This is a genomic window from Cryobacterium sp. TMT2-14 (assembly GCF_004402465.1).
GTDB lineage: Bacteria > Actinomycetota > Actinomycetes > Actinomycetales > Microbacteriaceae > Cryobacterium > Cryobacterium sandaracinum.
In genome coordinates this window covers 1-55,425 of the sequence record NZ_SOFV01000016.1, presented here as the reverse complement: position 1 = coordinate 55,425, position 55,425 = coordinate 1, and the positions used below count along the sequence as shown (strand labels likewise).

Genomic DNA, 55,425 nt, shown 5'->3' with positions numbered 1-55,425 from the left:
TTTCCTTTGACAGTCAGAAACCTAGACAGGAAGCGGCGTGCGGCCGTTAAGGCGCTCCGAAACACCCACGGATACAGCAGGGGAGCCAAAATCTCCGTCGAATTCGTTCGGTACGGAGTTGCTCGAGGGTCAAAACCCGATCCGGGGGACCGCGCCGAGCAGGGTCTGCGTGTACGGATGCTCCGGCGCGGCGAAGACCCGGGCCGTTGCGCCGGTTTCGACGATACGGCCGTCCAGCATTACGGCGACCTGGTCGCTGACGTGCTGGATCACCCCGAGGTCGTGGGAGATGAACAGCAGGCTGAGGCCCAGGTTCCGCTGCAGCTCGTCGAGGAGGTCGAGCACCTGGGCCTGCACGGTCACGTCGAGGGACGACACGGGCTCGTCGCAGATCAGGATCTGCGGCCCCGACGCCAGCGCCCGGGCGATGCTCACCCGCTGCCGCTGCCCGCCGGAGAGGGACAGCGGCCGCCGGCCAAGCAGCCCCTGCGGCAGACCCACCGCGTCGAGCAGCGCCAGCACGCGCAGCCGGTCGGCAGCCGAGGCAGTGGCCGCAGTGGCGGCAGTGGCAGCAGTGGCAGCCGAGGCGGATGCCGCGCCGCGCCCGGTGCGCCCGCCGCCGACCGCGTCCCGGAGCACCTGCTCGACGCTCAGCCGCGGGTCGAAGGAGCTGAGCGCATCCTGATAGACCGCACCAAGCCGGGGCCGCAGGAGCCGCCGTTCCTTCTCCGAGGCGGCGCTGAACGGCTGCCCGAGCACCCGCACCTCGCCGGCGTCCGGCCGGGTCAGCGCCAGCGCGAGGCGGGCCGTCGTGGTTTTACCGGAGCCGGACTCGCCGACGATGCCGAGCGTCGTGCCGCGTTCGAGCCGGAACGAGACCCCGTCGACCGCGAGCTGCTCGGTGCCGTCGGGCCGGGTGAAGCGCTTGACCAGGCCGGTGGCCTCCAGCACCGTGTTGCGGGGAGCGACAGGGTCGGCACGATCTGAGAGAGCGAGAAAGGGCGCGGCGGCGGGCGACACCGGGGCCGCGGCCCGCGGGCTGAGGCGCAGCCCGCGCGGCTTGTCGACCGGGATCGCGGCGAGCATCTGCCGGGTGACCGGATGCTCCGGCCGGGTCAGAATCGCGTGCGCCGGTCCCTGTTCCACGATCCGTCCCTCGCTCAGCACAGCGATCCGGTCGGCGATGCGGCCGACGACGGCCAGGTCGTGGCTGATCAGCAGGATGCCGGTGCCGGCGAGTTTCAGACCCGTCAGCAGCTCCAGGATTTGTGCCTGCACCGTGACGTCGAGCGCCGTCGTGGGCTCGTCGGCGATCAGCAGTGGCGGGTCCAGGGCGATCGCGGCCGCGATCAGGGCGCGCTGGCGCTGGCCGCCGGAGAGTTCGCCCGCGCGCTTCCGCACAGAGTTGCCGGCGTCGGACAGGCCCACCCGGGCCAGCACCTCGAGCACCCGGGCGTGGCGCGCCGCTGCACCGAGGCGGGTGTGCAGTCGCAGCGAGTCGGCGATCTCCCGGCCCACCGGGCGCAGCGGGTCCAGCGACACCAGGGCATCCTGCAGCACCAGGCCCACGTCGCGGCCGCGCCGCCGGCGCCAGCTCTGCTCGGAGAGTCCGCGCACGTCGGAGCCTGCGAGGCTCAGCTCGTCGGCGCGCACCCAGGCGTTGTCGCCGGCCAGGCCGAGCAGGCTGCGCGCGGTGACGCTCTTGCCCGAGCCTGACTCTCCCACCAGGGCCAGGCATTCCCCGGGGGCCACCTCGAACGAGACGCCGTTCAGCACCGGGTCGGTATCATTTTGCGGTCCGAAGCCCACGACGAGGTTCTGCACCCGCACGGCCGGGGCAACCCCGCCGTCACCCTCGCCTGGCGCGCCCACCGAAGCGCCCACGCCGCTCTCGTCACTCACGCGCGCCTCACCCGTCGCTCGATGCCGCGACCGAGCGCCGTGGCCGACACCGCCGTCAGCACGATGAACAGCCCGGGGAAGAAGCTCATCCACCAGGCCGAGCCGATGTAGGTGCGCCCGGCGGAGAGCATCGCGCCCCACTCCGCGGCGGGCGGCGCCGAGCCCAGGCCGAGGTAGCTCAGAGCCGACGCCCAGACGATGGCCTGACCGATGCCGAGGGTGCCGAGCACGAACAGCGGCGCGAGCGTGTTCGGCAGGATGTGGCGCATCAGGATCTGGACGGGGCTGCGCCCGAGCACGGTCGCCGCCTCGACGAAGGCCGATGACCGCACCGACAAGAGCTGGCCGCGGATGATGCGGGCGTAGCCGGGAGCGGTCGCCAGGCCCACGGCGATGGTCGCCGTGGCAACGCCCGGCCCGAAGATCAGGATGAAGAGCAGGGCCAGCAGCAGGCCGGGGAACGCGAACAGCACCTCGAGGAACCGGTTCACGGTGAAGTCCACGACCGGGCCGAGCATACCGGCCAGGGTGCCGAGCACGAGGCCCAGGCCGAGGCCGATCACGGTGGCGAGGGTGCCGATCAGCAGGGAGCTGCCGGTGCCGTGGCTGACCCGGGTATAGATGTCCCGGCCGGACTCGTCGGTGCCGAACCAGTGCGCGGGTGAGGGGGTCTGAAACGCGGACAGCGGGTCGATCCCGAGCGGGTCGCCGGGCGCTACGAGCGCGGGGAACAATGCCGCCGTGACCAGGAACAGCGCGAACAGGCCCGCCAGGACCTCGGCCACGCCGAACCGGCGAATGCGGGGCGCGCGCGGCGACTGGGGCGCGCCGGTGCGCGGCGACCGGCCCAGCCCGGCCTGGATCTCGAGGTCGCTCATCGTGCCCGCAGCCTCGGGTCGGCGATGCGCTGGGCCAAATCGGTGAACAGGGTCATCAGGATGTACCCGACGGCCACGATCAGCACAGCACCAACCACGACCGGCACGTCGCGCACGGTCACCGCGTTCAGAAGCGTGCGGCCGAGGCCCGGCCGGGCGAAGATGGTCTCGACCACCACTGCCCCGCTGATCAGGGAGCCGAATGCCCAGCCGGAGAGGCTGATCGCCGGCAGTGACGCGTGCCGGATAACGTGCACCCAGCGCACCCCGCGTTCGCTCTCGCCCCGGGCGCGGGCGGAGAGCACGAATGGGGATTCCAGCGCGGTGAGCAGGGACTCCCGCATGATCTGGCCAAGGAACCCGGCCAGCGGCACGGCGAGGGTGAGCACCGGCAGCACCAGCCCGGAAACCCCGGAGGTACTGATCGGCGGCAGCCAGCCCAGCCAGACGCTGAACAACACGATCAGCGCCGTCGCGAGCCAGAAGTGAGGGAGCGCGGCAGCCACGATCTCCAGACCGGAGCCCAGGTACCAGGCGACGCGCCCGCCGCGGGTCGACCAGGTGGCCAGCCCGAGGGCGAGCAGCCAGGCCACAGCGAGGGCGAGCACGGCCAGCAGCAGGGTGCCGCCGAGCTGGCCGACCAGGAGCGGGGCGACGTCCTGGTCCAGTGAGTAGGAGCGGCCAAGATCCCCGGTGGCCAGGCGAGCCAACTGTGCCAGGTACTGCACGAGCACGGGCTGGTCGAGCCCGTATTCCGCCCGCACCGCGGCGAGCGCCTCCGGGGAGGTCTGCGAGCCGGGGCCACCCAGGATGGCCTCGGCCGGGTCTCCGGGAATCAGACGGATGGCGAAAAAGGTGAGCGTGGCCACCATCCAGAGCACCAGCACCGCCCCTCCCAGGCGGGCCAGGACGACCCGGGCTGCCCGCGCTACTTCAGCCACGCATCGTAGAACGTGGGCGTCGACACGGTCGGCAGCGCCCGCGCGCCCACCACATCGGTGCCGAGCAGGTAGTGGTTCTGCTGGTCGAAGAGCGGCAGGATGTAGAAGCCCGCGAGCACCTGGTTCTGCGCGTCGGCGTAGAGGGCGGCGCGTTCATCGGCATCCGTCACCTGGCCGGCCTGGGTGAGTAGGGCGTCGATGGCCGGGTCGTTCACCTGGGCGTGGTTGGCGAAGTAGCCGCTGGGTGCCGGGGTGATCCCGTCGGAGTGGAAGAGGATGCGCAGAACGTCGGGTCCGACCTTCGTGTACGGCGCGCTGACGGCGTCGTAGTCGTTCTCGCCCAGCGCGGTGTACCAACTGGAGAGGTCCATCGGGCTGAGCAGAACCTCGAAGCCGGTCTTCTTCGCGGTGGCCTGGATCTGCTCGAACAGGGACTGCTCCGCCGGAATGGACTGGTTCGTACTCACCGGAAAGTCGACCGTGAGGCGCTCGCCGTCTTTCACCCGGTAACCGTTGGAATCACGCTCGGTCCAGCCGGCGGAATCGAGGAGGTCCGAGGCGGCCTCGGGGTCGTACGCGAACAGGTCCGGGCCCGACACGGCGAGGGGTTCGACGCTGGAGAGGGCGGAGTAGGAGCGCTCGGCCGTGCCCCGGAAGAGGCTGGTGACGGCGTCGTCGACATTCGCCGAGCGGATGAACGCCTCCCGCACGAGCGGGTCGTTGAAGGGCGCGCGGCCGGAGTTCAGTTCGATCCGGTTCGAGGCACCCGGGCGAGGGGCGTCGAGGTGCACGATGGTGTCGCTCTTCTCGGCCTGCACGATGGTGTCGGGCTGGGCGTTGTCGATCACGTCGGCGTCGCCGGACTGCAGAGCCGCGTAGCGGGACGCGGAGTCGGGGATGAAGCGCCAGACGATGGAGTCGAGGTAGGCAGGCCCGGTGTGCGCGGCATCCGCGGGCGGGGAGCTGTACTTCTCGTTCCGCACCAGGGTGATCGATTCCTGCTGTACCCACTTCTCGACCTGGAAGGGGCCGGTGCCGACCGGGGAGGCGCAGTTCTCGTCCTGGCTCCGGGCCAGCGCGGTGGGCGATTCGATCGCCAGCCACTGCTGTGACAGGGATTCGAGCAGGGCGCTGTCGGGTTCGCTGAGCGTAAGGCGCACAACGTTGGTGGAGACCGCCTCGGTGCCGGTGACCTTCCCCAGAGCGAGGTAGCCGGTCGACGAGGCCGTTTCCGGGTCTTGGATGTGCGCGATATTCGCCTGCACGGCGGCGGCGTCGAGCGGGGTGCCGTCGGTGAAACTCACGCCGGCGGCGAGCGTGAAGTCCCAGGCCAGCCCGTCGGCGCTCTCGGTCCACGAATCTGCCAGCCAGGGGATGATCTCACCGTCCGCGTTGCGGGACACAAGCGACTCAAGGTACTGCGTGCTGACCAGGGCCTGCGGGTAGTTGCCGCCCACGTGCGGGTCCAGGCAGGTGGGCTCGGCGTCGCCGGATGCGTAGGTCAACGTGCCGCCGGTGAGAGGCCGGGTGGCTTCGGGGGACTCAGCGGTGGCGCAGCCGGTGAGCAGGATGCCGGTGGCGGCGAGGCCGACCAGCCCGGTCAGGGTGCGCGCTGTGCGATGGGTGTACCCCGAAGTGTGCATTATGGGTCTCTTTCCGCGGCGCCCGATGGGCCGAGTGTGCACCTGCTGGACCCGTAAGATTAGGGGCCTCGGGCACGTGTTAGACGGGGTCCACAAATAAAATGATTGAGGACCATCGTAGAACACAGGAGAGCTGTTCGCTGAGCAGACGTGTGCGGGCACCGCGCGCTGTACACCCGGGGGTAGACGCAGGGTAGAATTGTCAAGTAGGACTGTGATCCGGCTATCACCGGTGAGTCTTCGGAAGAACGGCAACCACCCTCGCGGCGGTTCTCAGTAGAACCGAACGGGTCGGGCCCGTCACAGCCTCAGAACAAGCGGTTTTCCGAAGCCTCGGCTCCGGGAGACAAGCGAGGTGGTACCGCGGCGAATCCCGTTCGGAGTCGGCGTCCTCGTGGAACAGGGGCAGATCTGTGAATGACACAACCTGCCCGACTCGTCCAGGAGAGACATGACGTACCCCAAAGGCCAGCAGTCCGCTTCTCCCGCCCAACCCGGCGGCATCGTGCCCTCACCGAACTTTCCCCAGATCGAAACCGAGGTGCTCGCGTTCTGGAAAGCCGACGGCACCTTCCAGGCATCGATCGACAACCGTGCGGATGCCCCCGAGTGGGTCTTCTATGACGGCCCGCCGTTCGCCAACGGGCTGCCGCACTACGGCCACCTGCTGACCGGGTACGCGAAGGACCTCTTCCCGCGCTTCCAGACCATGCGCGGCAAGCAGGTGCACCGCCGGTTCGGCTGGGACACGCACGGCTTGCCGGCCGAGCTCGAAGCCGAACGCGAGCTCGGCATCACCGACAAGAGCGAGATCGAGAAGATGGGCATCGGGGCCTTCAACGCCGTCGCCCGCAGCTCCGTGCTCAAGTACACCAAGGTGTGGGAGGAGTACGTCACCCGCCAGGCGCGCTGGGTCGACTTCGAGAACGACTACAAGACGCTCGACATCACCTTCATGGAGTCCGTGATCTGGGCCTTCAAGCGCCTGCACGACAAGGGCCTGGCCTACGAGGGCTACCGGGTGCTGCCGTACTGTTGGCGCGACCAGACACCGCTGTCCAACCACGAACTGCGCATGGACGACGACGTCTACAAGATGCGCCAGGACCAGACCGTCACGGTCACCTTCCCGCTGGTCGGCGCCAAGGCCGAAGCCCTCGGGCTGACCGCCGTGCGCGCCCTGGCCTGGACGACCACCCCCTGGACCCTCCCGACGAACCTGGCGCTCGCCGTGGGCCCGGAGATCGTCTATGCCGTCGTGCCGGCCGGGCCGAACGGCACACCGGACGCCACCGTGCTGCGGGAGGCCGTTTCCGGGGCGGATGCCGCGGCATGCGTCGCAACCACCGAGGTTTTCGGCGCCGAATACCTGATTGCGATCGACCTGGTCGGCAACTACGCCAAGGACCTCGGCTACGACTCGGCGGCAGAGGCGACCGCGGCGATCTCCCGCACGGTTCTCGGCAGCGCCCTGGAGGGCGTCAGCTACGACCGCCTCTTCGACTACTACGCCGACACCGCGGTCTGGGGCACCGAGAACGCCTGGACCGTCGTCGTGGCAGACTACGTCACCACCGCCGACGGAACCGGCATCGTGCACCAGGCGCCCGCCTACGGCGAGGAGGACCAGAAGATCTCCGTGGCCGCCGGCATCCCGGTGATCATCTCCCTCGACGCGGGCGGCAAGTTCCTCTCCGACGTGCCCGAGGTCGCCGGCCAGCTCTGGAGCGACGCGAACAAGCCGCTCACCCAGCTGATCAAGAATGAGGGGCGCCTGCTGCGCCAGGCCAGCTACGAGCACTCCTACCCGCACTGCTGGCGCTGCCGCAACCCGCTGATCTACAAGGCCGTGTCGAGCTGGTTCGTGCGCGTCACGGACTTCCGCGACCGTCTGGTGGACCTGAACCAGGACATCAATTGGGTGCCGGAGAACGTCAAGGACGGCCAGTTCGGCAAGTGGATCGGCAACGCCCGCGACTGGTCGATCAGCCGCAACCGGTACTGGGGTTCGCCCATCCCGGTCTGGAAGAGCGACAACCCCGACTATCCGCGCGTCGACGTCTACGGCTCGCTCGACGAGCTCGAGGCGGACTTCGGCGTGCGCCCCACCGACCTTCACCGCCCCTATATCGACGCGCTCACCCGACCCAACCCCGACGACCCCACCGGGCGGTCCACCATGCGGCGCATCACGGATGTGCTCGACGTCTGGTTCGACTCCGGCTCGATGCCGTTCGCGCAGGTGCACTACCCGTTCGAGAACGCCGACTGGTTCGACAGCCACAACCCGGCCGACTTCATCGTGGAGTACATCGGCCAGACCCGCGGCTGGTTCTACATGCTGCACACGCTCTCCACCGCCCTGTTCGACCGTCCGGCCTTCAAGAACGTGGTCAGCCACGGCATCGTGCTCGGCAACGACGGCCAGAAGATGTCCAAGTCGCTGCGCAACTATCCCGACGTGAACGAGGTGTTCGACCGGGACGGCTCAGATGCCATGCGCTGGTTCCTGATGAGCTCCTCCGTGCTGCGCGGTGGCAACCTGATCGTCACCGAGGAGGGCATCCGCGAGGGTACCCGCCAGGTTATGCTCCCGCTCTGGAGCACCTGGTACTTCTTCTCCCTCTACGCCAACGCGTCCGGGGAGAACGGCTACGACGCCACCTGGCGCACCGACTCGACCGACGTGCTCGACCGCTACCTGCTGGCCAAGACCCGCGATCTGATCGTGGAAGTCACTGCCGACCTCGAGAACCTCGACAGCACCCAGGCGACCGCTCGAATCCGGGACTTCGCCGACGTGCTCACCAACTGGTACGTTCGCCGCTCGCGCGACCGGTTCTGGGCCGGCGCCGGGGCCTCTGTCTCGGTCTCGACGGTCTCATCCACCGCAAACGAGGCTTTCGACACGCTCTACACCGTGCTCGAAACGGTGACGCGGGTGGCCGCCCCGATGCTCCCGCTCGTCACCGAGCGTATCTGGCAGGGCCTCACCGGCGGTCGCAGCGTGCACCTGACCGACTGGCCCGACGCCGAATTGTTCCCGGCCGATGCCGTTCTCGTCACCGCGATGGACCAGGTGCGCACCATCAGCTCCACCGTGCTGTCACTGCGCAAGCAGTCCGGGCTGCGCGTGCGTCTGCCGCTGGCCACTCTGACCGTGGTCACCACCGACACGGCGGCCCTGGCCCCGTTCGAGGGCATCCTGCGCGACGAGCTGAATGTGAAGAGCGTGCGTTTGGTCGAACTGGCCGACGACAGCGCGAGCGCCTACGGCATCACCTCCCGGCTCACCGTGAACGCCCGGGCAGCCGGCCCGCGACTCGGCAAGCAGGTGCAGCAGGTCATCAAGGCCGCCCGCGCCGGCGACTGGAGCGAAACCGACGGCGTAGTCACCGCCGGCGGTACCCCGCTCGCCGCGGGGGAGTACGAACTCGTGCTGCAGACCGGTCCGGCCGACGGTTCCGCCGTCGCTGACGACACGGCGGCGGATGCCCCGGCTCTGGCGCTCCTGGCGGGCGGCGGTTTCGTGCTGCTGGAGACGCAGACCACCCCGGAACTCGAGGCGGAGGGCTTCGCCCGCGACCTGATCCGCGCCGTGCAGGACACCCGCAAGTCGGCCGGATTCGAAGTGAGCGACCGCATCCGTCTCGACCTCGTCTTCTACTCCGCCGAGGACGCCGCGACCTTCGCCCTTGCGGCCGGCGTCGACGTCGCTGCGGAGACCCTGACCCTCCGGTTCGCCACCCATGTGGCCACCGAGGTGTCCGATGACAGCCTGGCGCACGGTCTGCCGTCCGAATGGCTGCAGAGCCTGGTCGGCTTCCCCGTCGAGCACTACGTGCTTTACGAGGCTGGTCACTATGCCAACCGGGGGACCGTCCTGGTCGCCGTCGCCCGAGAGAACGGACTCGTCCATGTCTGAACCCAAGAAGCCCGGATCGAAGAAGCCCGGATCGAAGAAGCCCGGATCGAAGAGGCCGCGCCAGTCCTCCGACGCCGGCCGTGAGGCCGGGGACGCCGTCTTCGCCGCCCTCCTCGCCCGCGTGGGCGAGGGTGCGCCGAAGCCGCGTCTGGCCCCGACCCGGCGGGCGCTCGAACTGCTGGGTGACCCTCAGACCGTCTACCCGGTGATCCATATCACCGGCACCAACGGCAAGACCAGCACGAGCCGCATCACCGAGAGCATCGTGCGCGCCTACGGGCTGCGCACCGGACTGATGACGAGCCCGCACCTGGTGCGGCTCAACGAGCGCATCGTGATCGACGGGGAGTTCATCACCGATGAGGCCCTGGCCGCGAACTGGGCCGACATCGAACCCTTCCTGGCCATGGTCGACGCGGAGCTCGAGGCGGCAGGCGACGACGTGCTCACCTTCTTCGAGGCGCTCACCGTGCTGGCCTTCGCCTGCTTCGCCGACGCCCCCGTCGACGTCGCCGTGATCGAGGTCGGCATGGGCGGCGAGTGGGATTCCACCAACGTCGCCGACGGGCAGGTGGCCGTGTTCACGCCCATCGCCCTCGACCACACGCTCCGCCTCGGCAACACGATCGCCGAGATCGCCCGCACCAAGGCCGGCATCATCAAGCCGTCCGCCGCCGTGGTCTCCGCCCGGCAGGGCGAGGCGGCGCAGGCCGAACTCGAGCGGGCCGCCGAGCTGACCGAATCGACCCTGGCCAGTGAGGGCGAGGATTTCGTCCTGCTCAAAAACCAGGTCGCCGTGGGCGGGCAGCTCATCTCGGTGCGCGGCCTCGCCGGCACCTACTCGGACCTGTTCCTGCCGCTGTACGGCACGCACCAGGCGCAGAATGCGGCCGTCGCGATCGCCGCCGTCGAGTCCTTCCTCGGGGCCGGCACCACGGCGCTCTCGCATGACCTGGTCGAGGAGGGCCTCGCGCAGGTCACCTCGCCCGGACGCCTGCAACTGATCGGAATCGCACCGACCGTCCTGGTGGATGCCGCGCACAATCCGCACGGAGCGGCCGCCCTCAGCACTGCACTGGCCGACTACTTCGACTTCGACGAGATTGTGGCCGTGGTGGGCATCCTCACCGACAAGGATGCGACCGGCATCATCACCGCGCTGCAGTCCAAGGTGGTGCGGTTCCACGTCACACAGTCGCAGTCCGAGCGCGCGATCGGCGTCGACGACCTCGCCGATCTGATCGCCGACCTCGGCAGCGAGGAGACAACCGTCCGGTTCGACGACCTCGCGCAGGCCCTCGACTCCGCCAGGGACTGGGCCCTCGAGTCGCCCAAGCGGGCTGTGATCGTGACCGGGTCGATCACCCTCGTCGGCGAAGCCATCATTCTGGCCGACGCACGGGAATGGCTGGCGAAATGACGTCCGCTCCCCGCTCGGTGAAGCGCACGCTCGCGACGATCGTGCTCGGCTTCGAGGTCATCGTGGTTGCCCTCGCCGCCCTGGTGATCTTCGGTCTGCAGGCGTTGCCGCCGTGGCTCGCCCTCGGCGGCGGAGCCGTGCTGGGGCTGGCCATGGTCGCCGTGCTCGCGCTGCTCCGTTACGAGTGGGCCTACGTGGTCGGCTGGATCCTCCAGCTGATCATGGTGGCCGCCGGCTTCCTCAATCCGGCCATGTTCTTCGTCGGCGGCATGTTCGCCGCCATGTGGACGTACTGCATGATCGCCGGCTCCCGGATCGACAACCAGAACCAGAACTTTCCCAACAACGAGAACAACGAGAAGGAGAACTCATGAGCACCCAGGTCCAGGAAACGCTCGTATTGGTCAAACCGGATGGCGTTGCCCGCAACCTCTCCGGCGAGATCCTGCGTCGCATTGAGCAGAAGGGGTACTCCCTCGTCGACGCGAAGCTCGTGCAGGCCGACAGGTCCCTGCTGGCCGAGCATTACGCCGAGCACCAGGGCAAGCCGTTCTTCGAACCTCTCGTGGAGTTCATGGAAAGCGGTCCGATCCTCGTGCTGCGCATCGCCGGCGAACGCGTGATCGAGGGCTTCCGCTCCCTGGCCGGCACAACCGACCCGACCACCGCGGCTCCCGGCACCATCCGCGGCGACTTCGGCCGAGACTGGGGCACCAAGGAGCAGCAGAACCTCGTGCACGGCTCCGACTCGCCCGAGTCGGCCGACCGCGAACTGGCCCTCTGGTTCGACTGACCCGTACCGACCGGGGAACAGCCACTGACCGGATGCTTGGAGGCGGCTGTTCTCGTCGGTACCAGATGTCGTTGCTTTGTGCACCAAGCGCACCGCTGTCGCAGAATGGCCGATGATGGCAGAGCCCCGCTGAGCATGTGCCGACATCCTCTTTGATTCGTCTGACTAGAAAGCCTCACCATGCCGCATGCCCGGAACCCCTGGTTCAATCTGGTCTGGGCAATCCCGCTGGCGATCATCCTGCTGGTCGCCGTCGTGCTCGCCGCCCGGGGCATCCGTTCCCTGCCGATGGCGCAGGAGTTCCTGGTCGACTTCCCGGGGGCCTCGCCGTTGCCGTCGTGGGCCCCCGTCGGCTTCCCCGCGTGGCTGGCGTGGCAGCACGGCCTGAATGTTTTCTTCCTGCTCTTCATCGTGCGTTCGGGTTGGCAGATCCGCACGGCCGGGCGCCCGAGCATGTTCTGGACCCGGCGCAACACCGGCCTTTTTCGAACCCGACGTGCCCCCCGCCGGTTGGGCATCAACCTCTGGCTGCACCTCGCGGTGGATGCCCTTTGGGTACTCAACGGGATCGTCTTCTACGTGCTGCTGTTCGTCACCGGTCAGTGGGTGCGCATCGTGCCGGTCAGCTGGGACATCATTCCGAACGCACTCTCGGCCGCCCTCCAGTACGCCTCACTGGACTGGCCGATCACCGACGGCTGGGTGAACTACAACGCGCTACAAACTCTGAGCTACTTCAGCATCGTGTTCGTGGCCGCGCCGCTCGCCTTGGTCTCGGGCATCCGTCTGTCACCGCTCTGCACGTCGCGCCGGCTTGGAGAACTGATCCCGCTGCGCCCGACCAGGGCCGTGCACGTGGGCGTGATGGTCTTTTTCCTTGCATTCATCGTGATCCACGTCACGCTGGTGTTCGCCACCGGTGCCCTGCGCAACCTGAACCACATGTACGCGGCGCAGAGCGACGACGGCTGGACCGGATTCTGGATCTTCGCCGCATCCCTGGTCGTGATGCTCGTGGCCTGGGTCGCCGAGGGTCCCCGACTGCTGCGGGCGGTCGCCTCTCTCGGCGGAACCGTAACCACGCGCTGAGCCGCGGTGCTGGCTGAGCCGGCCGATGGCTCTGCCGGTCGAAACCCGGTGGTTGTGTACCCCCCCCTTCCCCCCTCCCGGCCGGGGTCCCTCCCTGGCCTTGTCTTTGGCTGCCTGGGCCGCGTCGCGGGCCAGGGCTTCGGCGAACCGGCGGGCCTGATCGACCTGTTCGGCCAGGTGGGCGTCGACCCAGGGCGGCGTCCGCCTGGGTCTCCCGGATGGCGTCGAAGTGACGACCCAGGCGTTCTAGCTGCTCACTGTATGAGGATTTCATGAGACAAACGCTACGGGCAGCCACTGACATTCCATGCCCCAGATCGGCACCCGTCAGCGCCCTGTGGATAACCTGATCAAACGCGTATTGTGGTGGAAAGGGAACAGCCGTCGCGGGGCGCGCAGCACGCATCCGTCGTCGCATAAAAGCGGAGATTTTCGGGAAACGCCGGTTGTGGCGCCGTGAGCGGCGTGTCGCAAAAATTTCCGAGGTTAGCAACCGCAACGGATGCCCGGAGCGGCAACCTCCGGCCGCCACGTCACCGGAGCTCGACCACCGGGTCTCAACCGGACGGGGGCAGGGTCGCCATTACAGGCGGTTCAGGAAGTCCATCTCGACCTGGGCGATGACGGCGGCGATCAGATAGCAGACGATCGTGATCACAATGATCCAGGAGGAGGCGACGGATGCCAGGCGCCGCACGCGCGGCCCCGCTGGGAGGTTGCCCGACGTGAGGTTGTGCAGCGTCACGGCTAGGAACATTGGGATCGTGACCGTCCAGGTCACCATGCACCACGGGCAGAGCACGTCGAGCTCGAAGAAGCTCTGCGCCATCAGCCAGATCACGAACGCGAGGGCGCCGGTGACGCCCACGTTCAGCGCGATCCAGAACCAGCGGGCTAACCGCGCCCCGGCCAGGATCGCGGCGCCGATCGCGATGACGACCGGCCAGGCCATCAAGCCGATCACCGGGTTGGGGAAACCGAGGATGGCACCCTGCCACGATCCCAGGTTGGTGCTGCAGCCCACCAGCACACTGAAGTTGCAGGAAAGCTGGGCCTGCGGGTCCTCGAGGATCGCGAACTTGTCGACGGTCAGGAGGAAAGCCGCGGTGAGGGCGATCAAACCACCGATGATGAAGAAGATGGCGAGCCCGATGGGGCGCTTGACGGGCGGGTTGTGGGGCACGTTTGGATTATGTCATGTGCCTCGCATGTGTTCCTGAGAATGCATGCGATAATCGGAACAGTCGCTTGGGCCGCGCTCAAGTTGACGCCATACAAGTCTTAATGGGCCGTAAAGGCCCAGATTCATTGGTCCCACGACCAAAGGTATTAGCAGCCAGAGCCAAGAGCCGGTTGCGAACGACGAGGATTTCCGAGGGTTTCGCGCAAGCGTGATCCTCGCACGAGAGAGTAGCCGGATGGGTGGCGCGGTCGCCCACACTGGTCAAGGAGCGCGCCAGTGATGGTGGAAGACAACGAAAACATCAAAAAACGCAAGGGTTTATTCGGCACCCGCCGCACCTCGCGGAGGGCTGCCACCCCGGTGACCGTTCCGGAGGCCGCGCCTGAGAACATCAGTGCGCAGCACAATGACGCCGCACAGAACGTCGCTGCGGCGACGCGCGAGCCGCTTTCAGCAGCGCAGACACCCCGCGTCCACACCGACGACGCCGTGACCGAGCCGGCAGCCGCCGCTCCGTTCGGCGAAACCCCCGACTCAGAACAGGACGCTGCCGTGGAACCGACGCCGCCGCCCACCCCGACCGCCGATGTGGTTCGCCGCCCGTCCACCTCGCTGGTGTTCCAGGCCCCGGTCATCGTGCCGCTACCGGCCCGCACCGGAGCGCGCCGCGACACCGCGCGCCAGGACCAGCGCCAGGACACCGGCCAGGACATCCGTCAGGACCATGACGACGAGGGCGACGAGTCGTCGACCGTTCGTCGTCGCGCCCGTCGGCGCACTGGCGACGAGAACCGGTCCGGATCCGACGACCCCGCGAACACCGTTGTTCGCGTGCGTACGCCCCGCGAACCCGAACTCATCACCGAACCCCAGCGGATCAAGGGGTCGACCCGCCTCGAGGCCAAGAAGCAGCGCCGCCGTGACGGCCGCGATGCCGGGCGCCGTCGCCCGGTGATCACCGAGGCCGAGTTCCTCGCCCGCCGCGAATCCGTCGACCGGGTCATGGTCGTGCGGGCCAAGCAGAACAAGATTCAGATCGGGGTGCTGGAAGACGGTGTGCTGGTCGAGCACTACGTCGCCAAGAATCAGGATGCCTCGCTGATCGGAAACGTCTACCTGGGCAAGGTGCAGAACGTGCTGCCGAGCATGGAAGCAGCCTTCGTCGACATCGGACGCGGCCGCAACGCCGTGCTGTACTCGGGTGAGGTCGACTGGGAGGCCGCCGCCGAGAACTCCGGTAACAGCAGCCAGGCTCGGCGCATCGAGCTCGCGCTCAAGCCGGGCGACAAGGTGCTCGTGCAGGTCACGAAGGACCCGATCGGGCACAAGGGTGCGCGACTCACCAGCCAGGTGTCACTGCCCGGCCGCTACCTCGTCTACGTGCCGAACGGCTCGATGAACGGGATCAGCCGCAAGTTGCCCGACACCGAGCGGGCGCGCTTGAAGAAGATCCTCAAGGAGGTTCTGCCCGAGAACGTGGGAGTCATCGTGCGCACCGCGGCCGAGGGTGCCACCGACGAGCAGCTCACGCTCGACGTCAACCGGCTCACCTCGCAGTGGGCGTCCATCGCCAAGCAGGTCGACACGGTGCAGGCACCGGCCCTGCTGCACAGCGAACCGGACCTTCTGATCAAGATCGTGCGGGATGTCTTCAACGAGGACTTTCAGAAGATGGTCATCTCCGGCGAGGAATCCCGTGAGGTCATCGAGGCCTACCTGCGCCAGGTCGCACCGGACCTGGTGGAGCGCGTGGAGCGCTACGAGGGCGAGAACGACGCCTTCGACGAGTACCGCATTTCGGAGCAGATCGAGAAGGCCCTCGACCGCAAGGTCTGGCTACCGTCCGGTGGCTCCCTCGTGATCGACCGCACCGAGGCCATGACCGTCGTCGATGTCAACACCGGCAAGTTCGTCGGCTCTGGTGGAAACCTCGAGGAGACCGTCACGAAGAACAACCTCGAGGCTGCCGAAGAGATCGTTCGCCAGCTGCGTCTGCGCGACATCGGCGGCATCATCGTCGTCGACTTCATCGACATGGTCCTCGAAACCAACCGCGACCTCGTGCTGCGCCGCATGCTCGAATGCCTGAGCCGCGACCGCACCAAGCATCAGGTCGCCGAGGTCACCTCGCTCGGGCTTGTGCAGATGACCCGCAAAAAGCTCGGTCTCGGACTCCTGGAATCATTTAGCGAGAACTGTGAAGCCTGCGCCGGCCGAGGCATCGTCATCCACCATGACCCGGTACTCAAGCACCGCCAGACGGCTCAGCCGGCCATGGAGCGTCGCCCGCGCAGCAAGTCGGGCACCAATTCCGGCGGCGACAACGGGCACCGCGGCGGAAACGGAAACGGAAACGGAAACGGAAACGGTACCAACTCCGCAGCCGTGCACGCGTCTCAGGCCGATGCCGGCAAGTCCGGACACGGCACCCACGGCATCACCGAGGATGCCAAGCACGCCCTCGCCCTGATCGCCGCCCGCACCATCCCGCGCGCCCTGACCGGCTCGATCCCGATCATTGCCCTGCCTGAGGCGATGCCGGAATCGGTTCCCGCGGAGAAGGCGGCCGCCCCCGCGGCCTCAGCCGACGGGTCATCTGTCGACGCGGCGACCGCCGCATCAGCCAACCCGGCCGCCGAGGCCAACCCGATCGAGGAGGCCGTGAATGAGGCAGTCGCGGCCGAGAAGACGTCTGCACCGTCGGCACGCCGCAGCCGTAGGGCGTCCTCCACGCCCCGCCAGCGGGACGCAGCGCCCATCGTGACCCCGGAAACCCCGGTGCGGGACGCGCAGCAGACCCCGGTCGAGGCGCCTGCCGCGCACGAGGCCGCAGCGCCCGACGACGACGAGCCCGTCGCCATCCTGGACATCCCGGTCAAGAAGTCCTCCCGTAGCCGCCGCACGGTCAGCAAGCAGGTCACCGACCAGCTGCTGGACTCGGTGCTGGACGCCCTGCCCGAGCCCAAGCAGCCGGGCCAGGGGCGTTCGCGCAGCCGGCGGGTGACGACGGCCGGCGGATCCACCGGGTCGGCCCAGCCGATCATGACCACGGCCCCGGATTCCCAGCAGTAACGAGAATCACTGCAGGAACGAATCGAGTCGATCGGGAGACCGGTGGCGCACAGCCCACGGGGCTGGGCGTCGCCGGTCTCCCGGTCTCTTTCAACCGGCGAGGCAGCGCTTCGGGCCCCGATCAGGACTCTGGGAGAGAGCCGCTGCCCGATCGGTCCCGCCCGCGCACACGCAGGCCGCTTGCGCGGAGCCGGAGAACCAGTTCCCGATTGTCCACCGGATGCGCCCCCGAGGCCACGAGGGCGTCATAACGGTGGGCGGGTACGTCGTAGTGGTCCAGGTCGAAGCCGCGGCGGGGGATTCCGTTGCGGGCCGCGAAAGCGTGCAGTTCGGCCAGTGACGAATCGCTGACAAGATGGGACCAGACGGTGCCATGCGCGGGCCACATCGGCTTGTCGATCAAGACGGTCATTACCCGATTCTATGATCCGGCCTCGGTTTGACCGTCGCAGCAGGATCGGCTAACGTTGACTTTTGGTGTGCGACGGGCCTTTGCTCCCGCGATCACCGTGGTTTTCTGAGAGCGACGGGCCGACTTGGCGTGTTTAAGGCAGTAACTTTCCATCACGGGGCCTCACGGCTCCCCAGAGATAGGTACGTAACGTGGTTTACGCAGTTGTGCGCGCCGGTGGGCGGCAGGAAAAGGTAGAGGTCGGGACCATCGTCACGATGGACCGAATCAAAGCCAATAAGGACGGCAACGTCGAGCTGGCCGCAGTGCTTCTCGTCGACGGCGACACGATCACCTCTGACTCCCAGTCACTGGCCAAGATAACGGTCACGGCCGAGGTTTTGAACGACCTCCGCGGTCCGAAGATCGTCATCCAGAAGTTCAAGAACAAGACCGGGTACAAGAAGCGTCAGGGGCACCGTCAGGAGCTCACTCGCGTTCAGGTTACCGGCATCGCCTAGGCCCTGAGGAGCAGAACAGATGGCACATAAAAAAGGCGCGAGTTCCACTCGCAACGGTCGCGACTCCAACGCCCAGCGCCTCGGCGTGAAGCGCTTCGGCGGTCAGGTTGTCAGCGCGGGCGAGATCATCGTCCGTCAGCGCGGCACCCACTTCCACCCCGGCGTCAACGTCGGCCGTGGTGGCGACGACACGCTCTTCGCTCTCGAGCCCGGCTCGGTTGAGTTCGGCGCCAAGGGCGGCCGCAAGGTTGTCAACATCGTGGTGGCTGCCGCTTAGGCATTTCACATCGGTAAGCGTGAGGGCGGGCTTCGGCTCGCCCTTTGCGTGTTTCACGGCACCCGCACGACAAGATGCATAGCACCAATGATTTACGCACCACTGAGCTTTTTGCCACCTGAAAGGGGCACCCCCATGGCCACGTTTGTTGACCACGTCACTCTCCACCTGCGAGCAGGCAACGGAGGGAACGGCTGTGTCTCCGTCAAGCGTGAGAAGTTCAAGCCGCTCGCCGGCCCTGACGGCGGCAACGGCGGAAGCGGTGGTGACATCGTGCTCGTCGCTGACCCGAACGTGACGACCCTCCTCGGTTACCATCGGTCCCCGCACCGCAGTTCCGCGAACGGCGGCCCCGGCATGGGTGACCACCGCGCCGGCTTCGGCAGCGAGCTGATGGAGCTGGCCGTCCCGCTCGGCACCGTGGTCAAAGACGCCGAGGGCAACGAACTCGCCGACATGACCGAGCCGGGCTTCCGCATCGTCGTGGCGCCTGGCGGTCAGGGCGGGCTCGGCAACGCGGCCCTGGCCTCGCTCAAACGCAAAGCCCCCGGCTTCGCCCTGCTCGGCACCTACGGCTGGGAAGGCGACATCCAGCTTGAACTCAAGACCGTCGCGGATGTCGCGCTCGTCGGCTACCCCTCGGCCGGCAAGTCCAGCCTGATCGCGGCCATCTCGGCGGCCCGGCCCAAGATCGCGGATTACCCGTTCACGACCCTGCACCCCAACCTCGGCGTCGTGGATGCCGGCGAGGTGCGCTACACCGTCGCCGACGTGCCCGGACTGATCGAGGGCGCCAGCGAGGGAAGGGGCCTCGGCCTCGAATTCCTTCGTCACGTGGAACGGTGTACGGCGTTGCTGCACATCCTCGACTGCGCCACACTCGACCCTGACCGTGACCCGCTCAGCGACCTCGACGTCATTCTCGGCGAACTGGCCGCCTACCCGGTGCCCGACGGCCAGAAGCCGCTCCTCGACCGCCCCCAGCTGATCGCCCTGAACAAGATCGACGTTCCCGAGGGCCGGGAGCTCGCGGAGTTCGTCAAGCCCGACCTCGAGGCGCGCGGTTACCGCGTGTTCGAGATCTCGACCGTCAGCCATGAGGGTCTCAAGCAGCTCAACTACGCGCTGGCCGAGACCGTCGAGGCCGGCCGGGTCGAGGCCGCCGCGGCGCAGGCCGTCAAGCCGCGCATCGTGATCCGCCCGAAGGCCGTCGACGACAGTGGCTTCGTCGTCAAGGTCGAGGGTGGGTCGTTCGGCAACATCTACCGCATCATCGGCACCAAGCCCGAGCGCTGGGTGCAGCAGACGGACTTCAAGAACGACGAGGCCGTCGGCTTCCTGGCCGACCGCCTGGCCAAGCTCGGCATCGAGAACGAACTGTTCAAGGCCGGCGCGATCGCCGGCTCGACGGTCATCATCGGGCCCGGCAACGGCGTGGTCTTCGACTGGGAGCCCACCCTCACCTCCACGGCCGAACTGATCACGGCACCGCGTGGCACCGACACCCGCCTTGACGACTCCAAGCGACGCACCAGCAACGAGCGCCGAGAGGAGTACTTCGGCCGGATGGACGCCAAGGCAGCCGCACGCGCCGAACTGATCCGAGAGCGCGAGGCCGGCATGTGGTCGACCGGCGAGGAAGAGTACAACGGCGACACTCTCACGGGCGACGGTTCAGTCCCGGTGTCGCCCCGTAAGGAGAGCGGGGCCGAATGAGTCACCGCTCCCGCGCCCAGGTAGCCGCCGCCCGGCGCATCGTCGTGAAGGTCGGCTCCTCGTCGATCAGCGGCGACAACTCCGAGCAGATCGCACCTCTGATCGAGGTCCTGGCCCAGGCCCACAATCGCGGCGTGGAGGTCGTCCTGGTGTCGAGCGGCGCCGTCGCCAGCGGCATGGACTACCTCAACCTCGACGAGCGGCCGGCCGACCTAGCCACCCAGCAGGCCGCGGCATCCGTGGGTCAGAACGTGCTCACGGCCCGTTACCAGGAGACTCTGGACCGCTATGGCATTGCCGCGGGGCAGGTGCTGCTGACAGAGGGTGACCTACTCAACGAGCCGCACCGCAGCAATACCCGCCGCGCGGTGAACCGGCTGCTGGACCTGCGCATCATGCCCGTCGTGAACGAGAACGACACGGTCGCGACCTACGGGCTGCGATTCGGCGACAACGACCGGCTCGCCGCCATGCTCTCGGTGCTCATCCGCGCCGACCTACTGCTCTTGCTCAGCGACGTCGACGCGCTCTACACCAAGCCCCCGCACCTGCCCGGTGCGGAACCGATCGACTTTATCGGGTTCGACCAGGAACTGGACGGCATGGAGTTCGGGGCGAACAAGGGTGCCGGCACCGTGGGCACCGGCGGGGCGGACACCAAGGTGAAGGCGGCCCGCCTGGCCGCCTCCGCCGGAACGGCCGTTCTCATCACTGAGACGAGCCTGGCCGCAGAGGCCCTCCGCGGCGGCTCCTGTGGCACCTGGTTCGAGCCGATGCCCACCGCGCCCGGCCGAGCGCTTCTGTGAGCGCACTCGGCCGACACGAGGTCGCGTCGGCCGCGCGCATCGTTGTGAAGGTCGGCTCCTCCTCGATCAGCGGCGCGAACATCGCACAGATCATCCCGCTCGTCGATGCCCTTGCCGAAGCGCACGGGCGCGGAGTGGAGATCGTCCTCGTCTCCTCCGGGGCCATCGCCACCGGCATGCCCTACCTGCAACTCGACGAGCGCCCCACCGACCTGGCCACCCAGCAGGCCGCGGCATCCGTGGGCCAGAACCTGCTCATCTTCCGCTACCAGGACAGCCTCGACCGGTACGACATCGTCGCCGGCCAGGTGCTGCTCACTGCCGGTGACCTGGAAAACCCCTCGCATCGAGGCAACGCGCACCGGGCGATGGATCGCCTGCTCGGTCTGCGCATCCTGCCGATCGTCAACGAGAACGACACGGTCGCCACCCACGAGATCCGGTTCGGCGACAACGACCGGTTGGCCGCCCTGGTCGCCACGCTCATCCACGCCGACCTGCTGGTCCTGCTCAGCGACGTCGACGCCCTCTACACGCGCGCGCCGCACCTGCCGGGCGCGGAACGCATCGATCACGTCCCCTGCGGCGATCCCATGCTCGGTGTCGAGCTCAGCGGCAGCCGCTCCGGCGTGGGTACCGGGGGTGCCGACACCAAGGTGTCGGCCGCACGGATCGCGGCGGAGGCCGGCACTGCCGTGCTGCTCACATCGACTGGTCTGGTTGCCGAGGCACTCCGCGGCGACCCGGTCGGAACCTGGTTCGAACCCGCTCTGGCCTAAACTACCGGGATGTTGCAGACCGACTCACCTCAGATCACTCCGATCCTCGAAGCCGCCCGAACCGCCGCCCGAACTCTGGCCACGACGTCGACCGGGTTGAAGAACCAGGCGTTGCACGGGATCGCCGCCGCCCTGCGGGGGAGCGCTGCGGAGATTCTGGCCGCCAACACCCTGGATCTGGCCGCTGGCACGCACAATGGCCTCTCCGAGGGCATGCTCGACCGCCTCAGCCTCGACGAGGCGCGCATTAACGCCCTCGCCGACGCCGTGCTCGAGATCAGCCTGCTCACCGATCCCGTTGGGGAGGTTGTGCGCGGCTCCAGCCTGCCCAACGGCGTACGAATCAGCCAGGTGCGTGTACCCTTCGGTGTCGTCGGCGTCATCTACGAGGCCCGCCCGAACGTCACCGTGGACATAGCCGCCATCGCTCTGAAGAGTGGCAACGCCGTCGTCCTGCGGGGTGGATCGGCCGCCGAGAACACCAACCGGGTGCTCGTCACCCTACTCCAGGCGGCGATCAGGCAGGTCGGCCTGCCCGAGGCGTGCGTGCAGACCATCGACCCGTTCGGCCGTACCGGTGCCACCGAACTGATGCAGGCCCGCGGCCTTGTCGACGTGCTGATCCCGCGGGGGAGCGCCGGTCTGATTCGGGCCGTCGTCACCCAGTCGACCGTGCCCGTGATCGAGACCGGGGCAGGCGTCGTGCACATCTTCGTCGACGAGTCGGCGAATCCGGAGTGGGCGGTCGACATCGTGCACAACTCGAAGGTGCACCGGCCCAGTGTCTGCAACGCCCTCGAGACTCTGCTCGTGCACGAGGCCGCGGCCGCGCGGCTCCTGCCGGCCGTTCTGGCGAAGCTGACGGAGTCCGGCGTTACCCTGCACGGCGACGACCGCGTGCGCGAGATCTTCCCCGCGGCGGTGCCGGCCACGGAGGAGGACTGGTCCACCGAGTACATGGGCCTCGAACTGGCCGTGGCGGTCGTCGACTCCCTCGACGACGCCATTGCGCACATCCGTCGCTACTCGACCGGGCACACGGAGTCGATCATCACAAACGACATCGTGAACGCCGACCGGTTCCTCGGAGAAGTGGATTCCGCGGCGGTCATGGTCAATGCCTCGACCCGGTTCACCGATGGCGGCGAGTTCGGTTTCGGAGCCGAGGTGGGCATTTCCACTCAGAAACTGCACGCTCGCGGGCCGATGGGTCTGCCCGAGCTCACCAGCACCAAGTGGATCGTGCGTGGCTCCGGCCAGGTGCGCGCATAGCCCCCGCTAGACTGTTGGCCATGGCGTATCGCTGTGCCATGTGAGTCCCTGAATGGAGAATCCCATGTCGTTCCTGACCGTTGTGCTGGCTGAGGCCGGGCTCGTCGATTTGCCGATGCCGATCTTCCTCTACGGAGTGATCGCCCTCGTGGTCTTCGCCGCGCTCGGCTTCGTCGTCTGGTCCTACCGGGATGTCGCCAACCGCCACCAGGCCAAGGCGAAGGCTTACTCCGACGCCCACGGCGGCGCGCGCAGCGACCACTAATCGGAAGCGTCACCATCCATAATTTCGGGGCCCGCCCACCGCGCATCGGCGTGATGGGCGGCACGTTCGACCCCATTCACCACGGGCACCTTGTGGCCGCCAGCGAGGTGGCTCAGAGCTTCGACCTTGATACGGTCATTTTCGTTCCCACCGGTCAGCCGTGGCAGAAGGCAGATGTGACCGAGAGCGAGCATCGGTATCTCATGACGGTCATCGCCACCGCCTCCAATCCCCGGTTCACCGTCAGCCGGGTCGACATCGACCGAACCGGGCCCACGTACACGATCGACACCCTGCGGGATCTGCACGCCGAACGCCCGGACGCGGAGCTCTTCTTCATCACGGGTGCCGACGCGATGGGGCAGATCCTGGGCTGGAAAGATGTTCAGGAGCTTTGGGATCTGGCCCATTTCGTGGCTGTGAGTCGTCCGGGACACGAGCTCAGTATTTCGGGATTGCCCAACCAGGACGTAAGCTTATTGGAGGTTCCGGCTCTGGCCATCTCGTCCACGGACTGCCGGGAACGTGTGAATCGGGGATTCCCGGTCTGGTATCTGGTCCCCGATGGGGTTGTCCAGTACATCTCAAAGCATCATCTGTATCGGAGTGTGGCATGACGTTGGGTAATGACCCACAGCCACTGACGCGGCGACAAGCCCGCGAATTGGCTAGTCGGAACGAGCAGGTCGTCGCCGGCGAATCCGCCGTTCCTGCGCCTCCGGCGCCGCTCGAACCGGCACCGGTGGATCAGGCACCGGTTCCTTCGACGGATGCCCTTTCCGCAAAGCAGCATGCCGCCCAGCAGTATCCCGCCGCACCGACCGCGTTCGCGCCTCGCGCCGTCGACGGCACGCGCAGCGTTCTCCACGCACAGGACCACAACACCCTGACCCGTCGTGAGCTGCGCGCGCTTCAGACCGCGCAGACCGGCGATTCCGGCGAATTCCTGCTGAAGCACAACTCCCACACCGAGTCGGCGCTCCCCGCTGCCGCGATCGCACCCGCACCTGTCCCCGAGACGGCTGCGCACCCCTTCGCCATCGACGCGCTGCACGTTCCGGTGGCCCCCGCCAGGGTGGCGCCGCCCGTCGAGTTCCTGATTGAGGCCTCCCCGCGCACGAAGGTCAAGTCCCGACCCGGAGTGCTCCACCCGCCGGTCGGACACTGGTCGCTGGCCCGCGACGAGGTTGACGACCACGTTCCCGGCGTGACACAGCTCGAACCGTTCGACCAGATCGTGGCTCGCGGCATCAGCGCCGGCGGCATTCCGACCACGACCAACGCCCTGATCCTGCCGTCCATCCCGCACCACGGATCTTCGTCGGGCCCGCTCATGCGCACCGGCGAGATTATGGTCACCGGGTCGATCGATCTACCCCGCAGCCTCGGTTCCACCGGAGCCCTGCCGAACGTCTTCGACTCGTCGGACATGGACCAGATGCTCGACCAGCTCGACGAGGGTGGACACCATAGCGACGTCGCCCCGGTCAGTGCGAGCCGCGCCGTCAGCACGCACGCTTCGACCCGGGGTGTCATGGCTCCACCGAGAAAGCGCGGGTTGACCGTCCCGGCCGTCCTGACCGTTACCGCAGGCGTGCTCGCTTTCGGCGTGCTGGCCCTGATCGTGGCCGGCTACGTCCTCAAGATTTTCTAATGCCATCCATTTCGCCTTCACTAACTCAGGGATTCATTCGATGACCGCTTCTGCCCATGCTCTCGAGCTCCTCCAGGTGGCCGCCGCCGCCGCAGACTCGAAAGCGGGGGAGGACCTCGTCGCAATCGACGTATCCAATCCCCTGCCTCTCACCGACATCTTCCTGATCGTCACGGGCCGCTCCGAGCGCAACGTGGTGGCCATCGCCGGTGAGATCGAAGACAAGATGACCGAGGCCGGCCACAAACCGTTGCGTCGCGAAGGCCGTGCCGAGGGGCGCTGGGTCCTCGTCGACTTCGGCGATCTCGTCGTGCACATTTTCCACGAGGAAGAGCGCGTGTACTACTCGCTCGAACGTCTGTGGAAAGACTGCCCCGTCATTCCCATCGCACTGCCTGCCCACAAGGCCGCCGAGTAGCGGTGGTCAGCGGCAGGCTAATCATGTAGTAGCCTAAAGAAGTTGTTTCGGGCAAGTTGCGAAACATATTCTGGGTCCGTGGCGCAGCTGGTAGCGCACCTGCATGGCATGCAGGGGGTCAGGGGTTCGAATCCCCTCGGATCCACCGAGTAGCACAACGTACCGAAAATATGGAACAGGCCTCGACTTCGGTCGGGGCCTGTTCTGGTTATGTGGGGCAGAAAAGCTCATCAATTTTCGCATGAAATGTATCGATCAGATGGATCCTCGCGGAGGCCCTCTGACGCGGCTGCGGGGGCTGGTGATCACGCGCCGTCGATCAGGGCGAAGCGTGGAACGTCTGCGCCGTCGACGCGGACGGTTCCCGTGAACATGGCCAGGGGGCGCACCCACAGCCCGCGTTCTCCGTACAGGGTGGTGTAGACCACCAGCTGTTCCTCGGTCTCCGAGTGCCGGGCCACGCCGAGAACCTCGTAGAGGTGACCTTTGTAGTGCTTGTATCTGCCGATCGCAATGTCATTCATGGTGGGCTGACTCTAGGCTCCTTCGCCCGACATTCCCAAACCGTCATCTCCCCACCCGAGCCGGACCGGCAGGTACCGGGCCGTACCCTGTTGCCCGGCGCCACACACCTGTTCGAGGAGCCGAAACCCTGGCGGCGGCCGCCGACCTGGCCCGGGACCGGGTCGCCGACCACCTCGCCCAGACCGTCCCGCCACCGGTTGCCCGCACCGCGAGTATCGCTCCGAGTCCGGCCGACACCCGAGCGACGGGAGCCACAGAACGAACCCGGCACGGGGGGAGGTGACCGCGACGCTGCGATCGAACAGGTCGGCAGAACGCGAGTACGAGACCGAGCCGACCGGGTTCCGGCGGCCCGAACGCTGCCCGATACTGGAGGGGTGCCCGAGACTTCGATTCCTGCAGAGCGCCCGCAGCGCCCTCGACCGTGCCCCTGCCTGAGCGGCAACCTCTATTCCGCGTGCTGTGGTCGGTTCCACCGCGGGGACGCGTTTGCGCCCACCGCGGAGGCGCTGATGCGGTCCCGGTACGCGGCCTTCGCGGTGGGGGAGCCGGACTACCTGCTCACGACGTGGCATCCGCTCACCCGCCCGGAGGTGCTGGAACTCGACGCCGACGTGCGTTGGCTCCGCCTCGAGATCGAACGGACCGCGCAGGGCGGCCCGTTCGACACCGAAGGGGTGGTGGAGTTCACGGCGCACAGCCGGTCCGGCGGCGTCTCCTCGCAGCAGCACGAGATCAGCCGGTTCGTGCGCCTGAACCGCCGGTGGGTCTACCGGGACGCCGTCTAGCCCAGCTGCTCCAGGTGGGCTTTCAGCCGCGCCGCGAACGCGGGGCGGGCACCTTCGGCCCGCACAGTCTGCAGCACGTGTTCCCGCACGCCCAGGGCGGTGAGCGTGGCGCTGAGCCCCTGATGTCTCCGGGGGGGGGCATGATCATCGGGTCGACGGTCGTGCGTGCCGGGTGGGCTCCCCACCCGAAAAGACCACGCCGTCGAGCAGGCCGAGACGCTTGGCCAGCAGCCAGCAGCCAGCAGCCAGCAGCCAGCAGCCAGCAGCCAGTCGCAGGTGGACAGTGCCACAAGTCCCGCGATCTGCAGATCGTTCGCGCTCGCACTTCTTGCCGATGCTGAACGAGCTGACCGGGCGGAAGTGGCCCATCACGATGGTCCACACCTCACAGACGCCGCCGCAGACCGTGCAGGTCGGGTGCTCGCCGGCCAGGTAGCCGTGGTCGGGGGCAGATTGAGAACGACGGCGTAACCGTGATGTACGGCAGCCGGTGCGTCGTCAGGGAGCGCTGGACGAGCTCGCGGCAGGCCGCGGCCGTGCAGAGCTTCTCCGACATGTACAGGTGCAGCGCGGTGCCGCCGGTGTGGCCTCCAGGTTGTACATGTTTCCGGTGGTCTCCTGGAATGAAGTTCTGAAAATAAGGAGTGCCAAACACCGCGGTCATCACGTCGATAGACGCTCGCTTGATCACGCCCATCTCCTCGGCCAGGTCGCCGTGGTTGAAGTCCTGCTCGACCTCGCCGATCACGGTCACCTGCTCGCGCAGGTCCTCCGGGCAGACCCAATCGAACGTGAGGTTGGTGAACGGCGCCCTGTAGGAGTCGAAGGAGCTGCACTCCTGCGCTCCGGCCCACTTGTTCTGCATGGTGCCGAGGAAATTGACGATCTGCGCGATGGCCGAGGAGAAATGCCTCGGGGAGTGGACTCGACCTTGTCGAGAAAGCCAATCAGTCCCCCGTCGAGGAACACCCGGAGCGACCAGCCGGCGCAATAGCCGGCCAGCATGTCGAGTTCGTGGATGTGTAGCTCGCCCTCGCGGTGCGCCTTGCCGATCTCGGCGCTGGAGACGGCGGCACGGATCCGCACTGCGTCGGAGGGAGCGTTAGCGCCAGTGCGCGTGATGGACCGAAATTTCGGGTTTGTGTATTCGACCTCACACCCGGTGCCTCAACGTCACCACATCTTGGGGTCCACATTCCGATACTGACGACATGTGGTGGTGAGTGGCTAAGCGAACGGTCGGAACAGGGCCGCCAAAATGGCGATATAGACGACCACGAAGACTGTGGGGGTCAGGAAGCGCACGACGTTGATCCACGGCGCGGAGGCGATGACGCCGCGCCCGAGGGCGCTGCTCGCGGGCAGCGCGCGGAGGTCAGCCACGATGGCGAGCCCTTCGTTCGCGGACGCGATTTGAGCGAGCGCGCCGAGAATGCCTGAGGCCAGCAGGATGCCCGCGGCCGCGATGCGCACGCTCAGCTCGGCCTCCGCAAGGCCGAGGGACAGGAAGGCCACGAGCGCCGTGAGCAGGAAGGTCGGAGCGAACTGGGACACGATGATGTGCCAGCGGGCCCGGGTCCAGAGCGAAATGAGTTCGTGTTCGGTCATGGGAAATCTCCTGTCGCCGGGGCGACCGGATGGTGGCGCCTGACCCCATTCTGCCCCCTCGCGCCGGCTCGCCGGCGGCCCCATCCCTAGCGGAGCGCCCCGAACCTCAGGTCGGGCTCGGAATATTCTCGGGACGGCCGCGGTTTTTTCCTTTGAATGCATTTGCATAGAGTTTGTCGAACGTTCCGACCACGGCGAGGAGCACGCACCAGATGAAAAAGAAGTTCGAACTCGGGCTGGATACCTTCGGTGACGTTACCTTTGACGCCTTCGGGGCTCGGTTGTCCCAGGCGGCGACGCTGCGCAACGTGGTGGCCGAGGGTGTGCTGGCCGATCAGGTCGGCCTGGACTTTTTCGGGATCGGTGAGCACCACCGGGAAGATTTCGCCGTTTCCGCCCCCGAGGTTGTTCTGGCCGCGATCGCCGGACAGACCACCAGCATCCGTCTCGGGTCGGCGGTCACCGTTCTCAGCTCCGACGACCCGGTGCGCGTCTTCCAGCGCTTCTCCACCCTCGACGCGGTCTCCAGCGGGCGTGCCGAGGTCATCCTGGGTCGCGGCTCCTTCACCGAGTCGTTCCCGCTTTTCGGGCTGGAGCTGGAGCAATATGAGCTTCTGTTCGAGGAAAAGCTCAACCTCTTCACCGAGTTGCTCAAGGAGGAGCCCATCACCTGGTCGGGCGAAACCCGTGCCGGCCTGCGTAACCAGCGGGTGTTCCCGCCCACCGAATCCGGATCCCTCACTACCTGGATCGGCGTGGGCGGCAGCCCCCAGTCCGTCGTGCGCGCCGCGCACTACGGCCTGCCGCTGATGCTGGCCATCATCGGCGGCTCGCCGCTGGCCTTCGTGCCACTGGTTCAGCTCTATCACCGTGCGCTGGCCCAGTTCGAGAAGCCGACCCGCCCGATCGGCGAGCACTCCCCGGGATATGTGGCCGTGACGGATGCCCGGGCGCGCGAGGAAACGTGGCCGCACTATGCCGCCATGCAGGACCGGATCGGCCGCGAGCGCGGTTGGGGTCCGGTCACCCGGGAGCGCTTCGAACACGACGCCGGCCCGGACGGCGCCCTGTTCGTGGGCTCACCCGAGACCGTGGCCACGAAGATCGCCGCCACGGCGGTGAGGCTGGGGCTCGCCCGCTTCGACCTCAAATACAGCCTCGGCACGCTCTCCCACGAGAAGCTGATGACCAGCATCGAGCTTTACGGCACTGAGGTGGCACCGCTCGTGCGCGAGCTGGTGGCTGCCGACCGCGCCGACGACGTGAGCGGGTGATCGCGGAACGCCAGAATACGAGGCCCGTCACAGCGCACGGAACGGATTCGACGGAGATTTTGCTCAGTACGGCTCGAAATACTCCGGAAACCCGCTCTTGTGCCAAAATCTCCGTCGAATTGGTTCGACACCGGGCACGGTGCTCCGCCTCTAAAGCTCGGCCACCGTGCCGGCGCCCTCCTCCTGCAGGGCGTACCTGGCGGGGACGAGCTGCTCGAGGCTGCGGTAGACATCCGCCGGCACCACGTCTTCGCCGGCCAGTGCGCTGAGGATGATGACGTCTGTCCCCAGGCCGGCCCGGAGGGTGAGGTCGTAGAGCTCGTCGAGATCGTGCCGGGACAACACATCGCCCTGAGCCTCGGCGAGATGTACGCGTTCGCCGCCACGCCGAGCGTGCAGGTACGCAGTACCTCGGCCGGGGCGTCGCACCGCGAGCCTGAACCATCCGGGCCTGCAAAACTCCCTGGCCACCGGCGTGCAGAGGCACATCGGTGGCGTCCTCGCGGCCCTCGACGGTGACCGTGAGAACCGGGGACGGAGCGAAGACCACGACCGCATTCACAGCGGCTTGATACCCAGAGCGGTCACCCGCGAAAACGGATCGGGCGTCGACGGGGCCCGGCAGACTGTAGCGTACTTGTGGGCATACCGGCGCGATCGGTGTGTCGACAGCACGAGACCCGTAGCACGAGGAGCACCCTTTTGGAAACCTGGCCCGGTACTGCGTACCCGCTCGGAGCAACGTACGACGGCAGCGGCACGAACTTCGCCCTGTTCAGCGGAGCCGCCCACCGCGTTGAGCTCTGCCTTTTCGACGAACAGGGCGTGGAGACCCGCATCGACGTGGTCGAATCCAGCGCGTTCATCTGGCACTGCTACCTGCCCCTGATCCAACCGGGACAGCGCTACGGCTACCGCGTGCACGGCGACTACAACCCCGCCGCGGGCAGCAGGGCGAACCCCAACAAGCTCCTGCTCGACCCCTATGCCAAGGCCACCTGCGGCACGATCGACTGGGACCAGTCCCTGTTCTCCTACAACTTCGGTGACCCGGATTCGCGTAACGACGAGGACTCCGCCCCGCACATGATGCTCGGCGTCGTCGTCAACCCGTTCTTCGACTGGGTGGGAGACCGGCCCCTGCGTACGCCCTACAGCGCCTCCCTGATCTACGAGGCCCACGTGAAGGGCCTCACCAAGCTGCAGGATGCGGTACCGGAGGGCCAGCGCGGCACGTACGCCGGCGTGGCGCATCCGTCGGTCATTGACCACCTGCAGAAACTCGGCGTGACCGCGATCGAGCTGATGCCGGTGCACCAGTTCGTCAACGACGGCACCCTCGAGGAAAAGGGTCTGAACAACTACTGGGGTTACAACACCATCGGGTTCTTCGCCCCGCACAACGCGTATTCCTCCTCCGGTGACCTTGGCAACCAGGTGCAGGAATTCAAGGGGATGGTTCGTTCTCTGCACGACGCTGGTATCGAGGTCATCCTCGACGTGGTCTATAACCACACCGCGGAGGGCAACCACCTCGGCCCGACGATCTCGTTCAAGGGCATCGACAATGAGGCGTACTACCGGCTCATGGACGACGACAAGCGGTACTACATGGACTACACGGGCACCGGCAACACCCTGAACGTTCGTCACCCGCACTCGCTGCAGCTGATCATGGACTCGCTGCGCTACTGGGTTCTCGAGATGCACGTCGACGGCTTCCGGTTCGACCTGGCCTCGGCTCTGGCCCGGGACCTCTACGACGTCGACAAGCTCTCCACCTTTTTTGAACTGGTGCAGCAGGACCCGGTGGTGTCCCAGGTCAAGCTCATCGCCGAGCCGTGGGACGTCGGCCCCGGTGGGTACCAGGTCGGCAACTTCCCGGCTCAGTGGACGGAATGGAACGGAAAGTACCGCGACACCGTGCGTGACTTCTGGCGCGGCGAACCGTCGACGCTGGGCGAGTTCGCGTCGCGAATCACCGGTTCCGCCGACCTCTACGAGCACTCGGGCCGCCGCCCCGTCGCCTCGATCAACTTCGTCACCGCGCACGACGGGTTCAGCCTCTCCGACCTGGTCTCTTACAACGAGAAGCACAACGACGCCAACGGCGAGAACGGCCAGGACGGCGAATCGCACAACCGGTCCTGGAACTCCGGGGTCGAGGGGCCGACGGATGACCCGGAGGTCCTGGCATTACGGGCCCGGCAGCAACGCAACTACGTTGCCACCCTGCTCCTGTCGCAGGGTGTGCCGATGATCCTGCACGGCGATGAGCTCGGCCGAACGCAGAACGGCAACAACAACACCTACGCCCAGGACAATGAACTGAGCTGGATCCACTGGTCGGAGGCGGACCAGCCGCTGATCGAGTTCACGGCTGCCGTTTCCCGGCTGCGCCGCGAACACCCGACGTTCCGCCGCAGCAGCTTCTTCAACGGCCACCCCGGTCACCGCGCCGCGGGCGACCCGATGAGCGACCTTGTCTGGCTGACCCCCGACGGGCAGGAAATGCAGCCCCAGGACTGGGACGAGCACCTGACGCGCACGGTCGCCATGTTCCTCAGCGGCGACGGCATCCGGGAGCGCGACGTCCGTGGCCAAATGGTGACCGACGTGAATTTCCTGGTCTGCTTCAACGCAGACGCCGAGGATGTCGAGTTCACCCTGCCCCCGGCCGAATACGCCCCGGCGTGGGAGATCGTCGTCGACACGGCGGGCGAAGGCGCCGACGCGGTTCCGCGGCCCGCCGGGTCCCTGCACACGGTGACGTCGCGTTCCCTCCTCGTGCTGCGGGCGTATCACGCTCCGGAAACCACGCCGGACCACTCCGTCGCGGCCTCCCTGGCCGGGCTGATGACGGGGACGATCCCCGTGATCGACCCGGCGCACCTGGTCCAGCCGTGAAAATTCCGCTCACCACCTACCGTCTGCAGATCACGACCGCGTTCGACCTGGCGGCCGCGGAAGGGGTGCTCGACTACCTGACCGAGTTGGGAGCGGACTGGCTCTACCTGTCCCCGCTGCTCGCTGCGGAAGAGGGCTCCGACCACGGCTACGACGTCGTCGACCACTCACGCATCGACCCGGTGCGGGGCGGAGCCGAGGCGCTCACCCGCTTGGCGGCGGCCGCGACGGATGCCGGGCGCGGCATCTTGGTGGACATCGTGCCCAACCACATGGGCGTCGCGACCCCGCACCGCAACCTCTGGTGGTGGAACCTGCTCCAGCACGGCCCCGCCTCGCGCTACGCGGAGGCCTTCGACGTGGACTGGGCCGCGAACGGCGACCGAATCCTGCTGCCCGTGCTCGGCGACGACGCGGACGGAATGAGCGAACTCGACCGCCTCCAGGTGGTCGGCGACGAGCTGCACTACTACGACAACCGGTTCCCGCTCGCCCCGGGCAGCGCCGACGGCGGCGCAGACGCCCGCGTCGTGCACGCCCGGCAGCACTACGAACTCGTCAACTGGGGCCGCGCGGACGCGCAGCTGAACTACCGTCGGTTCTTCTCCGTGAACACCCTGGCCGGCCTCCGGGTCGAGGTGCCGTGGGTCTTCGACGAATCCCACCGGGAGATCGTGCGCTGGGTGCAGGACGGCCTCGTGCACGGGCTGCGGGTCGACCACCCCGACGGTCTCGCCGACCCGGGCGGCTACCTCGACCGGTTGCGGGATGCCACCGACGGAGCCTACGTGCTCGTCGAGAAGATCCTCGAGGGTGACGAACAGCTGCCGACCAGCTGGGCCACCGCCGGCACGACCGGGTACGACGCCCTCGCCGACTTCGACCGGCTGCTCGTCGACCCGGCCGGGCAGGGCGCGCTCGACGCACTCGAGGCCCGGCTGCAGGCCGAGGCCGCGGCGCTGACCGGTGACGCGCCGCCGGCGGACTGGGCCGACCTGGTGCACGCGCGGAAGCGCGTCATCGCGGACCGCACCCTCCAGGCCGAGGTCGTGCGCCTGGCCCGACTGGTCCCCGGCGGCGACGCCACCACCGAACTGACCACGGTCGACGCCCTGGCCGAACTCCTGGCCTGCTTCCCGGTCTACCGCTCCTACCTCCCGGTGGGCATCGACGAGCTGCGCCACGCTGGCGTCGAGGCGGCTCGCCACCGGCCCGACCTCGGCCCCGCGATCGAGGCTCTGCTTCCGTTGCTCGGCGACCCGGGACATCCGCTGGCCGTGCGCTTCCAGCAGACCTCGGGCATGGTGATGGCCAAGGGTGTCGAGGACACCGCGTACTACCGCTTCAGCCGGCTCACCTCGCTGAACGAGGTCGGCGCCGACCCGGGGGAGTTCGCGGTCGACCTGGCCGAGTTCCACCGTCGCCAGCAGACCCGTCAGGCCACCTTCCCGGCCTCGTTGACGACCCTTTCCACCCACGACACCAAGCGCAGTGAGGATGTGCGCGCCCGGATCTCGGTGCTGGCCGAGATCCCGGCCGAATGGGAGAGCACCCTGCGCACCCTGCGCGCGACCGCGCCCCTCGGCGACGCCCCGTTCGAGAACCTGCTCTGGCAGGCCATCGTCGGATCGTGGCCGGCCACACCGGAACGCCTCATCGCCTACGCGGAGAAGGCGGCTCGGGAAGCCGGAACGTCGACCACCTGGACCAGCCAGAACGCGGAGTTCGAGACGGCGATGCGCGGCCTCGTGACCGCCTCTTTCAACGACCCGGCAGTCACGCAGACGCTCACCGCGTTCGTCGACCGGGTGCGCCAGGCGGGCTGGAGCAACGCGCTCTCGAACAAGCTCGTGCAGCTGACGGCCCCCGGAGTGCCCGACGTCTACCAGGGCAGCGAGCTATGGGACACCTCCCTCGTCGACCCCGACAACCGCCGCCCGGTCGACTACGACCTGCGGCGCGGCTACCTGGCCCGGGTGCAGGACGGCTGGCTGCCGCCCGTCGACGAGACCGGCGCCGCGAAACTTCTGGTCACCACGCGCGCCCTCCGGCTGCGCCGCGACCAGCCCGAACGTTTCTACCGGCACAGTCCGGTCCCCGCGTTCGGCGCCGCCGCCGACCACGTGATCGCTTTCGACCGCGGCGGCGCGGTCACCATCGCCACCCGGCTGCCGCTCGGGCTCGCGGCCGCGGGCGGCTGGGGAGATACGATCGTGGTCTTGGCCGGCGGGCCGGTCGTCGATCTGCTGACCGGGGAACGCCACCCCGGCGCATCCGTCAGCGTGGCCGCCCTGCTGGGGCGCTACCCGGTGGCCCTGCTGGTGCCGGCCGACGACGCCGACCCGACCCGCACGACCGACCTGGAAGGTGCCGACCATGCCCGCTGAATTCAAAGTCTGGGCTCCCAACGCATCGGCCCTGGCGGTCGAACTCGCCGACCAGACCGTGCCGATGACCCCGCGGGGCGACGGATGGTGGCACGCACCCCGTCCGCTGACCGAGCCCGCCGAGGGCCGTGCCGATCAGCCCGTCGACTACGGCTTTTTGATCGACGGTCAGGGGCCCTTCCCCGACCCCTGCTCCCGGCACCAGCCGAACGGCGTGCACGCGAAGAGCCGCACGTTCGATCCCGGCGCGCACGTCTGGCAGGACAGCGCCTGGACCGGCCGCCAGCTGGCCGGCAGCACGATCTATGAGCTGCACCTCGGCACCTTCACAACGGAGGGCACCCTCGACGCCGCGGCGGGCCGACTGGCCCACCTGGCCTCGATCGGCGTCGACTTCGTGGAGCTGCTCCCGGTCAATGCCTTCAACGGCACCCACAACTGGGGCTACGACGGGGTGCTCTGGTACGCCGTGCACGAGGGCTACGGCGGACCGGCTGCCTACCAACGGTTCGTGGACGCCTGTCACCAGGCCGGAATCGGCGTCATCCAGGACGTGGTCTACAACCACCTCGGCCCGAGCGGCAACTACCTGCCGCAGTTCGGTCCGTACCTGAACGAGAGGGGCGACACGGGCTGGGGCTCCTCTCTCAACCTCGACGGCGCCGACTCCGACCCGGTGCGCCGCTACATCATCGACAACGCCCTGATGTGGCTGGGCGACTACCACGTCGACGGACTCAGGCTGGATGCGGTGCACGCCCTGCGGGACGACCACGCCCTGCACCTGCTCGAGGAACTCGCCGCCGACGTCGATGTGTTGAGCGCCACCCGCGGGCGTCCGCTCACCCTGATCGCCGAATCGGACCTCAACGACCCGCGTCTGATCACGCCGCGGGACGCCGGCGGCTACGGGCTCACCGGCCAGTGGAGCGACGACTTCCACCACGCCGTGCACGTGGCGGTCACCGGCGAGACCACCGGCTACTACGCCGACTTCGAGCCGCTCAGCGCCCTCGCGAAGGTGCTCACCCACGGGTTCTTCCACGACGGCACCTTCTCCAGCTTCCGCGGGCGCACCCACGGTCGGCCGATCGACACCGCACGGATGCCGGCCTGGCGCCTCGTCGTCAACAACCAGAACCACGACCAGATCGGCAACCGGGCCACGGGCGACCGCCTCAGTGCGACCCTCGACTCCGGGCAGCTGGCGATCGCCGCCACCCTGACCCTGCTCGGCCCGTTCACGCCCATGCTGTTCATGGGCGAGGAGTGGGGGGCGAGCACACCCTGGCAGTTCTTCACGTCGCATCCGGAACCCGAACTCGGCGAGGCCGTCCGCACGGGCCGGATCGGCGAGTTCGCGCGCATGGGCTGGGACCCGGCCGTGGTGCCCGACCCGCAGGACCCGGCCACGTTCGAGCGGTCGGTGCTGGACTGGGCTGAGGTGTCCCAACCGGCCCACGCGCGCCTGCTCGATTTCTACCGGGCTCTGGGCTGGCTGCGGCGTTCCCGTCCGGACATCACGGACCCGCGCTTCGGCCGGGTCGCGGTCGACGTCGACGATAACGAGCGGTGGCTGCGGCTCTGCCGCGGCGACACCGAAATCCTGGTCAACCTGGGCACGGAGGCTCGTGACGTGCCGACGGATGCCCCGGCGCTACTGGCATCCTTCGCCGCCGTCGGCGACGCGGTCCAGTCTCGCACGCCCACCGCGGTCACCCTCGCACCGCACTCCGTCGCCGTGTTCGGCGCCTCCGACTAGCCCGCAGTCAACGGTCCTCGGGGCCTCGTGCCTCGCGGCGCACCCTACGGAAACTGGCGCACGTTACACCGTGCGCCAGTTTCTCCAACCTGCGCCGCGAGTGGGCAGAGCTCAGACGGCGCCCGACTATGCCAGGTGGGATGCGGCGGCGTCCGGATCGTCGGCGTCGGGCCGCGTCACCTCTTCCAGCAGCTCGAGCACGTGGCGGTATTCCTTGCCGGTGGCCCGGGTCAGCCCGAGCTCACAGGTGCGGTTGCACGACGCGAATGCCGTGGCGTCCATCGTCGCGACATCGGCCGCCTGCGCCCGGGTGGCGGATTCTGTCAGCTCGGGATGCAGCATGCCGCGGTCCCCGGCGAAGCCGCAGCAGCCCCAGTTATCCGGCACCTGCACCCTCTCGGCCACCCCGCCGGCCAGGGTCTGCAGGGAGTCGTTGATGCCCATCCGAGTGGAAGAACACGTGGGGTGCAGCGCGAGCGAATCGATCTTCTGGTACTCGGGCAGTGACGGCAGGATGCGTTCGGCCGCGAACTGCACGGCGTCGACCACCCGCAGGCGCGGCTCGTTCTGGTCACCCTCGATGGTCGTCCGCAGCCCCTCGGTGCAGGAGGAGGCGTCGCAGATGATGGCGAGCTCGCCGTTCCGGGTCGCCGTGCGCAGCGCCGCGAGGGTTTTGGCCCGCATGGTCGCTTCGCCGGTCTTCAGCCCCTTCGACGACCACGGCGTGCCGCAGCAGAGCCCGTCGATGCCCGCGGGCACGACGAGGGTGATGCCGGCCCGGTCGCAGAGCTGCTCGAAGCTGACCTGCACCCCGGGCGTGCCCGCGGTGGCCGGACCGAACATGGTCTGCACGCAGGCCGGGAAGTAGACGGCTTCCGGCGCCAGGGCCGGCACCGGGCGGGAGCGTCCGCCGCCGCCGCCGGGCAGCTCGCTCGAGTAGAGCGGCAGCGTGTCGGTGCCGAGCACGGCTCGGCCGAGCTTGTTGGGCACCATCAGTACCGGGGCCGGGATCTTGCGCACCACAGTGAGGGCCAGCCCGGCGCCGCGGGTGACCGCACCCCAGTTCTTGGCCGCGGTGTTCCAGACGCCGTTGATCAGCGGCCCGGTCTCGCCGCGCCGGATCTGCTTCATCATGGTGCCGGTGTTGATGTTGACCGGGCAGGCGGTCTGGCACATGCCGTCGACCGCGCAGGTCTCCACGCCGTCGTAGACGAAGTCCTTCTCCAGCTCGGCGGCCAGAGCCAGGTCGCCGCTCCGGCGGGCCTGTTCGATGGCGCGCAGGGTGACGATGCGCTGGCGGGGGGTCAGGGTCAGATCCCGGCTGGGGCAGACGGGTTCGCAGTAGCCGCAGGAGACGCAGCTGTCGACCACCTCGGCGACGGGCGGCACCAGCTTGATGTCACGAAGGTGAACCTCAGGGTCGTCGTTCATCAGCACGCCGGGGTTGAGCATCCCGGCGGGGTCGAACAGCACCTTGAGCTGCCGCATGACTTCGTAGAGCTCGTCGCCGTACTGGCGCCGCACATACGGAGCCATCACCCGGCCGGTGCCGTGCTCGGCCTTGAGCGAGCCGCCCTCGCCGAGCACCAGGTCCACCATGTCCTCGGTGAAGGCGCTGTAGCGCTCTAGCTCGGTTGTGCCGGTGAAACCGTCGGTGAGCATGAAGTGGATGTTGCCGTCCTTGGCATGGCCGAAGATCACGCTATTGCGGTAGCTGTACTTGTCGAACAGACGGATCAGCTCCACGCAGGTGCGGCCGAGCGCGGCCACCGGCACGACGACGTCCTCGAGCAGCGCCGTGGTGCCCTGCGGGCGGGCGCCGGCGACGGATGCGTAGAGCCCCTTCCGCAGATGCCACAGCTGGGCACGGGTCGCAGAGTCCGCGCTGAACTTCACCGGGGCGCTGAGCCCGAGCCCCGGCATAATGGTCAGGCCCGCGCGCTGGAGCTCCTGCAGCGATTCGGGGTTGTCGGTCTGGTACTCCATCAGGAGGGCGGCGTGGTCGCGCACGGCGAGGTCGCGCACGACCGGGGGTACGTCGTCCAGGCCCTGGCCGACCTTGAGCGACAGGGCGTCCATCAGCTCCAGGGTGGCCGCCCCGGTGCCCACCAGGGCAGGCAGGGCCGCGTTGGCGGTCTCCAGGTCCGGGAAGACCAGCAGGCCGGTGACCGTGTGGGTCGGCCGCGGGACGGTGCGGAAGACCGCCTCCGCGACGAACCCGAGGGTGCCCTCGCTGCCCACGATCAGGTGCGCCAGGATGTCGACGGGCCGGTCGAAGTCCAGCAGGGAGTTCAGGCCGTAGCCCATGGTGTTTTTCATCGAGAACTGGTGACGGATGGTCGAGACGGAGGCCGGGTTGCCGGCAACCCGCTTGGCGAGGCGCAGCAGGCCCTCGTGCAGCTCGGGTTCGAGGGCGCGGAGGCGCGCATCGGCATCCGCCGCCCCGGTGTCGACGACGGTGCCGCTGGGCAGCACCACCGTGACCGATTCCAGGGTCTGGTAGGCGTTGTCGACGGTGCCGCAGGCCATACCGGAGGAGTTGTTGGCCACGACGCCGCCGATGGTGCAGGCGGATTCGCTCGCCGGGTCCGGGCCGAATTTGCGGCCGTACTGCGCCAGGCGGGCGTTCAGGGCGCGCACGGTGACGCCGGGCTGAACCCGCACCCGGGCGCCGTTGTCCTGCACCTCGATCTGTTTGAAGTTGCGGCGCACGTCGACGAGCACGCCGTCGGTGAGCGCCTGGCCGCTCAGGCTGGTACCGCCGGAGCGGAACGTGAGCGGCACACCCTGCGTCCGACTGGCGCGCAGCAGCTTGCCGACCTCGTCCGCGTTGGCGGCCACGACGACCGCCTGCGGCACCAGCAGGAAGTGCGAGGCGTCGTGGGCGTTGGCGTGCAGGTCGATCGCCCGAGTCTTCACCTGGGCCGGGTCGGACACCGCGGCGCGGAGGGCACCCAGCATCCCGGCGGATGCAGGCACCGCTGTGGGACCGGAGACGGTCGCCGAGGGGGTGACCACCGTGCCGCGGCGGGCCATTACGGCACCATCCAGCCGAGGACCGGGGTGGACTGCAGCACGATCAGGACCGTGATCAGCACGAGGAGCCCCAGGCTCCATCCGACGAGCTTGCGGAAGAGCAGGCTCTCCGCACCCACCAGGCCGACGGCGGCGGCCGCCACGGCCAGGTTCTGCAGCGAGAGCATCTTGCCGAGCACACCGGCCGACGAGTTGGCGGCGGCCATCAGCACAGGCGACAGGCCGGTCGCGTTGGCGGCGGTGACCTGCAGCTGCCCGAAGAGCGCGTTGGACGAGGTGTCGGAGCCGGTCAGGGCCACGCCGATCCATCCGATCAGGGGGGAGATCACGGCGAAGAATACGCCGGCGGTGGCCAGGTAGGCGCCGAGGGAGGCGGTCTGGCCGGACAGGTTCATCACGAACGAGAGGGCGAGCACGGCGGTAACGGTGACGATGGTCCAGCGCAGCTGCACGAGGGTGTCGCCGTAGATCTTGAGGCCCTGGCGGAACGAGACCTTGTAGAGCGCCATGGTGAGCAGGCCGGAGAAAAGCAGCAGGGTGCCGGTGGCCTTGAAGTGGTCGAGCTTGAACATCGTGGCCGGAACCGGGTCGCCGGCGGCGTCGGTCACGTTCAGTCCGGGCCAGGCGAAGGTGACGCTGCCCACGACGCTGAGCCAGGCCTTGATGGCCGGGATCTGCGCGATCGAGAAGATGCCCATGATGATCAGGTACGGGGCGATGGCCTTCCACACCTGGCGCGGTTCCGGGCGGGTGTTGTCGTTCAGGTCAGGGCTGTCGGCAGAGCGTCGCGCCGACTTGAGCGCGGTGGTGGGGGTGCTGCGCATGGCGGATGCGGGGACCGCGGCGCCCACGGTCGTGCTCACCAGGTTCTCGGCACCGGACAGTTCGACGTCGTCGTTCAGTCCCATGGATTCGGCCGGCTGCCAGAAGCGCAGCATGACCAGGACGGCGGCCACGGTGGCGACGGCGGCCACGACATCCGTCAGCTCGACGGCGAAGAAGTTGGCGGTGACGAACTGGGCCAGTCCGAAGACGAGTCCGGCGACCACGGCCACCGGCCAGGTCTGCTTGACGCCGCGCTTGCCGTCGACGATGAAAACGAGGATCAGCGGAACGATCACGGCGATGAACGGCGTCTGGCGGCCGGCCATCGACGCGAGGTCCTGGATCGGCAGGCCGGTGACGCCGTTGAGGGCGATGATCGGGGCGGCCATGGCACCGAACGCCACCGGGGCCGTGTTGGCCAGCAGCGACACCATGGCGGATTTGAGGGGTTTCATGCCCGCGGCCATCAGCATGGCGGCGGAAATGGCAACCGGGGCGCCGAATCCGGCGAGGGACTCGAGTAGTGCGCCGAAGCAGAAGGCGATCAGGATGGCCAGGATACGCAGGTCGTTGGAGATGGAGCGAATGGTGCGGCCCAGCACCTCGAACCAGGGGGTGGCCACGGTGAGCTTGTAGATCCACAACGCGTTGACCAGAATCCAGAGAATCGGGAAGAGGCCGTAGAAGACGCCGGCGGCCGTGGCGCTCAGCGCTTGGCCGACCGGCATCTGCCAGCCGACGACGGCGAGCACGACCGAGAGGAGCAGGCTGACCAGCGCCGCCTTGTGCGCCTTGACCCGGAACACGCCGAGAAGGACGAACAGGAGAATCAGCGGCAATGCGGCGCAGATGGCCGACAGGACGAGGGATCCAAGAATCGGATCGAGTATCTGTTGAAAGATTGGGTCTCCACACTGAGGTCGTGGTCACGCCGTCGTGACACTTCATCAGTTGTATAGCAAGTATGCAAGTAAGTCAATATATATTGTGTTTTTGTCTGTCAAGATGAGAACACAATTTAGGAAAGGCAGGTCCCGTGACAGCGCGCGTAACGGCAACGTCGATCGTGGATGCCATCGCGAACGACCTGCGAACCCGAATCCTTGAAGGGGAATTGACCTCCGCCACGGCCCTGACCGAGACCGATATGGCCGCGAGCTACGACGTCGCCCGCCCCACGGCGAAGGCGGCGATCGAGAAACTCGTCGCTGAGGGACTGCTGGTGCGCGGGGCGCACAAGAGCGCCCGCGTCGCCGAGCTCGGACCGGACTCCGTGCGCGACATCTACCAGGCCCGCGCCTACCTCGAAAGCGAGGTGCTGCGCCGCCTGGCCCTCACCTGCACCGTCCCCGAGGAGGCCGTGCAGGCCAACCTCGACATCGCGGCCGTGGCTGGCGGCTCCGCCCTCGACGTCGTGGAACCCGATATGCGTTTCCACACCAGTCTGATCGACGCCGTCGGCAACGAGCGGATCAGCCGGATGTACCGTTCCCTGGTTAGCGAGGTACGCCTCTGCATGGTGCGGGTGCAGTCGCTGAACCTGCTCGACACCGCGTTGATCCAGGCCGAACACCAGCGCCTGCTCGAGCTGATCGGGGAGGGCGATGGCGCCGCGGCTGCCGAGTTGCTCGACGAACACCTCGCCCGTGCCCGCGAACGCCTCGCCGCGGCAATCGGCGGCGAAGCCGGCCCGGAGGCACACCTCCCATCATCCCTGCACCGGGTCTAAGTCCCCCAGACGCCATGGGCTACTTTCTCGCACCATCCACCCGGGTTGCCCTGTCGCGCCTGGTGACCCTCGACACGGCCCCGGGCTCGGCGCCGCTCGAGCGGTTGCGGGCCATCCGTTCCCTGCTCTTCGAGCTCGACGCCGACCCAGCCACCCTGGTAGGTGTGCGCGACGCCCTCAGCGGGGGAGCGGACTGGGACGAGATCGCCGACGCCGCCGGTTTGAAACCGGCCGCCGCGAAGTGGCGCTGGAGCGGCACCGATTCGGAGATCGCCGCCCGGCAGGCGGCCGGACGCAAGCGGTCCGCACGTCCCAGCGCCGTGCCCACCGATCTGCCTGGGCTGTCCGTGTCCGAGGCAGCTGCGCAGCTGGGGGTCACCGCCCAGGCGATCTACCTGAAGCTGAGCCGCGGCAAGCTCGCCGGCCGAACCGTCGAACTCCCCGACGGGCGAAGCTACAAACGGGTCTTTCTCAACGAAGACCCGGATGCCCGCCTTGACCGCGCCGAATCGGCAGCAGACAATGACCCCACCGCCTCCCCCCGATGCACTTTGACGACGGAGCCCTCACCATGACTGATTTCTCCTCGACCAGCACGCCCACCCGGTCGATGCCCCTGTCCGATCAGACCGAGACGCTCAAGCCCATTGAAGAGCCCCAGACGACCGAGGCCCAGCCCGCGCCCAGGCGCGTAGCGCACCTCACGACCACGTCCGGCCAGCGCACCGCGCTGGTCGTCCTGGTCGGAATCATAGCCCTTGCCGTGGCCTTCATCGTGATGCTTTTGGTGGGGGTGTCGAGCGAGAGCATCAACGCCCTCGCCGTATTCGCCACGCCCATTGCCTCGATGGTGGCCGCCTATTACGGCATCACCCTGAGCATCCAGCAGGTGCGCAGCGAACGCGCCGAGAAGGAAAAGGCTATCGCCCGAGCGGATGCCGCCGACGCCGCCAGCCGCGAGACCGAGGTCTGGGCCGCCCAGATGGAATCCGGCCTGCGCGTCGCGATGGCCCAGCTCGGCGCCGCGCGTATCGGCACCGAGGCGGTCGAGAAGGCTGCAGGCACCCCCGACGGCTTCTTCTGACCGGGGTTCGATCACTCGAAGCCTCCCAGTTTCGGCTAGCCGGCCTCCTTCTCGGCGGTGCCGTTCCGCACGCGCACGATGGTCCCCCAGCAGGCGACGGTCGTCAGCATGAGCGCTCCCAGCGCTCCTAACGCGAGCGGCGAGAGGGCGAAGGCGAGGGGCAGCGCCAGCAGCAGCAGTGCGATTCCCGTGACATGGGAGATCAGCACCTCCCGGGCCACGACGAATCGGAACAACGCCAGCCCCAGCAGGTACAGCAGAGGCCCGCCGGTGATGGCGACGGCCGTCGAAAAAATGACCGGGTCATCCGGATGCGCCAGGATCTCCTTGACGCCGACCGAGCTCAGAACAATGCCGGCGATGAGCATCGCATGTACATAGGTATACGCGAGCCGGGCGAGCCGGCCGGGGTCGGCGGCATCGGCGAGGGCTTTGCTGCCCGCGTACTCGCTGTGGTCGAAGTACAGCCACCACATGGCCGCTCCACTCACGAAGGCCAGCAGCAGGCCGAGCACACCCGGCACCGACACGTCCTGATCGACGAAGGCGAAGCCCGTCACCAGAAATGATTCGCCGAGTGCGATGATGACGAACAGGGCGCTGCGCTCCGCGATGTGCGGACCGGAGAGCTCGCCGTCGCCGGGAGTGGCCCGGCCGAGGCCCGGCACCGGGAAACCGAGCTTCGCGGAAACGAACTCGATCCCGAGTGCGGTGGCCCAGAGCAGCAACCGGTAGTCGGCCGGGAGCAGGCCGCCGAGAATCCAGAAGAGCCCGGCCACCGCGAGCCAGAGGAAGATCCGCACGAAGGCGCGGAAGAGGGCGCGATCGTGGAGCGCGAGGGCGAGCGCCATGAAGGCCGTTCGGCCCAGCTGCAGGGTGACGTAGGCCACGGCGAAGAGGAATCCCCGGTCGCCGAATGATTCGTAGATCGAGACGCTCACCACCAGCCCGACCAGAGAGAGGCCGATCACGACCCCGCGCACAGGCAGGCGGGCCGGATCGAGCAGGTTGGTCACCCAGGTGGTGTGCACCCAGATCCACCACAGGGCGAGCACCAGGATGACGGACTCGGCGGCTCCCTGCCAGGACTGGTTCTCGTAGAGATGGCGCGACAGCTGGGTCAACGCGAACACAAAGATCAGGTCGAAGAACAGCTCGATGTAGGTGACCCGATCCGCCAGGTCGGGCCGATCCGGGCGCATCAGATTGAGCCGGAGGCCAAAACGGCCGGTGGGGCGGCGACCGGTGCCGGGAGCGGAGGGGACGGTGCTGGGCGTTGCGTTCACGCACCCAGTCTGCCTCAGTCCGGCAGATGTTTGGGAGGCGGCATGGCGGCCTCCCGTGTTGCCCTGATGGGACTTTCTATGACATTCTTTTACAAAACGAACGGTCAGTTAGTAAACACGGCGATCAAAGGTGATGAAGCCATGCCCGAAGCATTCCTAGTTGATGGTGTTCGAACTCCTATCGGTCGATACGGCGGGGTGCTGGCCGGCATCCGCCCCGACGACCTGGCCGCCATCGTGCTTGCCTCGGTCGTGTCCCGGTCCGGGCTGGATCCCACCCTCCTTGACGAGGTCGTCCTCGGCGCCGCCAACCAGGCCGGCGAGGACAACCGCAACGTCGCCCGCATGGCCGTGCTCCTGGCCGGTCTCCCCGACAGCGTGCCGGGGATCACGGTCAACCGGCTCTGCGCATCCGGCCTGTCCGCCGTGCACCTGGCCGCCAACATGATCAAGGCCGGCGAAGCAGACCTCGTGATCGCCGGCGGCGTCGAATCGATGACCCGCGCACCCTGGGTTCTCGCCAAGCCGGAGAAGGCGTTCGCCAAGCCGGGCGAGATCGTCGACACCTCGATCGGCTGGCGCTTCACGAACCCGCGCCTGCAAGCGCGCGACAAGGCCACCTTCTCCATGTCGGAGACGGCGGAGGAGGTCGCCGCCCTCGACGGCATCAGCCGGGCGGATGCCGACACGTTCGCCCTCCGCTCGCACCGGCTGGCACTCGAGGCGCAACGTGACGGCATCTTCACGCCCGAGATCGTGGGTGTTCCCACCCGCGCCGGACTGATCGAGATCGACGAGGGCCCCCGAGCCGACACCACGCTCGAACGCCTCGCCGGGCTGCGCTCGGTCGTGCGGACGGGCGGCATCGTCACGGCCGGCAACGCCAGCTCCCTGAACGACGGGGCCTCCGCCATCGTTGTGGCGAGCGAGGCGGCCATCGAGCGTCTGGGGCTGACGCCCCGCGCCCGGGTGGTAGGCGGAGCCAGCGCCGGCGTCGCCCCGGAGACCATGGGCCTCGGCCCGGTCCCCGCCACCCAGAAGCTGCTGCACCGCCTGGGACTGACCATCGGTGACGTCGACGCCGTCGAACTCAATGAGGCGTTCGCGACCCAGTCTCTGGCCTGCATCCGCCGGCTCGGCCTCGACCCGGAAATCGTCAACCGGCACGGCGGCGCCATCGCCCTCGGGCACCCGCTCGGGTCGTCCGGGTCCCGTATCCTGATCACCCTGTTGGGGCGCATGGAGCGCGAGGGTGCCCAACGCGGCGTGGCCACCATGTGCGTGGGCGTCGGGCAAGGTTCCTCCCTGCTGGTGGAGCGCGTCTAGATGTCGCGCGAGTTCACGACGCTGCTGGTCGACGAGCGGCCCGACCGGGTGCATGTGCAGCTCGACCGACCGGCCGTGCGCAACGCCATCGACCAGACCATGATCGACGAGTTGCACCTGGTCTGCGCCGACCTCGAGCAGGAACCCCGCATCCTGATCCTGTCCGGCACGAACGGCGTCTTCGCCTCCGGGGCCGATATCGCCCAGTTGCGGGAACGCCGGGCCGAAGACGCCCTGAACGGGATCAACTCGACCCTGTTCGGCCGGATCGCCCGCCTGCCGATGCCCGTGATCGCCGCCATCGACGGCTGGGCGCTCGGCGGCGGGGCCGAGCTGGCCTACGCCGCCGACTTCCGGATCGCCTCCACGACCGCCCGGCTCGGCAATCCGGAGACGGCCCTCGGCATCATCCCGGCGGCCGGAGCGCTGTGGCGGCTGGCCGCGCTGATCGGCGAGCCCGTGGCCAAGGAGATCATCCTGGCCGGGCGCATCCTGAACGCTTCCGAGGCGCTGGCGGTGCACCTGGTCACCGAGGTGCACGAGTCGGACGTCCTGCTCGAGGCAGCGCACGCGCTGGCCGACCGGATCGCCAAGCAGGACCCGTTGGCCACCCAGCTGGCCAAGGAGGTCTTCCATGTTCCCGCCGCGGAGCATCCCGTGGCCGACAACGAGGCCCAGGCGCGCCTGTTCGAGTCCGACCAGAAATTCACCCGAATGACCGCATTCCTGGAGGGGAAGAAGCGATGACGCTCAGCACCGTGTCCGCAAAGGCCCAAGCCGCTCAGTCCGTGCCAGTGCCGCACCAGGTCGGCGTGCTCGGCGGAGGCCGCATGGGCGCCGGCATTGCGCACGCGTTCCTGATGGCCGGGGCCCATGTCACCGTCGTGGAGCAGGGAGACGACGCGGCTGCCGCCGCCCGCGACCGGGTCCTGACCGCCATCGACAAATCCCTCAGCCGCGGTAGCGTGACCGCGAGCCGCGCCGAGCTCGGCGACCGGCTGACCGTGACAACGGATGCCGCCGCGTTCGCCGGCTCCGGCCTCGTCGTCGAGGCCGTTCCCGAGATCGTGGCGCTGAAGACGCAGGCGCTCCGCCTGGTGGAGGCGCACCTCGCCCCCACCGCCTGGCTGGCGTCCAACACCTCCTCGCTGTCGATCACCGATCTGGCCGAGACGCTGGACCGCCCGGACCGGTTCATTGGACTGCACTTCTTCAACCCGGTGCCGGTCTCGACCCTGATCGAGGTCGTCACGGGGGAGCGCACCGACCCGGAGCTCGCCCGGCTCGCCCAGGACTGGGTCTCCTCGCTCGGGAAGACGCCGGTCCTGGTGCGGGACTCGCCCGGCTTCGCCAGCTCCCGCCTCGGCGTCGCGATTGCGCTCGAGGCGATCCGCATGGTCGAGGAGGGCGTGGCCAGCCCCGAGGCCATCGACACGGCCATGGTTCTTGGCTACAAGCATCCGGTCGGGCCTCTCCGCACGACCGACATCGTCGGCCTCGACGTTCGCCTCGGCATCGCCGAACACCTGCACGAAACCCTCGGCGACCGGTTCGCCCCGCCGCAACTGCTGCGCGACCTTGTCGCACGCGGTGACCTCGGACGCAAAAGCGGCCGCGGCTTCTTCGATTGGAAGGACGCATGATGACACTTCTCAGCAACGGCACCAGCACTGACACCGGCCCCGACACGAGCTCTGACACGGTCGTTCCCAGCTACGTTCTCGACTCCTGGTGGACCCCGGACACCGATGTGGTCGCCCAGCGTGTCCTCGACGCGAGCACCGGGGCCGAGGTCGCCCGGGTCAGCAGCGACGGGCTCGACCTGGCCGCCGTGGTCGAACACGCCCGCACTGTCGGCCAGGCCTCGCTCGGGGAACTGACCTTCCACCAGCGTGCCATCCTGCTCAAGAAGCTGGGACAGTACCTGGGCGGGGTCAAGGAGGAGCTCTACGCGCTCTCCGCCCGCACCGGCGCCACCCGCTACGACTCGATGGTCGACATCGACGGCGGCATCGGAGTGCTGTTCACGCTGTCCTCCAAGGGCCGGCGCGAGATGCCCAACAGTCAGGTTTACATCGACGGCGACGTCGAGGCGCTTTCCCGCGACGGCTCCTTCAGCGGTCAGCACATCTACACCCGCATCCCCGGAGTCGCCTGCCAGATCAACGCCTTCAACTTCCCGGTCTGGGGCATGCTTGAGAAGCTGGCCCCGGCGTTCATCGCCGGCGTGCCGACGATCGTCAAGCCCGCGACGCCCACCGGGTACCTGACCGAGGCGGTCGTGCGTCACATCCTGGCGTCCGGCATCCTGCCCCTGGGCGCCCTGCAGCTGATCTCCGGCAGCGCCAGGGACCTGATCGACCACCTCGACTACCGCGATCTGGTGGCGTTCACCGGGTCGGCCGGCACCGCCCGCACCCTCAAGTCCCACCCGAACGTGGTCGAGGGCGGCGTGCGCTTCACGAGCGAGACCGATTCGCTCAACGCCGCGATCCTGGGCCCGGACGCCGCGGCCGGCACGGCCGAGTTCGACGCCTACGTCGCCTCCGTAGTGACCGAGATGACCAGCAAGGCCGGTCAGAAGTGCACCAGCATCCGCCGGCTGATCGTGCCGGCGGGCCGCCGCGACCAGGTCGTCGCGGCCGTCTCCGAACGGATGGCCCGCCGCGTCACCCTCGGTGACCCGCGCGCCGAGGGGGTCACCATGGGGCCCCTCGCCAGCACCGGGCAGCGCGACGAGGTGCTCGCCAGCGTCGCCCGCCTGATCGACGGCGGCGGACGCATCGTGATGGGCTCGGCGGACGCCCCGACCGGAACCGACCCGGGCGGCGCCTTCGTCGCCCCCATCCTGCTGGCCTTCCACGACCCGGAGAGCCCGGCCGTGCACGAGATCGAAGCCTTCGGCCCGGTGGCCTCCATCATCGAGTACACCGACCTGGACCACGCCATCGCGCTGGCCGCGCGCGGCGGCGGCTCACTGGTGACGACCGTGGCCACTCACCACCCCGATATCGCGCGTACGCTCGTGCTCGGGATCGCAGCGCACCACGGCCGGGTGCTGATGCTTGACCGGGTCGATGCGCGCAGCAGCACGGGCCACGGATCGCCCGTTCCGCACCTCGTGCACGGCGGACCCGGGCGGGCCGGCGGCAGTGAGGAGCTCGGCGGCATCCGTTCGGTGCTGCACCACATGCAGCGCACAGCTATCCAGGGCTCGCCCGACATGCTGACCGCCATCACGGGGGAGTGGCACGCCGGTGCCGCGGTGCGAACGGGCATCCACCCGTTCCGAAAGTCCCTGGCCGAGTTGCGGGTGGGCGACCAGACCCAGGGCGGACCGCGCGTGGTCACTCTGGCCGACATCACGGCATTCGCCGAGGCCACCGGCGACAAGTTCTACGCGCACACGGACCCCGAGGCGGCGGCGGCGAACCCGTTCTTCCCCGGGATCGTCGCGCACGGCTACCTGCTGGTGTCCTGGGCGGCCGGGTTGTTCGTGGATGCGGCCCCCGGGCCGGTGCTCGCGAACTCCGGGCTGGAGAAGCTGCGGTTCGTCACCCCGGTGTCGCCCGGCGACAGCATCCGGGTCACCCTGACGGCCAAGCGGATCACCCCGCGCGAGACCGAAGAGTACGGCGAGGTCTGCTGGGACGCCGTGCTGCACAACCAGAACGATGAGGTCGTCGCCACCTACGACGTTCTCACCCTGGTCGCCAAGGAGTAACCCCCGGGCACCAGCTGAGAGCGCCACAGGCGGAGCGCCAGGTCGGGTGTCGAACGAATTCGACGGAGATTTTAAGGAATAAGCCGGTTTCCGGGCTGTTTTGGGCCGTTTCGCGCAAAATCTCCGTCGAACTCGTTCACGCTGCCGGCGGGGCGCGCGTACGGTGCGCGGCCGCTGTCGACGGCACAAGCGCGATCGGGCAGGCCTTCGATGCCGCACCGGAGCGCACTTCCCTGACTCGGTAGGTTTGCGGGTGAGCAGAGCATGACACCATGACTACGTGACTTCCGGGACAGATCCAGCGTTGGTGCCTGAACTTCTGGTGCGGGATCTTGAAGCCAGCATCGAGTTCTGGTGCGACTTGTGCGGATTCACGATTCGTTACGACCGCCCCGATGACGGCTTCGCTTACATCATGCGGGGATCCGCCCACGTGATGCTGGAACGGGCGGGAGCCGGCAGGAACTGGATCACGGGTCCCCTTGAGGTGCCGCAGGGTCGCGGCGTGAACTTTCAGGTGGCCGTGCCCGACGTCGATCCGATCCTGTCGGCCTTGCGAGCGGCCGGCGTTTCACTGTTCATGGCGCCCGAGACGAAGTGGTATCGCGTCGACGACGAGGAAGCCGGTGTGCGCCAGTTCCTGGTCACCGATCCGGACGGCTACCTGATTCGGTTCCAAAGCCCACTCGGCCGCCGGCCGGTAGTCCGGTAGTCCGACAGGCCGGTAGTTCGACGGATGTGCGCCCGGCGGCCGCCTCGGCGGACATCGGCAGATTCGCCAGTCGCCATTCCAACATCCCCTCGTTTAATCGCGTTGCGCGTCGGCCGCTCCGGCGCAGCACGGCCATGGCCTCGTAGGCAAGCACGCAGTACTTGCCGCGGCAGTAGGCGACAACCTCGCGGTCCGTCGGCAGTTCACTGAGCCGATCGCTGAGTTCCTCGAGGGGGATGGAGAGGGCGCCGGGAATGTGCGCAGCGTTATATTCCTGCCGTGGCCGCACATCCAGCACGGTGATAGTCCCGGCCGTCGCGCGTGCGAGAAGCTCTTCCCTGGTGATTTCCTCGTGCGTATCGTCGCCCGCCGCTTCGGGGTCATCGAGACCCAGATAGGCGATCCGGATGGATTCGACGTCTGCGAGATGGGTCTGCGCGACGCTGCGCACCAGGCTGTAGAGCCGGGCGACGTCATCCCCGGCGAGTCGGTAGTGAATCCGGGTGCCCTCCCGGCGAGTGCTGACCAGACCCGCATGTTTGAGGGTTTGCAGGTGGGCGGATGCGCTTGTCAGACCCAGGCCGGCCGCGTTCGCCAACGATTCCACCGTGCGTTCGCCCTGGGCGAGCAGGTCGACCAGCTCAAGGCGCTTGCCGCTGCCCAGCGCCTTGCCGACGCGGGCAAACTGCTCGAACAGCGCCGTTTTCTTTTCTCGATCGCCCATCTTTTTCCTCTCGGTTCCCTTCACACTAGTATCATCTAATAATCAATGGTTTTCTGGAATAGGATTCGGGCCCGTGCAGCGGCTCCCTCGCTGGAGAACGGACTATGAGTCAGACCCCGAACGCCGCAGATCAACCCAAAGGCGTGCGCCGCGGCATCGTCCTGGGCCTCCGGCAGAACTTCCCCCAGCTCCTGTTGCTCGTCGCGGTCAACGCGCTGGTCGGCGGCACGCTCGGCCAGGAACGCACTGTGCTGCCGCTGCTGGCGGACGAGGTCTTTCAGCTCGACCGCTATACGGGCGCACTGACCTTCATCCTCGCCTTCGGCTTCGCCAAGGCCGGCATCAACTATTTCGCCGGCACCTTCTCAGACCGCTACGGCCGAAAGCCGGTGCTGGTCGCAGGCTGGCTGATCGCCATCCCCGTTCCGATCCTGCTCATCCTGGGCCCGACCTGGGGCTGGATCGTCGCCGCCAACGTGATCCTCGGGATCAGCCAGGGACTGACCTGATCGACCACCGTGGTCATGAAAATGGGCCTCGTCGGCCCGAGCCGCCGCGGCCTGGCCATGGGCTTCAACGAGGCGGCCGGGTACCTCGGAGTCGCCGCGACGGCACCGGCCACCGGCTACATCGCGGGCGAATACGGGCTTCGTCCTGGCCCGTTCCTGCTCGGCGCGGTCTTCATCGCTCTGGGCCTCGGTCTGTCGGTCATCTTCGTGCGCGAAACCCATCAGCACGCCAAAGTCGAGGCCGTCAACCACCTGTCTGTTCACGCCCACGCCGGCTCCCTCAGCAATCGGGAGGTGTTCACCCTCACCATTTTCCGGGACCGGTCGCTGTCTTCGATCAGCCAGGCCGGGATGGTCAACAACCTCAACGACGGCCTCGCCTGGGGGCTCTTCCCCATTCTGTTCGCCGCCGCCGGACTCAGTATCGAATGCATCGGCATCCTGGCCGCCGTCTACCCGGCGGTTTGGGGAGCCGGGCAGCTCATCACCGGAGGGCTCTCCGATCGGATCGGCCGCAAAGGTCTGGCTGACCGCAGCCATCCTGCTCGGCGCCGGCGCCGGCACCGCCATGGTCTACCCGACGCTGCTCGCCGCGATCGGCGACGTCGCCCACCCCGAGTGGAGGGCCCGCTCGGTGGGTGCGTACCGGCTGTGGCGTGACGGAGGCTTCGCCGTTGGCGCGTTACTGTCCGGGCTGCTCGCCGACGCCTTCGGTATTCCTACGGCGGTCGCCGTGGTCGCGGCGCTGACCGCGGCATCCGGACTCGTCGTGGCCTTGCGCATGCGCGGAGACGACCATCTCCGTACCCGCAGCCGATGAGCCGTGCCCTTCGCTCCTGCGCACGCACCAACGGTGAACCCACGATGAGGCTTGCGGTCTCCTGAGTGCCGAATTGCTCGTTCGTTGACCACAAGAATGTCGATTCCGTCAACGTACTGGCCGATGAACGGTCGTTTTCTGGTCGGTGGAACGAGGATGGTCTACCGCCGGGTTATGTCAGCGGCAGGAAAAAAGGTGGGCAGAAAATTCTCTGCCCACCTTTTGACCTGAGGTGTCTTATTTGGCGGTGACCGTGATGAGAGGGCTTCCGACCTCCACGTGGCCAGACGCTGCCTGGTCGACCGATCCGAACTTCTTGGGGTTCGTCACGAGCACCGGGGTGACCAGCGAGTAGCCGGCATCCTCGATCACCTTGCGGTCGAAGGTCACCAGCGGGGTGCCTGCTTCAACGCGGTCGCCCGCGGCCACCTTGACCTCGAAGCCCTTGCCGCCAAGGTTCACGGTGTCGATACCCACGTGAATGAGCATTTCAACACCGCTGTCGAGTCGCAGCCCGAAGGCGTGACCGGTCGCCTGAGCGACGAGAACCTTGCCTGCTCCAGGGGCGTACACGGTGTCCTCGGTCGGATCGATTCCCACGCCTAGACCGACGATTCCCTTGCTGAACACAGGGTCCGGCACGTCCGTCAGTGGAACGACGATACCGGCGATGGGCGAACCAATCGTGGCCAGGACCGTGGCGGTGGCGGTGGCGGTGGCGGTTGCGGTGGCGGTTCCGGCGCCTGTTCCTGAGCCTGACGCACCGGCAACAACCGGGGTTGCGATGTCAGAGTCGGTTGCAGCATCGTCGCTCGCTACGGTTTCCGCAGCCAGAGCCTCGGCGAATTCCGCCTTCTGCTCCGGCGTCTTATAGCCGGAGAGGATCACGAGGATCATCGCGGTGAAGAACGACGCGGTAATGGCGCCCGCGTACAGGGGAATGTTGTCGAACGCGGGGATCGTCAACAGCGAGGTGAAGACGAATGCGCTGGTCTTCACGCCGCCGCCGAGGCCGAGGATGACGCCGCCGACGAGGCAGCCCACGAGCATCCGTGGGTAGATGCGCTTGAACCGAAGGTGGATGCCATAGAGCGAGGGTTCAGAAATACCACCTAGCAGGCCGGCCGCGAGCGCGCCCGTTGCGGTCTGCTTCATCTGACGGTCCTTTTCGCGGATGGACAGGAACAGCACGCCGGCAGTTGCACCGAAGCACGCGAAGTTCCACGCACCCATGGGGCCCTGGATGAAGTCATAGCCGAGGGACTGGATGTTGAGCAGCATGATTGCGTTCAGCGGCCAGTGCAGGCCGAGCGGAACCATGAACGGGTAGGCCAGCGGGATGACGACAGCGAAGATGAACGGCGAGAAGTCGTTGATCGACTTGAGGAAGTTACCGAGTGCGGCGCCGCCGTACACGCCCATGGGGCCGATCAGGAAGGCGGTCAGCGGGATCATGATGAGCATGCAGAGGAACGGCACGAAGATCAGCTGAACGCTGGACGGAATGATCTTCTTCAGATACTTGGTCAGCAACCCGAGAACGACCGCCATGATCAGCGGCGGGAACACCTGCGAGCTGTAGTCGGTGACGGTCAGAGGCAGTCCGAAGATCTGCACGACTGCAGCCTTGCCGCCGAAGACGGTCTCTGCTCCGTCGGTGAGTCCCAGCGCGTTGAAGCCGGGGAGCATGACGACGGCCATGATGCCGAAGCCGACCCAGGGGTCAGCGCCGAGCCGCTTGGAGGCGTTGTAGGCGACCATCAGCGGAAGGAAGACGAAAACGCCCTGCCACATCAGGTTGATGAACGCCCAGGACGGGTCGAGGGTGACGCCTGGTGCGTTCCACGACGGGATGACCCCGAGGGTTGCCATCAGAGCCATGAACGTGATGAACAGGGATGCGCCGAGCAGCGCACCCAGGATCGGGCGGAAGGAGTCGGACAGGATCTCGAAGAACGTGTCCAGCCCGGAGAACTTTCCGCGCGGGCCCTTCGCGCGTTCCGCGGCCTTCACATTGGCGATGGTATCGCCGGTGCCGTGGTCGCCCGCATGCTTCTTCATTGCGGGAAGCGCCATAATGTCGTTGTATACGGTATCTACGGCTCCGCCGACGACGATCTGGTAGCGATCGCCGGCCTGCGGAACAGCGCCGAGAACCAGAGGCAACGCTTCGACGGCCGCTTGGTCAATCCCCGATGCATCCTTCAGCGTGAAACGTAGCCGGGTGGCACAGTGGGTGAGGCCGACGATGTTTTCGGCCCCTCCGATACTTTCAATAATGTCTGCAGCGGGTTTCGATGCCACCTTGGACTCCTTCTGGTGTTGATGCGGAACTTAATGATTCCGCTTGTTACGGCTCAGCGCGAACCACGCTGGCTGGCTGAAGACCGTAATGGTCTCCACGCATCGTTAGCAACGATAACGGTTTTTTGGACACACTTAAGCATAAGGACAACGCCGGCCGTGCGCGGAAGGAATTATGCCGTCGCGAGTCAGCGATGAGTCGGTACCATCGCGGGATGGGGAATCACGAAACACATCCGCCGTCGCGAGCAGTCTTGTCCACACCAATTGAAGACCTGTGGCCACCTTTCGGGCTGAAAATCACTTGCGGCCCCGTTACGTTGTCTCCCGTTCGCGACGCTGACCTACCCGAACTCGATGCGCTCGCTGCGGCAGGCATCCACGCGCCGACGGAGATGCCGTTCTTCTTCCCGTGGACCGTAGGTTCCCCGGGCGAGATCCGGTTGCGACTCATGCAATACCACTGGGCACAACGAGCCGAGATGTCGCCGGCGGCCTGGTCGCTCGAGACCACGGTTCGCTTCGACGGTGAGATCGTCGGTTGCCAGAGCATCTCAACCAGGGACTACCTCGTCACGAGAACGGGGGAGACGGGCTCCTGGCTCGGCATGAAGCACCACGGCCGCGGGATCGGTACGCTCATGCGTCAGGCACTCTGCGCATTCATGTTCGATCACCTGGACGCCGCCGAGGTCACCTCAGCGGCATTCGTTGACAATCCCGCGTCCCTCGCGGTGTCGAGAAAGGTCGGTTACCGGGAGAACGGAATCGGTCGCCTGAAGAGGCGCGACGGCGAGATGGTCTTGAACCAGAAGCTGGTTCTGACTGCCGACACCCTGAACCGCGCCGAGCCCGAACTGAAAGTCGAGGGCGCACTGCAGCTCCGGGACTTCCTTGGCCTGAATGGTCGCGATCAATGATCAGGGCTTCTTCCTCCACATTGTGGGTGTGATCGGGTTATCCACAGACCGTTTCTTGGTGGGCGGATGTCGCGGGTAATGTCGGTGGGTGCCCGTAGCGTGTGTGTCATGAAGCCCTCATTTATTGAAGAGCAAGAGGCTCTCGGGGAGCATTTCGAGGCGATCGCGGAGGCCGAATTGGCCATCGCCGTGGCGTTCGCTCGGCGGGCGGAGTTGGTCGAGGCGGGCCG

45 protein-coding genes, 1 tRNA gene and 2 pseudogenes are annotated in these 55,425 nt (G+C 67.6%); 32 read left to right on the top strand and 16 right to left on the bottom strand.

All coding sequences use genetic code 11. The annotated features are described in order from the left end of the window. Positions 1 to 129: 129 nt before the first annotated feature. Genes E3O28_RS06495 through E3O28_RS06480 form a run of 4 tightly spaced genes read right to left on the bottom strand, consistent with a single transcriptional unit; the run spans position 130 to position 5,364 of the window. On the bottom strand, positions 130 to 1,902 hold the full coding sequence (locus E3O28_RS06495) for an ABC transporter ATP-binding protein (RefSeq protein WP_241973037.1): 1,773 nt from the start codon (positions 1,900 to 1,902) through the stop codon (positions 130 to 132). After that, positions 1,899 to 2,780 carry an ABC transporter permease gene (locus E3O28_RS06490; protein WP_104103383.1) on the bottom strand — a complete coding sequence of 294 codons (882 nt, stop codon included), beginning with the start codon at positions 2,778 to 2,780 and terminating at the stop codon, positions 1,899 to 1,901. The genes E3O28_RS06495 and E3O28_RS06490 overlap by 4 nt, the downstream gene beginning before the upstream one ends. Next, a complete protein-coding gene (locus tag E3O28_RS06485) occupies positions 2,777 to 3,721 on the bottom strand; it encodes an ABC transporter permease (protein WP_255409047.1) in 945 nt (314 codons plus the stop codon). Before E3O28_RS06485 ends, E3O28_RS06490 begins: the two co-directional genes overlap by 4 nt. Beyond that, the gene (locus E3O28_RS06480; protein WP_134415445.1) at positions 3,709 to 5,364 is read right to left on the bottom strand and encodes an ABC transporter substrate-binding protein; all 1,656 of its coding nucleotides are present in this window, start codon (positions 5,362 to 5,364) and stop codon (positions 3,709 to 3,711) included. Before E3O28_RS06480 ends, E3O28_RS06485 begins: the two co-directional genes overlap by 13 nt. Before the next feature lie 451 nt (positions 5,365 to 5,815). Here E3O28_RS06480 and ileS point away from each other — a divergent pair, with 451 nt between their 5' ends. The 5 genes from ileS to E3O28_RS06455 all read left to right on the top strand — a co-directional run bounded on the left by ileS (position 5,816) and on the right by E3O28_RS06455 (position 12,591). Continuing rightward, on the top strand, positions 5,816 to 9,289 hold the full coding sequence (gene ileS, locus E3O28_RS06475; RefSeq protein ID WP_134415444.1) for an isoleucine--tRNA ligase: 3,474 nt from the start codon (positions 5,816 to 5,818) through the stop codon (positions 9,287 to 9,289). After that, positions 9,282 to 10,709, top strand: coding sequence for a folylpolyglutamate synthase/dihydrofolate synthase family protein (locus E3O28_RS06470; RefSeq protein ID WP_104103394.1), 1,428 nt, complete (start codon positions 9,282 to 9,284; stop codon positions 10,707 to 10,709). The genes ileS and E3O28_RS06470 overlap by 8 nt, the downstream gene beginning before the upstream one ends. Continuing rightward, positions 10,706 to 11,083 carry a DUF4233 domain-containing protein gene (locus E3O28_RS06465; protein WP_158250313.1) on the top strand — a complete coding sequence of 126 codons (378 nt, stop codon included), beginning with the start codon at positions 10,706 to 10,708 and terminating at the stop codon, positions 11,081 to 11,083. Before E3O28_RS06470 ends, E3O28_RS06465 begins: the two co-directional genes overlap by 4 nt. Beyond that, entirely contained in the window at positions 11,080 to 11,502 is a 423-nt protein-coding gene (ndk, locus tag E3O28_RS06460; RefSeq protein WP_104103399.1) for a nucleoside-diphosphate kinase, read from the top strand. Before E3O28_RS06465 ends, ndk begins: the two co-directional genes overlap by 4 nt. Before the next feature lie 180 nt (positions 11,503 to 11,682). Continuing rightward, positions 11,683 to 12,591 (top strand): hypothetical protein, encoded by a 909-nt coding sequence (locus E3O28_RS06455; RefSeq protein ID WP_134343139.1) that lies wholly within the window; start codon positions 11,683 to 11,685, stop codon positions 12,589 to 12,591. Positions 12,592 to 13,174: 583 nt separating this feature from the next. Here the strand turns inward: E3O28_RS06455 and E3O28_RS06450 are convergent. Further along, positions 13,175 to 13,774: a vitamin K epoxide reductase family protein gene (locus tag E3O28_RS06450; protein ID WP_241973036.1), complete on the bottom strand. Its 600-nt coding sequence runs from the start codon at positions 13,772 to 13,774 to the stop codon at positions 13,175 to 13,177. Positions 13,775 to 14,053: 279 nt separating this feature from the next. Here E3O28_RS06450 and E3O28_RS06445 point away from each other — a divergent pair, with 279 nt between their 5' ends. Then, positions 14,054 to 16,846, top strand: a complete 2,793-nt coding sequence (locus E3O28_RS06445; RefSeq protein ID WP_134415447.1) for an Rne/Rng family ribonuclease — start codon at positions 14,054 to 14,056, stop codon at positions 16,844 to 16,846. Between the two features lie 121 nt (positions 16,847 to 16,967). Here E3O28_RS06445 and E3O28_RS06440 read toward each other — a convergent pair whose 3' ends face one another. Continuing rightward, positions 16,968 to 17,258: a DUF4031 domain-containing protein gene (locus tag E3O28_RS06440; RefSeq protein ID WP_104103409.1), complete on the bottom strand. Its 291-nt coding sequence runs from the start codon at positions 17,256 to 17,258 to the stop codon at positions 16,968 to 16,970. A gap of 191 nt (positions 17,259 to 17,449) precedes the next feature. On the opposite strand from E3O28_RS06440, the gene rplU reads away from it, so the two are divergent. From rplU to E3O28_RS06385, 11 genes are all read left to right on the top strand, one after another. After that, positions 17,450 to 17,758: a 50S ribosomal protein L21 gene (rplU, locus tag E3O28_RS06435; RefSeq protein WP_104103412.1), complete on the top strand. Its 309-nt coding sequence runs from the start codon at positions 17,450 to 17,452 to the stop codon at positions 17,756 to 17,758. A 19-nt stretch (positions 17,759 to 17,777) separates the two neighbouring features. Further along, entirely contained in the window at positions 17,778 to 18,035 is a 258-nt protein-coding gene (gene rpmA, locus E3O28_RS06430; RefSeq protein ID WP_104169636.1) for a 50S ribosomal protein L27, read from the top strand. 135 nt (positions 18,036 to 18,170) lie between these two features. Further along, complete coding sequence (obgE, locus tag E3O28_RS06425; protein ID WP_134415443.1) at positions 18,171 to 19,751, top strand: GTPase ObgE; 1,581 nt, start codon at positions 18,171 to 18,173, stop codon at positions 19,749 to 19,751. Continuing rightward, entirely contained in the window at positions 19,748 to 20,557 is an 810-nt protein-coding gene (proB, locus tag E3O28_RS06420; protein WP_134343140.1) for a glutamate 5-kinase, read from the top strand. The genes obgE and proB (E3O28_RS06420) overlap by 4 nt, the downstream gene beginning before the upstream one ends. After that, positions 20,554 to 21,336 carry a glutamate 5-kinase gene (gene proB, locus E3O28_RS06415; RefSeq protein ID WP_104103424.1) on the top strand — a complete coding sequence of 261 codons (783 nt, stop codon included), beginning with the start codon at positions 20,554 to 20,556 and terminating at the stop codon, positions 21,334 to 21,336. Before proB (E3O28_RS06420) ends, proB (E3O28_RS06415) begins: the two co-directional genes overlap by 4 nt. Positions 21,337 to 21,345: 9 nt before the next feature. Continuing rightward, positions 21,346 to 22,608 carry a glutamate-5-semialdehyde dehydrogenase gene (locus E3O28_RS06410; protein ID WP_104103426.1) on the top strand — a complete coding sequence of 421 codons (1,263 nt, stop codon included), beginning with the start codon at positions 21,346 to 21,348 and terminating at the stop codon, positions 22,606 to 22,608. Between the two features lie 64 nt (positions 22,609 to 22,672). Next, positions 22,673 to 22,873 (top strand): hypothetical protein, encoded by a 201-nt coding sequence (locus tag E3O28_RS06405; protein WP_104103428.1) that lies wholly within the window; start codon positions 22,673 to 22,675, stop codon positions 22,871 to 22,873. A gap of 14 nt (positions 22,874 to 22,887) precedes the next feature. Beyond that, entirely contained in the window at positions 22,888 to 23,490 is a 603-nt protein-coding gene (gene nadD / locus E3O28_RS06400; protein ID WP_255570938.1) for a nicotinate-nucleotide adenylyltransferase, read from the top strand. A gap of 47 nt (positions 23,491 to 23,537) precedes the next feature. Continuing rightward, positions 23,538 to 24,527, top strand: coding sequence for a hypothetical protein (locus E3O28_RS06395; protein WP_134415442.1), 990 nt, complete (start codon positions 23,538 to 23,540; stop codon positions 24,525 to 24,527). Between the two features lie 40 nt (positions 24,528 to 24,567). Then, entirely contained in the window at positions 24,568 to 24,945 is a 378-nt protein-coding gene (gene rsfS, locus E3O28_RS06390) for a ribosome silencing factor (protein ID WP_104194944.1), read from the top strand. Positions 24,946 to 25,017: 72 nt separating this feature from the next. Beyond that, positions 25,018 to 25,090 (top strand) — tRNA-Ala (locus E3O28_RS06385). Positions 25,091 to 25,250: 160 nt separating this feature from the next. Here the strand turns inward: E3O28_RS06385 and E3O28_RS06380 are convergent. Next, the gene (locus E3O28_RS06380) at positions 25,251 to 25,469 is read right to left on the bottom strand and encodes a DUF1653 domain-containing protein (RefSeq protein WP_134343143.1); all 219 of its coding nucleotides are present in this window, start codon (positions 25,467 to 25,469) and stop codon (positions 25,251 to 25,253) included. A gap of 393 nt (positions 25,470 to 25,862) precedes the next feature. Here E3O28_RS06380 and E3O28_RS06375 point away from each other — a divergent pair, with 393 nt between their 5' ends. Further along, entirely contained in the window at positions 25,863 to 26,258 is a 396-nt protein-coding gene (locus E3O28_RS06375) for a YchJ family protein (RefSeq protein ID WP_104103582.1), read from the top strand. A gap of 385 nt (positions 26,259 to 26,643) precedes the next feature. On the opposite strand, the gene nrdD (E3O28_RS06370) is transcribed toward E3O28_RS06375, so the two are convergent. From nrdD (E3O28_RS06370) to E3O28_RS06365, 3 genes and pseudogenes are all read right to left on the bottom strand, one after another. Beyond that, the gene (gene nrdD, locus E3O28_RS06370) at positions 26,644 to 27,249 is read right to left on the bottom strand and encodes an anaerobic ribonucleoside-triphosphate reductase (RefSeq protein ID WP_347232369.1); all 606 of its coding nucleotides are present in this window, start codon (positions 27,247 to 27,249) and stop codon (positions 26,644 to 26,646) included. After that, positions 27,219 to 27,344 (bottom strand): annotated as a pseudogene (gene nrdD / locus E3O28_RS17315) (anaerobic ribonucleoside-triphosphate reductase); the annotation flags it as partial. The pseudogene nrdD (E3O28_RS17315) and the gene nrdD (E3O28_RS06370), both read right to left, overlap by 31 nt. A gap of 141 nt (positions 27,345 to 27,485) precedes the next feature. Then, positions 27,486 to 27,866: a hypothetical protein gene (locus E3O28_RS06365; RefSeq protein WP_104103444.1), complete on the bottom strand. Its 381-nt coding sequence runs from the start codon at positions 27,864 to 27,866 to the stop codon at positions 27,486 to 27,488. 212 nt (positions 27,867 to 28,078) lie between these two features. Between E3O28_RS06365 and E3O28_RS06360 the strand changes: the two genes are divergently transcribed. Next, positions 28,079 to 29,140: an LLM class flavin-dependent oxidoreductase gene (locus tag E3O28_RS06360; RefSeq protein WP_134415441.1), complete on the top strand. Its 1,062-nt coding sequence runs from the start codon at positions 28,079 to 28,081 to the stop codon at positions 29,138 to 29,140. Between the two features lie 150 nt (positions 29,141 to 29,290). On the opposite strand, the gene E3O28_RS06355 is transcribed toward E3O28_RS06360, so the two are convergent. Beyond that, positions 29,291 to 29,482, bottom strand: a complete 192-nt coding sequence (locus E3O28_RS06355) for a hypothetical protein (RefSeq protein WP_134343145.1) — start codon at positions 29,480 to 29,482, stop codon at positions 29,291 to 29,293. Between the two features lie 360 nt (positions 29,483 to 29,842). Here E3O28_RS06355 and glgX point away from each other — a divergent pair, with 360 nt between their 5' ends. Genes glgX through treZ form a run of 3 tightly spaced genes read left to right on the top strand, consistent with a single transcriptional unit; the run spans position 29,843 to position 36,196 of the window. Further along, positions 29,843 to 32,047 carry a glycogen debranching protein GlgX gene (gene glgX, locus E3O28_RS06350; protein WP_134415440.1) on the top strand — a complete coding sequence of 735 codons (2,205 nt, stop codon included), beginning with the start codon at positions 29,843 to 29,845 and terminating at the stop codon, positions 32,045 to 32,047. Then, the gene (treY, locus tag E3O28_RS06345) at positions 32,044 to 34,434 is read left to right on the top strand and encodes a malto-oligosyltrehalose synthase (protein ID WP_134415439.1); all 2,391 of its coding nucleotides are present in this window, start codon (positions 32,044 to 32,046) and stop codon (positions 34,432 to 34,434) included. Before glgX ends, treY begins: the two co-directional genes overlap by 4 nt. Beyond that, positions 34,424 to 36,196, top strand: a complete 1,773-nt coding sequence (treZ, locus tag E3O28_RS06340) for a malto-oligosyltrehalose trehalohydrolase (protein ID WP_134415438.1) — start codon at positions 34,424 to 34,426, stop codon at positions 36,194 to 36,196. The genes treY and treZ overlap by 11 nt, the downstream gene beginning before the upstream one ends. Before the next feature lie 126 nt (positions 36,197 to 36,322). On the opposite strand, the gene E3O28_RS06335 is transcribed toward treZ, so the two are convergent. Together E3O28_RS06335 and E3O28_RS06330 are read right to left on the bottom strand one after the other, a co-directional pair. Next, positions 36,323 to 39,157 (bottom strand): FAD-binding and (Fe-S)-binding domain-containing protein, encoded by a 2,835-nt coding sequence (locus tag E3O28_RS06335; RefSeq protein WP_104103584.1) that lies wholly within the window; start codon positions 39,155 to 39,157, stop codon positions 36,323 to 36,325. 74 nt (positions 39,158 to 39,231) lie between these two features. Beyond that, positions 39,232 to 40,959, bottom strand: coding sequence for an L-lactate permease (locus tag E3O28_RS06330; protein WP_104103462.1), 1,728 nt, complete (start codon positions 40,957 to 40,959; stop codon positions 39,232 to 39,234). 134 nt (positions 40,960 to 41,093) lie between these two features. Here E3O28_RS06330 and E3O28_RS06325 point away from each other — a divergent pair, with 134 nt between their 5' ends. The 3 genes from E3O28_RS06325 to E3O28_RS06315 are packed head-to-tail and all read left to right on the top strand — an operon-like array spanning position 41,094 to position 42,870. After that, entirely contained in the window at positions 41,094 to 41,786 is a 693-nt protein-coding gene (locus E3O28_RS06325; protein WP_104103465.1) for a GntR family transcriptional regulator, read from the top strand. Positions 41,787 to 41,800: 14 nt separating this feature from the next. After that, entirely contained in the window at positions 41,801 to 42,361 is a 561-nt protein-coding gene (locus E3O28_RS06320) for a hypothetical protein (protein ID WP_104103468.1), read from the top strand. Beyond that, complete coding sequence (locus E3O28_RS06315; RefSeq protein ID WP_134374156.1) at positions 42,358 to 42,870, top strand: hypothetical protein; 513 nt, start codon at positions 42,358 to 42,360, stop codon at positions 42,868 to 42,870. The genes E3O28_RS06320 and E3O28_RS06315 overlap by 4 nt, the downstream gene beginning before the upstream one ends. A 35-nt stretch (positions 42,871 to 42,905) precedes the next feature. On the opposite strand, the gene E3O28_RS06310 is transcribed toward E3O28_RS06315, so the two are convergent. Next, complete coding sequence (locus tag E3O28_RS06310; RefSeq protein WP_134415437.1) at positions 42,906 to 44,156, bottom strand: low temperature requirement protein A; 1,251 nt, start codon at positions 44,154 to 44,156, stop codon at positions 42,906 to 42,908. 141 nt (positions 44,157 to 44,297) lie between these two features. Here E3O28_RS06310 and E3O28_RS16520 point away from each other — a divergent pair, with 141 nt between their 5' ends. The 5 genes from E3O28_RS16520 to E3O28_RS06290 all read left to right on the top strand — a co-directional run bounded on the left by E3O28_RS16520 (position 44,298) and on the right by E3O28_RS06290 (position 49,918). Continuing rightward, positions 44,298 to 45,482 carry an acetyl-CoA C-acyltransferase gene (locus tag E3O28_RS16520; RefSeq protein ID WP_104103477.1) on the top strand — a complete coding sequence of 395 codons (1,185 nt, stop codon included), beginning with the start codon at positions 44,298 to 44,300 and terminating at the stop codon, positions 45,480 to 45,482. Next, positions 45,483 to 46,229 carry an enoyl-CoA hydratase/isomerase family protein gene (locus E3O28_RS16515; protein WP_174721880.1) on the top strand — a complete coding sequence of 249 codons (747 nt, stop codon included), beginning with the start codon at positions 45,483 to 45,485 and terminating at the stop codon, positions 46,227 to 46,229. Continuing rightward, positions 46,226 to 47,125, top strand: a complete 900-nt coding sequence (locus E3O28_RS06300; protein WP_134415436.1) for a 3-hydroxyacyl-CoA dehydrogenase family protein — start codon at positions 46,226 to 46,228, stop codon at positions 47,123 to 47,125. The genes E3O28_RS16515 and E3O28_RS06300 overlap by 4 nt, the downstream gene beginning before the upstream one ends. Next, on the top strand, positions 47,125 to 49,206 hold the full coding sequence (paaZ, locus tag E3O28_RS06295) for a phenylacetic acid degradation bifunctional protein PaaZ (RefSeq protein WP_104103585.1): 2,082 nt from the start codon (positions 47,125 to 47,127) through the stop codon (positions 49,204 to 49,206). Before E3O28_RS06300 ends, paaZ begins: the two co-directional genes overlap by 1 nt. 307 nt (positions 49,207 to 49,513) lie before the next feature. Next, positions 49,514 to 49,918 (top strand): VOC family protein, encoded by a 405-nt coding sequence (locus E3O28_RS06290; protein ID WP_198411424.1) that lies wholly within the window; start codon positions 49,514 to 49,516, stop codon positions 49,916 to 49,918. Here E3O28_RS06290 and E3O28_RS06285 read toward each other — a convergent pair. Continuing rightward, on the bottom strand, positions 49,851 to 50,666 hold the full coding sequence (locus E3O28_RS06285) for a metalloregulator ArsR/SmtB family transcription factor (RefSeq protein ID WP_241973035.1): 816 nt from the start codon (positions 50,664 to 50,666) through the stop codon (positions 49,851 to 49,853). The two genes, E3O28_RS06290 and E3O28_RS06285, sit on opposite strands and share 68 nt — an antisense overlap. An 80-nt stretch (positions 50,667 to 50,746) precedes the next feature. Between E3O28_RS06285 and E3O28_RS06280 the strand changes: the two are divergent. Next, positions 50,747 to 51,971, top strand: a pseudogene (locus E3O28_RS06280) (MFS transporter). A gap of 237 nt (positions 51,972 to 52,208) precedes the next feature. Here E3O28_RS06280 and E3O28_RS06275 read toward each other — a convergent pair. Then, positions 52,209 to 54,275, bottom strand: coding sequence for a glucose PTS transporter subunit IIA (locus E3O28_RS06275; RefSeq protein ID WP_134415435.1), 2,067 nt, complete (start codon positions 54,273 to 54,275; stop codon positions 52,209 to 52,211). 320 nt (positions 54,276 to 54,595) lie between these two features. Between E3O28_RS06275 and E3O28_RS06270 the strand changes: the two genes are divergently transcribed. After that, positions 54,596 to 55,195, top strand: a complete 600-nt coding sequence (locus E3O28_RS06270) for a GNAT family protein (protein ID WP_198411546.1) — start codon at positions 54,596 to 54,598, stop codon at positions 55,193 to 55,195. Positions 55,196 to 55,425: the final 230 nt, after the last annotated feature.

What these genes read in the sequence shown, in the direction of transcription:
- E3O28_RS06490 (WP_104103383.1), bottom strand. Translation starts at nt 2,780, where the DNA reads ATGAGCGACCTCGAGATCCAGGCCGGGCTGGGCCGGTCGCCGCGCACC.
- E3O28_RS06480 (WP_134415445.1), bottom strand. Translation starts at nt 5,364, where the DNA reads ATGCACACTTCGGGGTACACCCATCGCACAGCGCGCACCCTGACCGGG.
- ileS (WP_134415444.1), top strand. Translation starts at nt 5,816, where the DNA reads ATGACGTACCCCAAAGGCCAGCAGTCCGCTTCTCCCGCCCAACCCGGC.
- E3O28_RS06470 (WP_104103394.1), top strand. Translation starts at nt 9,282, where the DNA reads ATGTCTGAACCCAAGAAGCCCGGATCGAAGAAGCCCGGATCGAAGAAG.
- E3O28_RS06465 (WP_158250313.1), top strand. Translation starts at nt 10,706, where the DNA reads ATGACGTCCGCTCCCCGCTCGGTGAAGCGCACGCTCGCGACGATCGTG.
- ndk (WP_104103399.1), top strand. Translation starts at nt 11,080, where the DNA reads ATGAGCACCCAGGTCCAGGAAACGCTCGTATTGGTCAAACCGGATGGC.
- E3O28_RS06455 (WP_134343139.1), top strand. Translation starts at nt 11,683, where the DNA reads ATGCCGCATGCCCGGAACCCCTGGTTCAATCTGGTCTGGGCAATCCCG.
- E3O28_RS06445 (WP_134415447.1), top strand. Translation starts at nt 14,054, where the DNA reads ATGGTGGAAGACAACGAAAACATCAAAAAACGCAAGGGTTTATTCGGC.
- E3O28_RS06440 (WP_104103409.1), bottom strand. Translation starts at nt 17,258, where the DNA reads ATGACCGTCTTGATCGACAAGCCGATGTGGCCCGCGCATGGCACCGTC.
- rpmA (WP_104169636.1), top strand. Translation starts at nt 17,778, where the DNA reads ATGGCACATAAAAAAGGCGCGAGTTCCACTCGCAACGGTCGCGACTCC.
- obgE (WP_134415443.1), top strand. Translation starts at nt 18,171, where the DNA reads ATGGCCACGTTTGTTGACCACGTCACTCTCCACCTGCGAGCAGGCAAC.
- proB (WP_134343140.1), top strand. Translation starts at nt 19,748, where the DNA reads ATGAGTCACCGCTCCCGCGCCCAGGTAGCCGCCGCCCGGCGCATCGTC.
- E3O28_RS06410 (WP_104103426.1), top strand. Translation starts at nt 21,346, where the DNA reads ATGTTGCAGACCGACTCACCTCAGATCACTCCGATCCTCGAAGCCGCC.
- E3O28_RS06405 (WP_104103428.1), top strand. Translation starts at nt 22,673, where the DNA reads ATGTCGTTCCTGACCGTTGTGCTGGCTGAGGCCGGGCTCGTCGATTTG.
- rsfS (WP_104194944.1), top strand. Translation starts at nt 24,568, where the DNA reads ATGACCGCTTCTGCCCATGCTCTCGAGCTCCTCCAGGTGGCCGCCGCC.
- E3O28_RS06380 (WP_134343143.1), bottom strand. Translation starts at nt 25,469, where the DNA reads ATGAATGACATTGCGATCGGCAGATACAAGCACTACAAAGGTCACCTC.
- E3O28_RS06365 (WP_104103444.1), bottom strand. Translation starts at nt 27,866, where the DNA reads ATGACCGAACACGAACTCATTTCGCTCTGGACCCGGGCCCGCTGGCAC.
- E3O28_RS06360 (WP_134415441.1), top strand. Translation starts at nt 28,079, where the DNA reads ATGAAAAAGAAGTTCGAACTCGGGCTGGATACCTTCGGTGACGTTACC.
- treZ (WP_134415438.1), top strand. Translation starts at nt 34,424, where the DNA reads ATGCCCGCTGAATTCAAAGTCTGGGCTCCCAACGCATCGGCCCTGGCG.
- E3O28_RS06335 (WP_104103584.1), bottom strand. Translation starts at nt 39,157, where the DNA reads ATGCTGGGTGCCCTCCGCGCCGCGGTGTCCGACCCGGCCCAGGTGAAG.
- E3O28_RS06320 (WP_104103468.1), top strand. Translation starts at nt 41,801, where the DNA reads ATGGGCTACTTTCTCGCACCATCCACCCGGGTTGCCCTGTCGCGCCTG.
- E3O28_RS06315 (WP_134374156.1), top strand. Translation starts at nt 42,358, where the DNA reads ATGACTGATTTCTCCTCGACCAGCACGCCCACCCGGTCGATGCCCCTG.
- E3O28_RS16520 (WP_104103477.1), top strand. Translation starts at nt 44,298, where the DNA reads ATGCCCGAAGCATTCCTAGTTGATGGTGTTCGAACTCCTATCGGTCGA.
- E3O28_RS16515 (WP_174721880.1), top strand. Translation starts at nt 45,483, where the DNA reads ATGTCGCGCGAGTTCACGACGCTGCTGGTCGACGAGCGGCCCGACCGG.
- E3O28_RS06300 (WP_134415436.1), top strand. Translation starts at nt 46,226, where the DNA reads ATGACGCTCAGCACCGTGTCCGCAAAGGCCCAAGCCGCTCAGTCCGTG.
- paaZ (WP_104103585.1), top strand. Translation starts at nt 47,125, where the DNA reads ATGACACTTCTCAGCAACGGCACCAGCACTGACACCGGCCCCGACACG.